Below are 57,671 nucleotides of genomic sequence, written 5' to 3' on the forward strand. Positions count from 1 at the left end.
CCCCGCCAGCGCCGCGTCGCGGGCCCCCGACCCGGACCCCGACCAGCGCCGCGGTTGCCGCGCCAAGACCCGGGCCGGGACCCCGACCGCGACCCGGGCCCAGCACTGGCCCCGACTGCGGGAAGACCCCGACCGCGGTGGCTGTGCCCCGACTGCGGTGGCAGTACCCCGACCGTCGTGGCTGTACCCTGGCCACCACCACCCCCGACCAACGCCGCCGTCGTCCGTGCCCGGACCCCGACAGGTAGATTGCGGTGGTGAGACAGACCACCGACCGCTTCCTGCCCCCCGACCGCGAGAGCTATCTCGCGTCGAAGCCCGCCACCGGCCGCATCATCGTGATCGCGCCCACGCGCGCGGCATGCGAAACGATCGAGCTGGCCGTGGGATTGCACCTCGACACGTTCCTGGAGCGCACCCGCGGCGACGATCTCCGGCGGCTCGCCGCAAGCGGCCAGGGGTTCGGCATCGTCGCCGGTACCGGCACCGGCAAGACCCTCGCCATCCGCCCCATCGCCGAAACCATCCTCGGCACCACCGACCTCCGGGTCGGCGTGGTGAACCGCGAGCGCGAAGCCACCCCGGAAACCCCCACGTGGAACGTGGTGGTGGTGACCACTGGCATCGCGCGGCGCTGGTTTCAGGACGGCGACATTCTGCCCACCGACACCCTGGTCGTGGACGAAATCCACCAGACCAGTGCCGAGCTCGAGCTTTGTCTCGCCCTCGGCAAGCGCGTGGGGTGCCGCTACATCTGGCTCTCCGCCACCGTCGATCCCACCTTCTACGCGCGCTATCTCGACAGCGCCGACGTGCTCAAGGTATCCGCCTTCGACGCGACCAAGGCGGCCAAGGTGGACGTGGAGCGCAAGCAACCGCTCGCCTTTCTCGATGATCGCTTCCTGCAGAAACTCGCCCGCAGCGAGCGCGGTGTGGCGATCTTCCTTCCCACGCGGGCCGGTGTGGAAGAAGCGGCCGAGTGGGTGCGGCATCGATTCCCGCGCATTACCGCCGCCCACTATCACGGTGGCGAACCCATTCGCGTCATCCGCCCGTTTCTCGAGGGCGTGGTACCCAAGCCCTTCTTCCTGGCCATGACGGCGGCGGGGCAGAGCGCGCTCAATGTGCCGGGGCTCGACACCGTCATCATCGATGACACGCGCTTCACCAACCTCATCGATCGCGGACGCAACGTGCTCACGCGCGTGCACCTCGGCGCCAACGAGATCCTGCAGATGGCGGGGCGCGTGCACGGCCGCGTGGAAGGCGGACGCGTGTACATCCTGAGCGATCGGGACATTCGCTTCGAGGCGTTGCGCCCGACCGAGCCCGAATTCCAGCTGGCGGGTGACAGCGAGCGGGTCGCGCTCACCTGCGCCGACCTCGGTGTGCGGGCCGATGCGCTCGACCTGCCCGTGCCCCTCGATCGCGCCGCCTACCGGAAGGCGGTGGCGCTGCTGGAGGCCCGTGGGCTCATCGAGAACGGTCGCCTTACCGCGTATGGCCGCGCGGTGGAGAAGCTGCCCGTGGAGCGCGCGTGGGGGGAGCTCATTGTCAATGGCGACGACGAGCTGCTGCCTGCGTTGGCGGTGATGAGCGGCGTGGAAAGCCTTCATCGCATGACCCGCGAGGGGCGCGATCTCGAGGGGCTGGTGGTCCGGGGCAGCGATCATCTCACCGCGTACAACCTGTATGCGGAAGCATTTCGCGTGGCCGGCTACATCGGCGACGTGTACGGGCTGCCCCGTCATCTCTTCGAGGCGGAGCGCATTGCCCATTGGGCCGAGCAGCGCGGGGTGCTGGTGAAGGCGCTCGAGGACGCGGCACTGGCCATGGCCAGCGTGTATCGCAGCGTGGGAATGCCGTTGCCGCAAACCCTGCCCATTGCCGGCGCCGCGATGCATCGCCGTTTCGCCGATCTGCTGGCCCGCTTCATGCCCTTCGATCTCGTCATCGAGGAGGAAACGGTGGATGGGCACGAGGCGCGTGTCTCCAAGACGAGCGTGTGCGGATCGTGGGGTGCGGTGGCCGGGTCGCTGCGCTACTTCGCCGACCGCCATGGCATCCCGCGCGCCGCCATTGAAGGGACACAGCTGTCGATGGACCTCGTGCGTCAGTATGCGCAGCGGCACGAGCCCGAGCTGGCGCTCGACCTCGAGCGCAAGCACAGTCCGGTGCTGCTGCGGCGGCGTGTGACCTACTTCGGTTTCGAACTCTCGCGCGACAGCGAACCGTTGCCGGTGTTCCCCGACGAGTTGGCGGCCGCCGCGCGCCATCTGTTGGCGGAGGCTGCCGCGCGCGGCGAGCTCCGCCACCCTGGCGTACGCCGCAACCAGCCCATTGTGGAGGAGATTCGCGAAGTCTGGCGGCGCCTTGGTGGCATCACCCCGCGACTGGGGCAAGCCGAGCTCACGTCGTGGTATGCCCAGCGCATGGGTGATGCGCGCAGTTGGGAAGACATACGGGCCATGCCGCTGCTGCTCGACCGGCGGGACTTCCTGAATGAGGCGCAGCTCGCCGCGGCACGCGCGCTGCCTGGTGCGGTGGAGATTCGCGACCGTACGGTGGGCATCGACTACGATGTGGAGGAGCTCGACGGCGGGCGCATGCCGGTGGCGCGGCTGCGACTGCCGGAGAAGCTGGCGCGCACGCTGGTGCCGGAGGAACTGCCGGTCCTCGACCGTGCCCTGCGTTTCGTGGTGCCGCGCGGGCAGCGCGGCGCGGTGCGTGCGAACGATCTGCACGAGTTGCAGGACAGGCTGGACCTCCCCTTCACCGACGAGGAGCGGGCGGCCCATGACGCGCGGGGGCGTGGCGGTGCGGAGCGAGGGGGGCGCGGGGAGAGCCGTGGCGCCTCGAGCCGCGGCGGAAAGCCGGGCGGGGGACCGCGCGGTGGCGGGCGCCCCGGCAAGGGCGGACGGCACCCGGGGCGGCGGCGGCGATAGCAGGGGCGGTGGCCCACGTCGCGACGGAACGGGCGGTCGATCGCGAACGCGTTCAGCCCCCGGAGGGTACGTGGATGGCGAGGCCGGTCCACTCGACGAAGGCGCGGAACGCTGCTTCGCGCTGGTGCAGGGGCTCATCGCGCTGTCGGAGCTCACGCGAGCGATCGGACTGGCGGCCGCGCCGAGTTCGCGCTCCCGGTCGACGTCGTCGAAGCAGGGGGCAGGCGGATTCGAGGACCGGGGGGAGCCCGATTGCGGGCGGGGGCTTCGCCGAAATACCGGCGCCGCTGACGCAGCAGGTACGGACGCACTTACAGCCACGCGCGCCTGGGAACGCAGGGTGGGCTGCGCCCAGGGGGCATGCCACTCGCGCGCCGGCCGGGCGATGGCCGGCGGCGCACACGACCACGGGTGTCGGGCACCCGAGTGAAGGCAGGGTTCGTCTCACCATGCTGCCGCGCGTGGGCCCGGGTGGGACGCCAGATGGACAGCCGGGGGATGTCACGTAGGACCATGCGGTCCGAAAACGTTGCCTTTCCGGCGTCTGCCGCGGGGCTCCCCGTGTCGGGTGTGTGAATGTAACCCGTTGTTTCACAGAGCATTATGTTGCAAGAGGGATCGCTCTTGCGCATTGGACCACTTGGTCCTATCATATCTGCACGATGTCAGACAGACGCACGCAGATCCTCGACGCCGCCGCCACGCTCATCTCTGAGCGGGGATTCACGTCCACGTCGGTAGACGACGTGATCAAGGGGGCGAAGCTGAGTGGCAAGAGCCACTTCTATCACTACTTCAAGTCCAAGGAAGAGTTGGGCTATGAGGTACTGAACCGGCAGTTCGAGCGGTTTGCCGAGCGTGGTCTGGCCATCCTGCGCGAGCCGATGATCGACCCGCTGGAACGGTTGAATCTGTTCATCGATGCGGTCGTGGCGCTCCAGTCGGAGAGCGGCGGCCGGCGGGGGTCGCCGTTCGGGAATCTGGCGGCGGAATTGGCCGATGCGCACGAGGGGTTCCGGGTGCGTATCGAGGCGGTGTTCGAGCGGTGGGCGAGTCAGATCCGCTCGTTGCTCTGGGAAGCCCGGCCACAGTTGCACGACGATGTCGATGCCGTGCGGTTGTCACGGTTCATCATCGCGGCGCTGGAAGGGGCGGTGCTCATGACGCGGGTCAAGCGTGACCTGTCGGTGCTCGAAGGGATCGCGGCGGATCTCAAACGATTCATAGCGATGCATATCCGCGACGGCGCGGTGATGCAGCACAGCCGGAATCTCGAATAGGCCCTCAGCGGCCCACACGAGTACTTGTCGAGAACACGCGCGGGGGCATGTCGGTCCCTTCGGTGGCAGGATGACGCGACGGTCGCCCGAGCGGCCCTTGGAGACGGATCATGGTGAGCATGGACGAGCAGGCGATGGAGCAGGCGGTCGTGACACGCGACGGGCCGGAGGCGGCGAACCGCGGCGACGTGGCGGCCACGGCGGATCGTGCGGCGCGCCGCGCGCAATTCGAGCGCGAGGCGCTTGTGCACCTCGACGCGCTGTATTCCTTCGCGCTCAAACTCGCGCGTTCGCGCGATGACGCCGAGGATCTCGTGTCCGATACGCTCCTGCGGGCGCTTGAGCGCTGGGAACAGTACCATCTCGGCACCAACATCCGGGCGTGGCTCTTCACGATCCTGTACCATGTCTTCGTGAGCCGCAAGCGTCGCATCGACGCGCGCGAGGTCCAGCAGCCCGAGGACACCGAGGGGTGGGCGCTCTTCGAGGCGGTGGGGGAAGCCGACCCGGAGGGCAAGTTCTACGATTCATTCCTCGACGAGGAGATCACGCGGGCCATCCGTTCGCTCCCCGAGGAGTACCGCTCGGCCGTGGTGCTGAGCGACCTGCAGGGGCTGCGCTACGCGGAGATCGCGAACGTGCTGGGCGTTCCCGAAGGCACCGTGAAGTCGCGCCTCTTCCGTGGCCGGCGTCTGCTGCAGCGCAAGCTGGCCAACTACGCCGTCGAAATGGGCTACCTCAAGGAGTCGGTGGTGCGCGCGGTCATGGCCCCGTCGGTCACCACGCTCCTGAGCGCGTAAGCACCGCATCGACCGCCGCACCGCACTGCCTGCCCCGAACTCGCGACCCGGAACCGATCAGTTCCGGAAATCGGGTTCGGGTGGCGCGTGTGCGGGGCGCATGTCGGCAATCTCCGTGGCTTCGGCCGCCAGCGCCTCCAGCGCCCGCTCGACATTGCTGCTCCACTGACTGAGCTGTTCGCGAAGCGTGGCGAGCTGCTGGCGGGCTGCCTGGGACTGGGCGGCCGCGTCATCGTGCATCACGGCAAGCTCCATCACCCGCTCCTGCATGACCTCGAGCTGGGCCACCGCTTCATCGCGTACCCGCTCGGCTCCTTCCAGCAGCTCCTGCACGCCGGCTCGCGTGTGCGTCAGCAGCGTGCACATGGCCCGCCACGCGTCGCGCTCCAGCGTGAGCTGCTGCCGCGTGGCCGTGTCTTCGGCGAGACGCTCCCGCAAGCGATGCAGCCGTTGCACGAGCGAGCCGTTGCCATTCACGCTCGTCCCGGGCCCCAGCAGCGCCAGCGCCGCGTGCAACTCGCGGTCGAGTTCCGCGTTGCGCCGCAGCTGCTCGTCACGCGCAGCGCGTGTTTCATCGAGCGTGGCGAGCGCCTCCTGCAGGGCGCGCAACTCCACGGCAATGCGCCGCACGCCGCGCGCATCGCCTTCAGCCACCAACCAGCGCAGCGAGGCGACGAATCCACGCTCGAGTGACAGATCGGGGGTCGACGATGCCGTCACGGCATCGACCGCGCGGGCGGGGGTGCGCGGTGTCGTCACGATGGACGGGCCACGGTTCGGCTCCCCGTCACTTCGGTTCTCCGTGGCGCGCCCGGTGTCGCGCGGCCTTGGCGCGATTGCCGCAGGTTCCCATGTCACACCAACGGCGGAGGCCGTTCTTGGTGCCATCGAGAAACACCCGGTGGCATCGCGGGTCGGCGCAGCGCCGCACGCGCGGCAACTCGTCGCCGATGAGGGTGTCGGCCGCCGACTCGACGATGGGAATCATGAGACCGGCAAACGCGTCACCCGTGGGCACAAAGCTGCGGGTGTAGCGCCCATCGATCCCCGGGTCGAGGCGACGGGTGCCGGCGCTGCGACCGAGCACCCGGTTGATCTCCACCACGGCGTCCTCGCGGACCTTGTCCTGCGTCTCCCCGCGCTCAGCCAGGGCCCGCAAGGCGGCGCGCACCCGTCGGGCATCCACCAGCGTCGCGGCCGCCGCTGCGGGCTGCAACACGGCACGCCGGCGGATTCCGGCCGCCCGCTCCTCATCCACCGCGGCATGCTCCTGCAGCCACCCAAGCAGCGCCTCGAAATCGCGCAACAAATCGCCCCCGGGCAATTGCGCGGCGGCATCGGTGTTGACGAAATCGAGCCACAGGCGCGTGCGGGGAGGAACCGGCCCCGGCATTCGGTCGCGCGCCGTGGCCCGCTTCGTATCGGTGGCGGGAGCGGGCATATGGTGGAGTCAGTTCGACAGAGGTTACTTGTCCACGTGCCTGCAAGCAAGCGGGTTGCCGGTTACTTCCTCACAATCCTGCTCCCACCGCCATGCCACTGCTGTCGCTGCACGACATACACCGGGTCATCGTCGGGTCTGCCAACCCCGTGAAGATTGCCGCCGTGCGGGCCGTCCTGACGTCGGTGCTCCCGAAGGTCGAGGTACGCGGGGTGGCGGTGCCGAGCGGGGTCCCTGACCAGCCGTTTGGCGACGAGGAGACGCAGCAGGGCGCGCGACAGCGGGCGCAGGCCGCGCTGGTGGCCGCAGCCGACGCGTCGCTTGGGGTGGGGCTGGAGGGGGGAGTCGTGGCGCTTCCCGGCGGGCGACTGCGTACCTGCGCCTGGGCAGTGGTGGTGGACCGAGAGGGGCGCGAAGGGGTGGGCGGCTCGCTCAGCATGCCGTTGCCGGACCAGGTGGCAGCACGCATCCGGCAGGGCGAGGAGCTCGGGCATGCCATGGACGCCGTGGCGCACACCACGGGTACCAAGACGGGGCGAGGGGCCGTGGGCATCCTCACCGCCGGACTCGTGGACCGACAGCGTGCCTACGAGCCCATGGTGGCGTATGCGCTCGCCCCCTGGCTGGCGCCGGAGCTGTTCCTGCCGGCGCCCTAGCCGTGCGGCGACGCCGTGGCCCTACGACGCGTGCGGCGCAGGGCGGTACACGAGCACCGGCTTGTGCGCATGCCGCAGGACCTCGTCGGTGACACTGCCCAGCACCAGCCGCTTGAATCCGCCACGTCCGTGCGTGGCGATCGCGATGGCGCCGCATGCGACCTCCTCGGCCGCCTCGAGGATGCCGCGCGACACACTCATGTCCGTCAGCGCGCGCACCGTGGTCCCCGGCGGACAGCTGGCGGCAATGCGCTGCAGGTACTCCTCGCGCACATGTTCCTCGGCACTCAGCGCGCTGTCATCGGCCAGCAGGGCCTCGGTGCCGAACGGGGCCATGGAGATGGCGTGCGGGACGGTCACCGCCACCAGATGCATGCGCAGGCCGGTGGCCTCGGCAAAGGTGCGCGCGTGCGGCAGGACGGCCTCGGCAAACGCGGAGCCATCGAGGGTGCACAAGAGCGCCCCCGAGGGGAGCGGCTGATCGTCATCCGGGTGCTCGCTGCCCGCGCCGCGCACGAGCAGCACCGGCACGGTGGCGCGCGTCAGGAACGCGGTGGCCACGCTGCCCAGGCGCAACCGCTCGAACCCGCTGCGGCCGTGCGTGGTCATGATGACGAGATCGGTGCCCGCCGCCAGGACATGCTCCTCGAGCGCTTCCACGATGGTGCCATCGAGCAGTACGCCCGTGGCTTTCACGCCCTGGTGGGTCAGGTGCGCCACCGCCATGTCGAGCGCCTGCCGGTCGCGGTCCCGGTGCGCCTGCACGAGCTCCTGATCGTACACGGGGATGGCCACCTCGCCGGGGACGAACGGGATGTACGCACTCGGGTCGTGAACGATGGCCAGCTGCACGCTGGCGCCGGTGCGTGCCGCCAGCGCGGCCGCCACCGGGAGGGCACGGGCGCTGTGCGCCGAGCCGTCATAGGGCACAAGGATGGAGGTATACATGCTTTGAGGGTGCACGCGTGACGCCGTTTCGGCCAGAGGGGAATCCCCGTCGTGATGTCACGGTTTCGGTGCGCCGGTGCGTCACGGCCGGGGCCGGGCCGCCCCTCTCGTCCGTGCCGGGAGCGACTAGATTTCCGGAATGGCCCACAGCACCCATGAGACGGCATCGGCGGCGAGTCCAACCGCCGCGCCCGCCACGACATACGTCCGCAAGGGTTTCGGCCTCAAGGCCGAAGTACAGGACACGCTCGCCGCCGACTATACCGGACACCTGGTGGACCTGCTGCGGGCGCGTGACTACGCGCTGACCGTTGGCGACACCACGATTCGTCTGGCGCGCGAGTTCGGCTTTTGCTACGGCGTGGAGCGCGCGGTCGACTACGCCTACCAGACGCGACTCAAGTTTCCGGACAAGCGCATCTTCCTGGCCGGCGAGATCATCCACAATCCGCATGTCAACGACAAACTGCGGGAGATGGGTGTGGTGTTTCTCTCGGTGAGCGGCAAGGGCTTCGACTACTCACCGGTGGCGGCGCAGGATGTGGTCATCCTGCCGGCTTTCGGCGTCACCATCCAGGACTTTCAAACGCTGCGGGACCTGGGGTGCGTCATCGTGGACACCACCTGCGGGTCCGTGCTGAACGTGTGGAAGCGGGTGGAGGTGTACGCGCGCGACGGCTACACCTCGCTCATTCACGGCAAGTACTACCACGAAGAGACGCGGGCGACGGCCTCGCAGGTGGAGAAGTACGCCAAAGGCCAGTATCTGGTGGTGCGCGACATGGCCGAGGCCGAGCTGGTGATGGACTACATCGAGGCGCGCGCGGGGCGGACGCCGCCTCGGCCCGTGCTGTCGCGGGAGGCCTTCCTCGAGAAGTTCTCGGTGGCGGCGTCCGACGGCTTCGATCCCGATGTGCACCTCGACCGCATTGGCGTGGCCAACCAGACCACGATGCTGGCGCGTGAGTCGCTGGCCATTGGCGCGGCGGTGGGCGAGGCGATGGCCCGGGCGTACGGGGAGTCGCACAAGGCGGAGCATTTCCGCACGTTCGACACCATCTGCAGCGCCACGCAGGACCGCCAGGATGCGGTGCTGGAGCTGCTGCGCGAACCCATCGACCTCATGGTGGTGGTGGGCGGATACAACTCCAGCAATACGATTTCCCTGGCCGCATTGTGTGCGGAGCAGGTGCCCACGTATCACATTGCGGATCCCGATGAGATCGATGTGGCGTTGAACGCCGTGCGCTACCGGCGCATTGCCCGGCACCATGTGGAGGACACGATGCAGCCCTGGCTTGCCACGGCCGGCGCCTTGCGGGTGGGGATCACGGCCGGCGCGAGCACACCCAACAACAAGATCGGCCAGGCGGTGGCCCGGGTCTTCGCCATTCGCGGGATCGATCCGGCCGACGTGACCTGACGGACTGGCAATTGCAGGTCGGGGGGCGGAACTTGGCGGTATCCTCCTCCCGATTCCCTTCATCTGGCCTGCGCCATGTCCGAACTCCGTGGAACGATGATGCAGTTTCCTGTCGCAGGCGCCAACGCGCCCGCGGGCCTCGCTACCGGGTACCTGTCACTCCCGCCATCGGGGAGCGGGCCCGGGCTGATTCTGCTGCAGGAGTGGTGGGGGCTCGTCGACCACATCAAGCAGGTTGCCGATCGGCTGGCGGCCGAGGGGTACGTGGTGCTGGCGCCGGATCTGTACCGCGGCGCATCCACGAGCAGCCCCGATGACGCCCAGCGGCTCATGATGGCGCTCGACCTGCCGTTTGCGGCGCAGGCCATGGGTGGTGCCGCCGACTGGCTGCATGCGCACGAGGCGGTCCACCCCAAGCGCGTGGGGGCGATGGGGTTCTGCATGGGGGGCCAGCTGGCGCTGTACGCGGCCACGGTCCATCCCGAGGCGATCGACGCCGTGGTGGACTTCTACGGCGTGTTCAATCCGCACGTGCCGGTGGATTTGCGCCAGCTGCGGGCGCCGGTGCTGGCCCATTTCGGGGTGCACGACCGATCGATTCCCCGCGAGCAGGCGGAGCGCCTGTTGCGGGACATCACGCATGCCGGCGCCGATTGCGATGGCTACTTCTACGAAGCGGGGCACGCGTTCTTCAACGATTCGCGCCCGGCCGTGTATGACGCGGCGGCGGCGGCGCTGGCGTGGAACCGCACGCTGCCGTTCCTGCACTCCACGCTTGCCACGCACTGATCATGGCCCGTTCAGGAATCGGTCTGCTGCTGTCGCTGCTCTGTGGTGCCTGCCTTCGTGCGCCGGCCGCGCCCACGCCGGCGCTGTCGACCGCGCCCGCCACCGTGCGCATGCTGCTGGTGAACGATGTGTACGTATCCGACACGCTGCGCGACGGCACGGGGGGACTGGCGCGCGTGGCGGCGTTGCGGGATTCCATTGAACGGGCGACGAACGCCAGGGTGCTGTTCATGCTTGCCGGGGATGTGCTCTCCCCGAGCGTGCTGGGGAAGTGGTACGGTGGCGCGCAGATGGTGGACGGCTTCAATGCCGCACGACTGGATCTGGCCACCCTGGGCAATCACGAGTTCGACAACCCGCGCGCCAATCTCGTGGCACGGCTCGGGGAGTCGAGGTTCCAGTGGCTGAGTGGCAACTGCGGCGAGGCGAACGGCGCCCCCTTTCCCGGCGTGAAGGGGTGGGACACGCTGCGTGTGGGCACTGTGAAGGTGGGCATTCTGGGGACCACGGTCGTGCGTGACTATGCCCCTTGGGTGCGTTGCCGCAATGCCGACAGCGCCACCACCGCCCTGACAGACACGCTCGTGGCGCAGGGGGCGGAGCTCATCGTGGCACTCACGCACCGCTTCATCTTCGAGGATGCGGTCACGCTCGCCACCGAGCCGCGCATTCAGGCCATTCTGGGCGGGCACGAGCATGATGGCCAGCGCGTGGTGCGCGACGGCCGGCTGCTCGTGAAAGCGGTCTCCAACGCGCGCACGGCGGTGCTGGTCACCTTCACGCGTGAAGGGAGCGGCGCCACCGCGCGCTGGCGCGTCGCCGACCAGCGCTTCGCGCTGACGCGCGGCATGCGCGAGGATCCGGCCACGCTGGCGTCGGTGCAGCGCTGGCGCGATACCCTCACCCGGCGCATCGGCCCCGACCGGGTTCTCGGTATCGCGCCGGAGCCCATCAACGCCATCGACTCCGTCTCCAAGCGGGAGAGTCGTTTCGGCAACATGATCACCGATGGCATGCGTGCCGGCACGGGGGCCGACGTGGCGCTGATCAATTCCGGCGCGTTGCGTTTCGACGACATGATGGCCGCCGGGCCGATCACCCGTCATCTCCTCGAAGCGGTGTTTCTGTTTGCCGACGAAACGCGGGCCGTGACCTTCCCGCTCACCGGGGCGCGCCTGCGCGAACTGCTGGAAACAGGGGTTCGCCAGGGGGCGCTGGGCGGCGGGGCCTATCCGCAGGTGAGCGGCGTGCACTTCCGGATCGACGCCAGACGCCCCAGCGGGAGTCGGGTGGTGGGCGACCTCACCCGCGACGATGGTCGGGTGATAGCACCGGGCGAGACCCTGCGCGTGACGTTCGTGACCTATCCGGCGTGCCGGTCGGGTGATGGGTATCGCATTCCCGAAGCGTCGGCCGCGTGCGAGCAGATCGCGCGGCAGCCGTCATCGGCCCCGCGTACGGTGGATCTCGTCGTGCAGCACCTCGAGCGCATGAACGGGCGCATCGTGGCGCCGCCACTCGGGCGTGTGACGCGTCTCGACCGATAGTGGTCCCGGGTGCACATTCGGGCACTCGCTTTCCCTGGCTCTTCCCACGCCCTCCCCATGAGCTCCCATCACGAAGGACACGAGCCGTTGACGCCGCCTGGCGCCGACGTGTCATCCCGCTTCCGGCTCGACGGCAAGGTGGCCATCGTGACCGGCGGGACACGCGGCATCGGCCTGTCGGTCGCGTGCACCCTGGCGCGCGCGGGCGCGCGCGTGATGCTCTCGAGCCGCAAGGCCGACCATGTGGACAGCGCCGTGCGGGCGCTGCGGGCCGAAGGCCACGAGGTGCAGGGGCTGGTGGCCAACATGGGCAAGCCCCGTGAGGCGCACGAGCTGGCCGCGCGCACGGTCGAGCATTTCGACGGCATCGACATCATCGTGAACAACGCGGCGACCAATCCCATCTTCGGCCCCCTGCAGCAGGCCACGGCGGACGCCTTCGACAAGATCTTCGACGTGAACGTGAAGGGGCCGTTCGAGCTGTGCAAGACGGCGCATGCCGTGATGGTCGAACGCGGCGGTGGGGCCATCGTGAACGTGTCGAGCATTGGCGGGATCACGCCGGAGGCCGGACTGGGGCTCTACAGCATGAGCAAGTCGGCGCTCATTTCGCTGACCAAGGTCATGGCCCAGGAGTGGGGTGCCGACGGCATCCGGGCCAACGCGATCTGCCCCGGGCTCATTCGCACGAGGTTCTCGGCGGCGCTGTGGCAGGATGGCGATATCGCCGAAAAGGTGCTGGGGCATCAGCCGATCCGCCGCATCGGTGTTCCCGACGATGTGGCCGGTCTGGCGCTCTTCCTGGCCTCGGACGCGTCGGCGTACTGCACCGGCGCCGTGTACATGGTGGACGGCGGATACCTGGCATGACCGTACGGTCCTCGGAGTCCGCTCTGACCATCACGCCGTGGACGGCGCTGGAGCCACTGCTCGAAACGGCCCGGCGATTCGTGCGCGAGGAGTTGGTCCCGCTCGAAGGGACCATGCTCACGCAGCCTTGGCACGCCACGGAGGCAACCCTCAACGTCTTGCGCGTGCGGGCGCGCGCCCTGGGATTGTGGGCGCCGTTCCTGCCGGTGGAGTACGGTGGTCTCGACATGCCGCTCGACGCGTTTGCGCAGCTGAGCGAAGTGCTGGGGTGGACGCCGTTCGGACACTACGTGTGCAACTGCCAGGCCCCCGACGTGGGGAACATGGAGCTGCTGCTGGCCTTCGGCACGGAGGCGCAGAAGCGGGAGTATCTGGAGCCGCTCGCGCGCGGCGACATCCGCAGCTGCTTCGCGATGACGGAGCCGGAGCACGCCGGATCGAATCCCGTGGTGCTGTCCACCACGGCCGTGCGCGACGAGACGCACTGGGTCATCAACGGCCACAAATGGTTCACCAGCAGCGCCGACGGCGCGGCGTTCGCGGTGGTCATGGCGGTGACCGACGCCGACGAAACGCGTCGGCACGCTCGTGCCAGCCAGATCCTCGTGCCGCTGCAGAGCCCCGGCGTGCGCCTCGTGCGCAACATCTCGGTCATGGGAGAATCGGGGGGCGGGTGGGGCAGTCATGCCGAGCTGCGCTTCGAGGACGTGCGCGTGCCGGTGGATCAGCTCATCGGTCTGCAGGGGCATGGCTTCGCCCTCGCGCAGGAGCGTCTGGGGCCTGGTCGCATTCACCACTGCATGCGCTGGATCGGCATCTGCGAGCGCGCTTTCGACCTCATGTGCCGTCACGCAACCTCACGCGAGCTGGCTCCCGGCGAGCTGCTGGCCAGCAAGCAGCAGGTGGAGTTCTGGATCGCCGAGTCGCGCATCGAGATTCATGCGTCGCGGCTCATGGTGCTCGACGCCGCGCGCCGCACGGCCGCGCAGGGTCAGGAAGCGGCGCGCGAGGAGATCGGGTACATCAAGGTGTTCGTGGCCAACACGCTGCAGCGGGTGCTCGATCGTGCCATTCAGGTGCACGGGGCGCGGGGAGTCACGGACGACACGCCGCTGGCCTGGTGGTATCGCCATGAGCGCGCGGCGCGCATCTACGACGGCGCCGACGAAGTACACAAGTCGGTCATCGCGCGGCGGGCCCTGCGAGGGTATCTGACGGAGCGCCGGCCGCCGCGCGCGCCGGGCGCACCGCTCTAGCGCGGGCGGCGCGCGTGAGTGACGCGACCATCCCGCCGGGCGACGTCCGCGCGCTGCCGGTGGCGACACTGCACCGGTGGTTGACGGGCGCCCTCCCGTCCCTCGTGTCCGGCGCCAGTACGATCACGGTGGAGCAGTTTCCGGCGGGCTTCTCCAACCTCACGTACCGTGTGGATGTGGACAACGGCGGATGCGCGCATTCGCTCGTCTTGCGGCGACCGCCGCACGGGGTGGCGGGCGGCGTCGCTCACGACATGGTGCGTGAGTACGGCATTCTGGAGGCGCTGCAGGGAACCGGGGTTCCCGTTCCGGCACCCCTGGCCTGCTGTGCCGACCCCGCCGTTGTTGGCGCGCCGTTCTATGTGATGGAACTGGTGGAGGGGCGCATCGTTCGCGGCGCGCCACCGCCGGACTGGGCGCGAGATGAGCAGGGGCTCGCGGCGCGCATGCGGCAGCTGTCGCACGCGTTCGCGACGACGCTGGCGGCGCTGCATGCGGTCCCCGTACACGGCGCCCTCGCGTCGTTGGGGCGACCGCAGGGCTACGTGGCGCGCCAGGTGGAGGGGTGGACCCGCCGCTGGATCGCCGCGCGTACGCACGACGTGCCTGCCATGGATCGGCTCGCCACCTGGCTGGCCGCACACCAACCCGCCAGTGAGCGCGTCGCCCTGCTGCACAACGACTTCAAGATCGACAACCTCGTGCTCGATGACGATGGCACCACCGTGCGTGCCATTCTCGATTGGGAGATGGCCACCATCGGCGATCCGCTGCTCGACCTGGGCACGAGCCTCGCGTACTGGGTGGAGGCGGGCGATCCGCCCCTCTTCGCGGCCCTCGGGCTCGGCGTCACGGCACTGCCGGGCAGCCTCACTCGCCGCGAGCTCATCGAGGCCTATGGGCAGGCCGTGGGGGAGCCGGTGATGAACGCCCGCTTCGCGCTCTGTTTCGGCCGATTCAAGGTGGCCGTGATTGCCCAGCAGATCTTCGCGCGCTACCGCCAGGGGCACACCACCGACCGGCGGTTCGCGATACTGGGTGACGTCGTGCCGGCCCTCGCCACGCTGGCAGCGCAGGAGCTGGAGGGGACCGGACGGGGCCGGTGATTGCGGCGGAAGGCGAAGGAAGGCAGAATCGTGCGTTCCCCTCCTTCCCTTCCGTCGACTCCCATGCCTCGTTCCCCCCTGTTCGCCGCCCTGACCGCGCCGCTGTGCACGTGGTCGTTGAGCACGTTGTCGTTGTGCGCCACGCTCGGGGCGCAGTCCGCACGTCAGGCGGCGCCCGCCCCGCGCGGAGTGCCCGACTCCACCTTTTTCGGGCTGTCGTATCGCAACATCGGTCCCGCCAACATGAGCGGCCGCATCGCGACCGTCGTCGGCGTACCGGGCGACCCGTCGCTCATCTATGTGGGCAGTGCCTCGGGTGGTGTGTGGAAGTCCACCAATGCGGGCACCACGTGGACCCCCATCTTCGACCGGCAGCCGGTGCAGACGATCGGGGACATCGTGCTCGAGCCGGGAAATCCGGACGTCGTGTACGTGGGGTCGGGTGAGGGCAATCCGCGCAACTCGGTGTCGTTCGGCAACGGGATCTACCGGAGCCGCGACGGCGGCAAGTCGTGGACGTGGCTTGGCCTCGCCGATTCCCGGCACATCACGCGCATGGCCATCAATCCGCGTGATCCGCGCACGGTGTACGCGGCGGCGCTGGGGTCCGAGTACGGCCCCGGTACCGAGCGGGGGGTGTTCATGTCGGAGGACGGCGGCGAAACGTGGAAGCGCACGCTGTACGTGAGCGATCGCCACGGCGCCTCGGATCTCGATATCGACCCGCAGAACCCGAATGTGCTGTACGCCGGCATGTGGTACTTCGACCGCAAGCAGTGGACGCACACCTCGGGCGACGACAAGGGTGGCCTGTTCAAATCGGTCGATGGGGGCAAGACGTGGACGAAGCTCACCAAGGGGTTGCCGGCGCTCATGGGGCGCATTGGCGTGAAGGTGGCCCCGAGCAATCCGCGCACGGTGTACGCGGTGATGGAAACGAAAGAAGGGTTCGTGTTCCGCTCCGACGACGCCGGGGAGAGCTGGCAGAAGGTGAGCAGCAACGCCAACACGATTGGCCGTGGCTTCTATTATGCCGACCTGCGCGTGGACCCGAAGAACGAGCATCACGTGTACACCCTCGGGATGTCGTTCATGCACAGCATCGATGGCGGGCGCACCTTCACGAACGTGCCGGGCAACTTTCACGGCGATCATCAGGCGCTCTGGATCGATCCGCTCAACCCGAAGCGGTTGCTCATGGGTGACGACGGCGGTCTCGAGGTGAGCTACGACGGCGCCGGTGGCTGGGAGTGGTTCGGCAATCTCCCGCTCGGGCAGTTCTACCAGCTGTCGTACGATATGCGCGAGCCCTTCTACCATGTGGCCGGCGGACTGCAGGACAACGGCGTGTGGACCGGCCCGACCCGCACGCGGAAGAGCGCCATCTTCCTCTGGGACTGGCGCTTCATCCAGTACGGTGACGGGTACTATGCCATCTCGCATCCCGATGATCCCGACTGGTTCCTGAGCGACTATCAGGCCGGTGGCATTCAGGCCACGCATCTGGGGCGCTACGAGGTGCGCGAAGCGTCGCCGCAGCCCAAGCGCATGGATGGCTATTCCGCCGACTCCAATGCGGTGCGCTTCAACTGGAACGCGCCCATCGTGCCGTCTCCGCACGATCCGCGCGTGGTGTACTTCGGTGGCAGCACGCTCTTCCGCAGCACGGACTGGGGGCGCACCTGGACGGCGCTGGGCGGAGACCTGAGCAAGAACGACAAGACGCGGCAGGGGAACGCCGGCGGCCCCATTCTCAAGGAAAACACGGTGGCCGAGTACTACGGCACCATCTATTCGTTCGCCGAAAGCCCGGCCCGGAAAGGCGTGCTGTGGGCGGGCACCGATGACGGCAACCTGCAGGTCTCGCAGGATGATGGAAAGACGTGGACGAACGTCGCGCCCAACGTGCCGGGGATGGGGCCCGACGCGGTGGTCAGCGGTATCGAAGCGTCTCGCACCGCCGCCGGCACGGCGTACGCGACCTTCGAACGGCACATGAGCGACGACTTCAAGCCGTATGTGTTCAAGACCACCGACTTCGGGCGAACGTGGACCAACATCACCGGCAACCTGCCGGCGAACGCCTACGCGCAGGTGATTCGCGAAGATCCCAGAAACCCGAACCTGCTGTACTACGGTTCGGAGTATGGCCTGTTCGCCAGCTGGACCGGCGGAACCCAATGGACGAAGCTGTCGCTCAAGAACCTGCCCAACGTGGCGGTGCACGAAGTGCTGGTGCATCCGCGGGAGAACGACCTCATCGTGGCCACGCACGGCCGGGCCCTCTGGGTGTTCGATGACGCGTCGCCCATTCAGCAGATGTCCGCCGCGATCGCGGCGAAGCCGGTGCACCTCTTCCCCATGCGTGTGGCAACGCGATTCAATCTGGGCGATCAGTCGCTCAACTTCGGCCACAAGCAGTACCGCGGGCAGAATGCGGCGTACGGCGCCCTCATCACCTACTGGCTCGCGCGCAGCGACAGCTCGGTGACGGTGGAGATCCTGAAGGACGGGCAGGTCATTCGGCAGCTGCGCAAGCCACCTGTGGCCGCCGGGTTCAACCGCACCACGTGGGACCTGCGCATGGCCCCGTCGCTGGCGTTGAGCGAAACACCCGCCGACAGCGCCGACGAGGATGGCGCCCGGGGGCGTGTACCGGGAGCGCAGGTGCTGCCGGGGAGCTACACGGTGCGCATCACGGTGGGCGGGCAGAGCCAGGAGCAGCCGCTCACGGTGCGGCTCGATCCGACGGCCACCTTTGCCGATGCCGACGTGAAGCTGCAGTTCGCCCAGGCCACACGGCTTGTCGCGACGGTGAACACCCTCATCGAGACGGAACGCGGGCTGGCCGCCTTTGCGGTGCAGGCGCAGGAGCGGTCGAACACGGCCAACACCCTGCGCGCCGACGCCGCGCGGGAGCTGGTCGCCGCGACGAAGGAGGAACTGCGGAAGCTCGATTCGGTTCGGCTGCAGCTCACGCGTCCCTCCACCGACGTGGCGCCCTACTACTCGGAAGGCCCGCGGCCGCTGCAGCGCGCATCGGCGCTGCTCGCCAACATCGATGCCGGGCTCACGCCCGTCATTCCCGGACAGGTGGAGTACACCGGAGAGGTGCGGCGTGATGCCGACGTGGTGATGACGATGATCGATACGCAGATTCGCGCCACCGCCACCCGACTCAACCCCATGCTGGAGAAGCTCGACCTGCCCAAGCTGGTGGTGCCGGTGAAGAAACCTCTGGCCATGTAAGGCACCCGAGGCACAAAACTCGAAACTCCCCGTGAGCCGCGGGGAGTTTCGAGTTTCGGGGTACGGGGAGACCACGCGAACAACGCCAGCTGCATACCTCAGCCCGCGAACACCTCGAAGATGCCTGCCGCGCCCATGCCACCGCCGATGCACATGGTCACCATGCCATAGCCGCCACCACGCCGACGCAGTTCATGCACCAGCTGCGTGGTGAGTTTGGCGCCGGTGGCACCCAGCGGATGCCCCAGCGCGATCGCACCCCCGTTCACGTTGATGATGTCGGTCGGCAGGTCGAGCTCCTTGATGACGGCGAGTGCCTGAGCGGCAAACGCCTCGTTGAACTCGATGAGATTGAGGTCGGCGAGCGTGAGCCCGGCGCGCGCCAGCGCCTTGGGCACCGCCGCAATGGGACCGACCCCCATGATGTCGGGTGAGACGCCCCCGGTGGCGAAGCTCACGAAGCGGGCGAGCGGCGTGAGCCCCAGCGCCTGCGCCCGGTCGGCGCGCATGAGCAGCACCGCGCCCGCACCGTCCGAATAGGGACTCGCGTTGCCGGCCGTCACGGTCCCGGTGGGAACAAACGCCGGACGCAGCTTGGCGAGGCCGTCCAGCGTCGTCTCCGCACGCGGGGTTTCATCGGTATCGAACAGCACATCGGTGACCGCCTTCTCGGCGCCCTGCCACCGGTACGACTGCGTGCGGATGGGGACGATCTCCTCCCGGAACACGCCGTTCGCAATGGCACGTACGGCGCGCTGCTGGCTGTCGAAGGCGAACTGGTCCTGCTGCTCGCGCGTGATGGACCACTGCTTCGCCACGCGCTCGGCGGTGAATCCCATGCCGATGTAGCTCTCGGTGAGGTCCGGTGAGAGCCGCGTGTTGTAGCCGCTCATGGGGACCTGTGACATCATCTCGATGCCACCCGCCAGGACGGCATCCCCGTGTCCGGCCATGATGGCCTGCGCGGCATACGCCACCGACTGCAGCCCGGAGGCGCAGAAGCGGTTGATGGTGGCGGCGGACGTGGTCACCGGCAGCCCACCCCGCAGCCACGCCAGCCGCGCGTGATTGAGTCCCTGCGACGCCTCGGGCATGGCGCACCCCCATTGCACATCCTCGATGTGCGCCGGGTCCACCCCGGCGCGGTCAATCGCCGCCTTCATGACGGCGGCGGACAGATCCACCGGGTGCACGCCCGCCAACGCCCCATCGCTCTTGCCGCGCGCCACGGCGCTGCGGGCACAACTGACGATCACGACCTCGGTCATCTCCATCTCCTGTCGCGCTCAGTTGCGCAGCGGCTTGCCGGTCTTGAGGGTGTAGGCGATGCGCTCCTGTGTTTCCCTGGTGCCCAGGAGCGACAGGAACTGCTCGCGTTCGAGGTCGAGGATGTCCTGCTCCGTCACGTCACGCGCCGTACCGTCGCCGCCGCAGAGGACGTAGGCCACGGCGCGCCCCACGCGCACGTCGTGGGCACTCGCCTGACCGGCTTCCTTCGCCGCCCAGAGCGCATACTCGAGATTGCCGATGCCTTCACGCCCCAGCGCGCGCACGCGACGCTCGAGGGGTGGCAGGTATCCCGGCGCCAGATCGAGCACTCGCTGCTTCGCGTCGCTGATCTGGTGGTCACGGTTCATGGAGATGCGGTCGCCGTCGCGAAGGAAGCCGAAGGCGCGCGCCTCGAAGGCCGACGTGCTGGTGGTGGCGAAGGCAATGAGCTTGAAGGCGCGCTTGACGGCGGCAAAGAGATCCACCTCCTCGTACTGCTGCAGCTCACCGGTGAAGCGCATGAGCAGCTCCTTGGTCCCGCCGCCGCCGGGAAGCAGCCCCACGCCCACCTCCACCAGCCCCATGTACGTCTCGGCGTGCGCCTGCACCGCAGCGGCGTGCAGCGTGAACTCCGCGCCGCCGCCCAGCGTCATGCCCGCGGGGGCCACGACCACGGGAAACGGGGCGCGCCGAATGGACATGGTGGCGTTCTGGAAGGTGCGGATGGACGCGTCGATATCGTCCCACGCTCCGGCCGAGACGGCGAAGGATACCAGCGAGAGGTCGGCGCCCACACTGAAGGCGCGCGCATCCTCGTTGCCGATGATCATGCCGTTGAAACCAAGCTGTTCGACCTTCCGGAGCGACTGCTCCAGCCCTTCCAGCACACCCTGTCCCAGGCTGTTCATCTTGCTGCGGAACTCGAAGCAGGCCACCCCATCGCCCACATCGAGCAGGCGCGAGAGACCATTGTCCATGAGGACGCGCCCGCTGGCGGCCAGGCCGGCCAGCGCGATACGCCCCGGGATGCCGGGGATCGGTTCGTAGGTACCGTCGAAGGTGAGGTACTCGCCCTGCCGATAGAAGCTGCCCTGCGCAAGATCGAGGAGCGCGGGAATGTCGAGTCCCTCGGCCTTGAACTGTTCGCGCAGCCAGTCGAGGCCGAGCGCGTCCATGACCTGAAACGGACCCGCTTCCCACCCGTAGCCCCACTCCATGGCACGATCGATCGCCACGATGTCATGGGCCAGTTGCGAGGCGAGCGTGAGCGTGTAGTGCGCCGCATCCACGACATGATCGCGGATGAAGGCGCCTAGCGCGCCGGGAATGCTCTTGATGGCGGGGAGTCGCTGTGCCGCTGGAAGGCGAATGGCCGCGCCGATGTCTCCGCCTTCGAGCCGCTGCTGCGGCACATACTCCTTGGTCTTCCAGTCGAAGGTGAGCGTGCCCGCCTTCGTCTTCTGGTAGAAGCCACCGCCGCTCTTGTCGCCCAGCTTGCCCTTGGCCACGAGCTCGTCGTGCACCCATGCCGGGAGTGCGAAGTCCTCGCCAGTGGTGGCGCCAATACCGCGAGTGACGTGGGCCAGCACATCGAGTCCGGAGAGATCGCCGGTGCGGAACGTGGCCGAGCGGGCCCGGCCGATGAGCGACCCCGTGAGTCCGTCCACCTCGTCGATGGTGAGGCCGTGCTGCTCCATGCGCCGCATGGTGGCGACCATGCCGAACACGCCGAGGCGGTTGGCAATGAACCCCGGCACGTCCTTGGCGAGCACGATCCCCTTGCCGAGCGTTCGCTCGGCAAAGCTGCGCATGGCTCCGATGACGGCATGATCGGTCTCGGGGGTGGGGATCACCTCGAGCAGGTGCATGTACCGCGGCGGATTGAAGAAGTGCGTGCCCAGGAAGCGGCGGCGGAATCTTTCGCCGCGCCCCTCGAGCAGGACGGCCATGGGGATGCCCGACGTGTTCGAGGAGACGATCGCCGTGGGCTTCATGAGCGCCTCGATCTTCGCGAACAGCTCCTGCTTGGGCGCGGGCTGCTCGATGATCGCCTCGCAGATCCAGTCGCACTCGGCAAGCCACGACAGATGATCGGCGGTGTTGCCGGTCCGCACGCGGCTGGCCGCTGCCGCTTCCATGAAGCTGGCCGGCTTGCTCTTGATGGCCTTCTGCAAGCCGGTGCGAGCGGGGGCACTGCGATTGGGCGACGCAGGATCCGGGTCACCGGGGATGTCGAGCAGCACGACACGGCACCCGGCTGACGCCGCCAGTGCCGCGATGCCGCTCCCCATGGCGCCGGCGCCTACCACGCCGACGGTCGTCACACGCATTCGGGCTCTCTCCGTAAGGGATGCGTGGAACTTCCGCCCGGGACACGGGGAGCGGAAGGGGGTGGCCGGGAAAAAGACGACGGGGGCGTCATGTTTTGCCGCAGCCGCGCGGCGGCGTTGCCGTGATGGCCGGAAACGGCACGCCCCCCATGCGGCGGGGGGCACCGTGGCGGGGGAGGGCACGCCGCTGTTGCTGTCCGGGTTGTCGCCGGACATCACCACCGGCAAGACTGCCGAACGGGCGCTCCCGGTGGCGAATCGTCGCAAGGATGCGTTGCTGGCCACACTCGCGCACGCGTTGCGCTCTCCGCTCGCGCCCATCCGCCGCGCGGCCGAAGTCTTGCGGATGCTCGCCCACAAGGACCCCACCAGGCAGAACGCGGTGGGTATCATCGACCCTCAGGTGAGCCAAATGGTACGACACGTGGACAACCTGCTCGACGTGCACCGCATCAGCCGCGGCGACATGCTGCTGCGTGCCGAACGCGTGGACGTGGCGAGTGCCGTGCGGGCCGCCGTGGAAACGAGCCGGCCTCTCATCGAGGCCGGCGAGCACCACGTGCTGATGAGCCTGCCGCACGCGCCCATCACCATCACCGGCGATGCGGCACGCCTGGCGCAGGCGCTGTCGAACCTGCTCGACCACGCCGCGCACGACACGCCCACGGGCGGACAGATCGCGTTGACGGTGGTGCGCGACGGAGCTCGGGTGCGCATTGCCGTGACCGGCAATGGCGGCGGCCTCCTCGCCGACCGATGCGACGATGTCTTCGCGTTGTCCAGCCGGGTGCAGCACGATGGGCAGGGCGCGCTCGGCATTGGTCTCGCACTGGTCCGGGGCATCGTGCAGCTGCACGGGGGCGAGGTGCGCGCGCTCGGCGACGGTCAGGGGCAGGGGTGTAGCTTCGAGATGTGGTTGCCTGTGACAGAACCGCTCCCCTCCCCCGACATGGCGCCGTCGGTCACGGCCAATGGGGTGCCGGCAGCAGCGGTGGGCGCCAAAGCGCAGGGGCTGCGCATTCTCATCGTGGACGACAACGTCGATTTCGCCGAGAGCGAAGCGACGATGCTCGAACTCACGCAGCACATCGTGTGTGTGGTGCACGATGCACGCGCCGCCCTCGATGTGGTGCCCGTTTTCGCGCCTGATGTGGCGCTCCTCGACATTGGCCTGCCGGGAATGGACGGGTACGAACTGGCGGCCCGGTTGCGCGCGGATCCGGCCAACGCCGACCTCGTGCTCATTGCACAGACGGGGTGGGGACAGCCGGCCGACCGGGAGCGCGCGTTGGCTCTGGGGTTCCGCGCGCACCTCACCAAGCCGGTGGACTGGGCCACGCTCGAGCGTGTCCTCGTGCGCGCGTGAGCACGCCCGGTCCCGGTGGCTAGATCTGCTGCTGGCGGTCGTACCCGCGTACACCGGCGTACAGCGACCGCACGCGCGCGATCCCCTCGCCGATATCGGCTTCATCGGGGGTGATCGTGGGCCCCAGGCGCACCAGCTTGTGCTCCCAATCGAGCGCCACGAGGCAGATGGGGATGCCGGCACCCTTCGCCACGTGCCAGAATCCGGTGCGCCATTCGGTGACGGCCTTGCGCGTGCCTTCCGGCGCCAGGGCCAGGGCGAACCGTTCACTGCGTTGTGCCAGCTCCACCGTGCGCTGCACGGCGTTGCCCTTGTTGCGACGGTCCACGGGAATGCCACCGTTGGCGCGCATGAACCAGCCAAGCGGGGGGCGGAAGAGCGTGTCCTTGCCCCACCAGTGGGCATCGAAGCCAAGCGCCCACTTGGCCGCGAGCCCCACGGGAAAGTCCCAGTTCGAGGTGTGGGGGGCCACGATGCAGACGAACTTGGGGATGTCCGGCATGGAACCGGCAAAGTCCCAGCCTGCGCGGCGCATGAGGAACCACCCGAGCGCGCGCAGCCAGCGGCGATGAGATTGGGGGGCGTTGGGACCGAGCTGCCAACTGGCGTGGGGTGACGACATGGCGTTCATTTGAACGCATGAGCCATTTCCACCGCAAGGGACGCGGGCGTTCTGGGTCCCGCGTTGCTGCCGCGGTTCGTGTGCTGCCGTTCATCGGGGCCGCCGTTGGGCTGCCGTTCTTCGCGCCCTTCGACCTGCCGGCTCAGGGGACGCGTCCGCAGCCGGCGACACCCCAGTCCACGAGCGACGGCGCACGATTCGAAGGCCCCCTGGTGCTGCGCCTCCCCGCCAGCGCGCGGCTGCTGGGGATGGCCAATGCCGGAGCGGCTGCGGCCGACGGCGACGCGGTGTTCTACAACCCCGGCATGTTGCCCCAGGCGCGGGGGGTTGCCGTTTCCGCGCAGCGGTACGGCGCGCGCGCCACCAGCGGATCCTTCGGGAGCGTGCAGACCTTCGGGGCCTGGTCCATTGGACTCGGGGCGCAGCTGCTGCAGTACCAAGGGGACGCGGCAGACCCGGTGGGTGCCAACGACCGGGGTGGCCCACGGCTTTCCGACGGCGGGACCGTCACGGCGGCGAGCACCGCGTTTGTATTCGGGGTGGCGCGCATCATCAAGGGCGTGCGCGTTGGCGCCAGTGCCAAGTATGCCGAAGAGCGACTCGACGCCATTCATGACGGGGGCGTCGCGCTGGATGTCGGGGTGAGCAAGCCGCTCGGTCCTGCCACGCTGGCCATGGCCGTGCAGAACATTGGCAGCGATCCCGATCTCGACGTCCTGCCGGGGGCGTTGCCGACGCGCTTCACCGTGGGCTATGGCGGCGGCCTCCTTCCGCTGTGGGAGCACTGGGACCTGGGCATGCAGACCCAGGTGAGCGTGGAACGGGATGGGTTCGTACGCCCTGCCGGTGGTGTGGAGCTGGGGTACGTGCCCATCGAGGGGGTCGCGGTCATCGTGCGCAGCGGGCTGCGGCTCCCGCGGGAGCGTGATGAGCCGCTGGCAACGGCAGGGTTCGGTCTCAACGTCGACCGGTTCTCTTTCGATTGGGCCGTGGAACCGATGCGAGGCGGCCGGCCGGTGGTGCATCGCGTGGGTATCCGGCTGCGGTAACGGCAACCCGGTACCCGTTGCTCGACGGCACGACGCACCACCCGAATCGGGGGTCGTGCATGCGAGTGTCGAGTTGGCCGTGCCCGAAGACGAAAACGCCCGGCCATCTGGCCGGGCGTTGTGCATCGGAGGGTGGGATTCGTCAGCCGCAGTTGGGACGGCCGCGCGGCAACGACATGGTGCAGCTCCTGGTGGTGCCATCCTGCGTGATCGTCACCTTGGCCGTGGTCGACCCGTCGTACTCCACTACTTCGCGGCGCTCCTTCACACTGGGCGTGCCGCCGGCCACCGTCGTGGTGACCTTCATGGTGCGCACGACCCTGCCGGCCGTGGGGTGCCGCGGTCCGGTGGTGGACACCGGCACCACGAGATTGACGGTCGTGTCGGCCGAGAGGCGCACGGCGGTGAAGGCCTGACCGTCGCGATTGGTGCCGGTGGTGTTCTCGGTGCCGCGCGAGGTGCCGTTCACCGTGCGCTGCGTGCTGCTGGCGGCGAGCCCCGTCACGGTACGATCACTGGCGTGATTCACGGTGGCCGTCACGTTCGCCCCGTCGCGGCCGCGCGTGCTGGTCCCGGTAACCGTGGTGCGCGTGCGCACCGAATTGGTGGTGATGGTGTCGATGCGCGTTTGCGCGGCGCCGGCCGCGTCGCGAATGGTGTAGATGGTGGTGGCGGTGAGGCCGTTGCCGGTGCGCGCGCAGGTGACGTCACCAGCGCTCACGGTGCAGGTGGAGTCGATGCGTGCCGCGAACGGACCGCGATGGGCCCCGCGCCCGAAGCCGCCGGTGCCGAGGAAGTCGGCACCCATGCCGCCGCCCATGAGTCCCATCATGCCGGGGCCTCCGGGACCACGGCCGCGGCGCGGCCCCCCCCACGCGCCTTCGCTGTCGGGGGAGAAGGAGCTGGCCGCGGCATCGAGTCCGGTCGGGGCGCTGTCGAACGCCGAGTCGAACTGCATGGTGTCGCCGGGACCGCCAAGCGCGTCGAACGTGCAGGCCGTCGCGCCGAGCAGCGTGGTCGCCGTTGCCAATACGCGAAACAGGGTGCGTGCCATGGGAAAATCCTGGGGTGATGCCGAGCCACGCCGGCGACCGTCGTCGGCGTGCACTCGGGCGTTCAGGCAGGGGAACACCGCAGCCGCGGCGAACCCTAGCTGTCTGCCGATCGGTGCAAGAATGGGGCGAGTTTTTCGCGCAGCTGTCGCAAGGCGCGGCTCATGTTGGCCTCCACGGCCTTCACGCTCACGCCAAGCTGCGCCGCGATCTCGCCGTACTTGAGGTTGCGTTCGCGGTTGAGAAGAAACACTTCCCGCGTGCGTGGCGGCAACTCGGTGATGGCCTGCTGCACGGCCCGCTCGAGCTCGTTGGCGTGAGCGTCGGCGTCGGCGTGCTCCGCGGGCTCATGGAGCGCCTCCACGTACAGCTGCGACTTCTTCTGCACCTGCAGGTGGCGGAGATGATTGAGGGCCCGGTTGCGTGCCGCCTGCACCAGATAGCCGGCCACACTGCTGCCGTCGGGCAGCCGATCACGCCGCCGCCACAGCTCGAGAAAGACGTCCTGCGCAATCTCCTCGGCGACGCCCGGTTCATGCAGGATGCGATTGGCCGACCGTACGACCGGCTCGTACCACTGCCGGAAGATGGCGTCGAACGCCGCGTGCTCCCCCTGACGAAGTCGAGTCAGCAGGTCGGCGTCGGTCACGGGGCGGTGGATCGGGGGCGCACAGGCAGCGGAGCGAGCGGTGGACGAACGAGGACAGTCCGTTCAGGTGAATAATGCTAAGTTTCCGATCGCGCCATGCGGTCCGGGTTGCACTGCGGGGCGTGGCCGACCGACGTAGGGTTCCGATCCGCTCCCGTGTTCCCGCTTTCATGTCCGACCGTCCCGACGAACTCCGACCTTCTTCCGGCCTGCCGCCGGACGCCGATTGGGAGGCGATCGCCCGCCATCTGGCGGGCGAGAGCGACCCGAGTGAGGCGTCGTCCGTTCGGAGCTGGCTTGCCACGCATGCGGAAGACGCCAGGCTGGTCGATCTCGTTAAGGGGTATACCGCCAATGCCGAGCAGCGGGCCGACGTGACGGTGGATACCGAGCGCGCCCTGGCCGCCGTGCGCGCGCGCATGGCAACGGAGGCCGCCGCTCCCCGCCTGTCGGTGGAGCGGGGGGGAGCGCCAGGGGCGGCAAACGCGCCGTCGGTGCCGCCGGCGCGGCGCCGGTGGTCGTGGGTGGCCGGTGCGCTGGCCGCCGGGGTGGCCGCGGTGGCGGCCCTCTCGCAGTTCCGCAGTGCTCCCGGGACGAATGCACCGCGTGAGTACCGCACGGCCGTGGGGCAGCGCGACAGCGTGCGGTTGCCCGATGGCAGCATGGTGGTGCTGGCTCCGGGGAGTCGGCTGGTGGTGGCCGCCGCGTACGGCGTTGCCACGCGTGACGTGGAGCTGGACGGTGCGGCGTACTTCGACGTGAAGCACGATGCCGCGCACCCCTTCGCGGTACACACGGCCAGTGCCGACATTCGCGACATTGGGACGGCGTTCGCGGTCAAGACGAGCGAGGGCGGCGAAGTGGCGGTGGATGTGACGCACGGGATCGTCGCGCTGAGTGCGGCACGCTCGACCGTGGCCCCGGTGGAACTGCACGCCGGCGACCGCGGCGTGCTGGTGCGCGAGGGGGTGTCCGTCCGTCGGGGGACGGTGACCGCCGACGATGTGGCATGGACCCGCGGCCTGCTGTCGTACCGGGACGCGTCGCTCACGGAAGTGCGGGCCGACGTGCGGCGGTGGTACGGTATCGACCTTCGCGTTCCCGACAGCGCCCTGGCGGCGCGCACGCTCACGGCCTCCTTCCGCGGGGATTCCGCCACCCAGGTGCTGCGGGTGATCGCGTTGGCCCTGGGGGCGGAGTTGGTGCAACGGGGAGACACGGTGACGCTGCAACCGCAGGGTGTCGATTCCTCGACGCCGCGCTGATGACATGAGGCCGGGCTTGGGAGCGCGCGGTGCGGGGCGAGGGTCCGTCGGCCGTCGTGGCCGCGCCGTACGCGCGGCGGTCGCTCTCCTCGTGGCGTGGGGTGTGCTCCCCCTTCCCGTGCGCGCAGCGCCGACGAGTCCCGGCGTGCGCGTGCGCGCCGGGCACGCAGACCCGTCGTGCACCGTTCGCGTCGCTGCGGCCGATCGCGCGGCCTTGTGGGCGCCGCCACTCGACCGGCTGGTGTCGCTGCGCGTGAGCGACCTGACGGTTCGTGAGGCCGTGGACCGTCTCGCGGGCGTGGCGCGTCTCGATCTGTCCTACAGTGCCGATCTGTTGCCCCCGGAACGGCGGGTCTGCCTGGCCCTCGAGCGCGTGCCGGTGGGAGCGGTGCTCGATCATCTGCTCGAGGGGTCGGCGCTCAGTCCCATCGTGCTGGGCAGTGCGCAGGTCGTACTGGCCCCATCGCGTGTGTCCACCGGCGTACCGGTTGCCACCGTATCTCGGCGCACCAGCCTGCTCGATCGTGTCGTGGTGACCGGTTCTCCTGATGGGGCCGCGCAACGCGGGTCACCATTCGCGCTCGATGTGGTGGATGGCGCGCAGCTGGCCGAGCATGGCGTGAGTACTCTTGGCGAAGCGCTGGAGCTGTCGGTTCCCGGGGTGTGGAGCTGGACGACGCCCGCCGGTTCGGTGACGGCGCGCTACGGCAGCATTCGCGGGGCCAGTTCGTTCGGCGTGAGCGCTCCCAAGGTCTACCTTGACGGCATCGAGGTGGCGAACCCGCTGCTCGTGACCCAGCTGGATCCGGCGCGCGTGGCGCGGGTGGAAGTGATTCGCGGCCCACAGGGCGCCGCGCTGTACGGCGCGGATGCCATCAGCGGCGTCGTGAACATTCTCACGCGCCACGACGGGACGCCGGATGGGCAGCGCGAAGTACAGGTGCAGGCGGCGGCGGGGGTGACGAGCACCGCATTCGCGGCGCGTGATCCCTTCGTGCAGGAGCACTCCCTGTCGCTGCGGCGCGGGTCGGCGGCACGCAATGTGGGTCTTGGCGTGAACGTGAGCACCGTGGGTGCCTACGTGCCGGGCGCGGCGGAGCGCCGCCTGCTCCTCGACGCCGACGGACGCTTTTCGCGGCAACGCGCCATCTACACGGGGTTCAGCCGCCTCGCCCTGCAGCGTGCCAACGCCGCCTCGTCGATACCGCTCGCGGTGGACAGTGTGGGTGGGCAGGAGATGGCGCAGTACACGGTGGGAGGCAGTATCGCCATGATGCCCTCCATGCAGTGGACGCACACGATTATCGCCGGGGTCGATGGCTATCGTCTGCGCGGACTGTCGCCGTACTCGCTCGTGGGCCCGCAGCAGCTGTCGGCAGCGGCGGCGGTCGGGAGCTCGGAAGGGGCCGCCGACCGGGCATCGGTGCGCGTGCGCACGGTGGGGCGCTTCGACGTGGCACCGGGGGCGCTGCTCACGCTCACATTGGGGGCCGAGCAGGCGTTCACGCACGAGGTGACACGCGGTGCCATGGCGGGGGCCGTCGGTGCTGCCGCGCCACTCCCGGTGCTGGGACCGGGGAGCGGAGGGCCCGGCGGCGCCTCCGCGTTCGCGGGGCTGCGTGCCACCGCCGCCTCGGGGGCGTCGCAGACCACGTACGACAACGCCGGCCTGCTCACGCAGGTGCAGTTCGCGTGGCAGGATCGCTGGTTCGCTTCGGCGGGCGTTCGCGGGGAGCGCATTCAGGGCGCGACCCCCAATGCCCAGCATATGGCGCTGCCCATGCTGGGTGCCGCCTACGTGCGTGACGTCGGGAATACGGTGGTCAAGGTGCGCAGCGCCTTCGGCACCGGCATTCGCCCCGCGCGTACGCTGCTACGCTCATCGTCGTGGATGGGACAGGGGCAGGGCATCCTGCTGTCCGCGCTCGACCCGGAGCAGCAGTCGGGTACGGAGCTGGGCGTGGACCTGATGCTCGGCGGTCGCGTGGCCGTGCACGTGACCCGGTTCGACCAGCGCGCCACCGGTCTCATCCAGCCGGTGTCACGCGTGGTGACCGCCGTGAACAGCGCCGGGCGTCTGGCACGCACCATGGCGTTCACGCTGCAGAACGTGGGCGCCATCAGCAACCGGGGCTGGGAGGTGGAGGCGACGGCGCGGGTGCGGACGCTGTCGCTGGCGGCGACTATGACGCAGGTGGACAGCCGCGTGACGCGACTGGCGTTGGGATATCGGGGTGACCTGCGCACCGGCGACCGTATGCTGGATGTGCCCGCGCACACGGTGAGTGTGTCGGCGGTGTGGACCCACGGGCGCTGGATGCTCACGAGCACGGCGGTGCACGCCGCCGATTGGATAGGCTACGACCGAACGGCCGTGGGGGCGCTGCTGGCAGCCGGTGAGCAATCCCCGCGCGGCCTCGAGGGGAACAACTTGCGCCAGTACTGGATGCGTTATGGCGGCGTGACGCGATGGCGCGCCGGCATGCAGTTCCGGCTGCGCGGTGACCTGGCCTTCACGGCGGCGGGGGAGAATCTGCTCGACGTGCAGACGGGGGCGCCCGACAATGCCACCGTGATCGCGGGGCGCACGCTTACCTTCGGCGTGCGCACCACGTTCTGATGTGCACCGTGCGCTGTCGGCACCCGCACGGGTGCCGACAGCCGGAGGGGGTCAGCGCGACGAGATCCCCACGTCGTCGAGCGTGATGGCGCCGACCTTCTTGCGGTCGAAGACCAGGCGGATGGCACGCAGCGTTGCCGGATCGAAGGCGGTGTTCGCATCGCGGAAGCGGGCGAGCGGCATCGTGTAGGTCTGCATCACCGGTTCGGCGAGCGTGGGGAACTGCGTCTTGTCGCGATTGCGCCGCCGGTAGATGTAGCTCTCGAAGGGCATACGCACGGGGCCGAAGGTGGAGAGGGGCAGGCGCGCGATCTGCCCGCTGCCGTCCTCGAGCTCCACGGTGAGGTCCGGCGCGACCGTATCCTTGGCCGGCTTCTTCGGTCGGCGCGGCGCGGAGGGGCGAGAGCCCGTGCGGGATCCCGCACGGGCGCTGTCGCGCGCCGTGCTGTCGCGGCGCGCGGTGTCCCGCGGCACCTTGCGGGGACCCGGCTTCTGATCGGTGCTGCCAATGGTGAGCAGCAGCGTGCCGGACGACGACACCGACCAGGCGCGGCGCAGGGAATCGGGCACGGTCACGGTCACTCGCGCGGGCCATCGCGTGATCGTGCTGTCCTTTCCGGCGGCCGTATTGTTCCAGCCGAAGGTGGCGTTGTTGCTGCGGAAGGTCGACGCGCGCGAACGCGCCGGGGCGTCGGCTTCCTTCCAGGTGCTCACCGAATCGGCGGCGATGCGGACCCCGGGGGCCGTGCCCGTCGTGACATCGACGTCCTCCTCGAAGGTGGCGAGCCACCGGGTGTTCGCGTCGGCATAGCGGGTGAGGTACATCTCGGGGGGCAGCCAGTCGCCCGCCGTGCGATGGTCGCGGAACAGGGGCCGGTACTCGTCACGTCCATGGAGCGTCGCCTCGAGAAAACCGCCAATCACCACCCGTCCGAATCGCCGCTGCTCCTCCCCGCTCACCAGCGCGTCGAGCTGCAGCGCGCGGACGGAGTAGCTGCCGTTGTCCTTGTTGTTCCACTCGGTATTCCACTGTCCGTGATTGGCGCGGTGCATCCAGATGGCGCTCTTGAATTCGGGCCCCGGCCGCGTGAAGCGAAAGCGGTTGTACTGGGTGAGCCCCATGAAGCTCGACACATCGCCATCGTGCGACCCATGAATGACGAGGTAGTTGTAGTCGCTCACCGGCGTGGGTTGCTCCGCCGGGCGGTACTGCCCATCGACCGGCGCGATCGCCACGAGCGACTTGATGGCGAAGTTGAAGTTGAAGCGGATGGTGGCGTCGTCGGGGTAGTGCGGCAGCCGGTTGAAGGCCCCGGCAATGGCCACGGCTTCCCCGCCACGCGAATGGCCCATGAGCGCGATGCGCGACAGGTCGAGCTTGCCGAAGAGCGGCTTGCCGGCGCTGTCGTTGAGGGCGCGGAACACCTCGAGGTGCTTGAGCAGCATCCAGCCGCGGGCGTCGTTCTCGCCACGCAGGTTGCCGTTGAGGAAGTTCTCGTCAATGGATGCGAGCACGAAGCCGCGTGAGGCGAGCAGCTCGCCCAGCCACTGATAGCCGGGGTCGGAGAACTCGCGCATGTTGTGATTGCCGTGCACCACGAGCACGAGCGGGAAGGGCCCGTTTCCTTCGGGATACCACACCCGCGCATTGAGCGGAAACGCCGTGTTGTCGTACCCCCAGTACGTCTTGCGCGCTTTGGCGTTGGCCGGTTCGGTGCGCGCGAACGGCGACGCGTCCACCGGGGCCGTGCGGTAGGTGATGGAGTCCCGGTACTCGGGGCGCCGGCGATCCTTGCCACTGCCGTAGTACAGGAAGCGCACAGCGTGCGGGCCGGGGTCGCCGGGGTTGGCGGCGGTGATGGAGCGGCGCGCGAGCACGGTGGCCGCATCGCTCGGGGCGATGGTCAGCGGTTGAGCACAGGCCGCCAGGCCGGCCAGCAACGCCGTGGCCAACACGGACCGGCGGGAGAGTCGAAAGCAGCGCATACGGGCACGATACGCCGCGGACGCGTCAGACGCGACCACCGTGCGCGGGCCAGTTGCGCTCAGGGCTCGCGCCGGGACCTGCCTCTGGTGCTCGGCGCTGGCGACCGTGAACGGCACGGGTCGCGGGGGCGGTTGCCGCTGCGCCTCTCGCGGGGCGTCGTTGCGTGCGGCATGTTGTGGTATGGACCGCCGCCTTTTCGTTGCCGCGCTTGCCGGGACCTCCGCCCTCCCGGCGCTCTCCGCACCCCGTTTCGCGCCCGGGGCCATACGCCGTCTGCTCGACGCTGCCGACGTGGCCCGAAGCCGAGGAGGTGCCCTGGTCGATCCGGCCACCGGCGCCTGGCAGGGGAACGCCGAGGAGGCGCAGCGGTTCGCCGCCGACGAAGACTTCTGGGAGCCCGTGCAACGGGCCTTCGACCTCGATCGCACGTGGATCAACCTGAACAACGGCGGCTGCTCGCCCGCTCCCACGCATGTCATGGCGCAGCTCGAACGGGACCTGCGCTACAGCAACGAGCTGCCCGTGATTCATATGTGGCGCGACCTCGAACCGCGCATCGAGGTGGTCCGCCGCGAACTCGCGCGCGAGTTCGGATGCGACACCGAGGAGATGGCCGTGACGCGCAACGCCTCCGAAGCGTTGCTGACGCTCATTCACGGCATCGACCTCAAGCCCGGCGACGAGGTGCTGCTGAGCAACCAGAACTACGGCCGCATGATCAACGGCTGGAAGCAGCGGGCACGTCGGCAGGGCATCGTGGTGAAGGAGATCTCGTTCCCCGTCCCGTGCACCACGCCGCAGCAGATCGTCGATGCCTTTGCCGCCGGCATCACCCCGCGAACCCGGGTCATGGAGATCACGCACATCACCAATCTCACCGGCCAGATCCTGCCGGTGAAGGAACTGGTGGCCATGGCGCGGGCGCGTGGAGTGGAAACATTCGTCGACGGGGCGCACGCGTTCGCGCAGTTTCCGTTCACCCGTGACGAGTTGGGGTGTGATTACTACGGCACGAGCCTGCACAAGTGGCTGCTGGCGCCCATCGGCACGGGGTTCCTGTATGTGCGGCGTGACCGCATCCCGCGAATCTGGCCCCTGTACGCCGAGAACGAGGGGCAGGTTGGCGACATTCGCAAGTACGAGGAGGTGGGCACGCATCCGGCGGCGAATCACAATGCGGTGTCGGTGTCCCTGGCCTTCCACCGGGCGCTGGGCGCCGCGCGCAAGTCGGCGCGTCTGGTGTACCTGCGCGACCGGTGGGCGAAGCGCCTGCTGGCGGAGGGCGCCGGACGGGTGCGCGTACTCACGCCGCTGGATTCCCCGTGGGGCGGCGGGCTCGGCTTCTTCAATGTCGACGGACTCGACCCGGCGAAACTCGGCGACTGGCTGTACAGCAAGCATCGCGTGGTGCAGACGCCCATCGTGCATTCGGAGTTCAAGGGGATCCGCGTGACGCCGAACGTGTACACCTCGCTCGATGAGATCGACCGGTTCGCCGAACTGGTGCTGACCGCCATCCACAAGGGGCTGGCCTGATGTCCTGCCGGGGAATGGTTGCCGGCGTGACGATGGCCGGAGCGCTGCTGGCGGCCCCGCGTCTGCACGCGCAGGCGTTCGAGGGGAGCATCACCATGCGCATGGGGTCGCGTGGCCCGCAGGGGGCGATGAGCCAAGTGGTCGAGTATCTCGTGCGCGGCGGCAAGATGCGCGTGACCATGGGCGGCCCCATGGGCGGCGCGGCGATGATCGTGTCGCCGACGGAAAAGAAGCTCTACATGCTGCTGGCGGCGCAAAACAGCTACATGGAGATGAGCCTTCCCGACAGTGCCGCTGATCGGGCGCGTACCGCGGCCGCCGGGGCGGACAGTGTGACGGTCACGCGCACCGGCCGTCGGGAGCAGGTCGCCGGGTTGACCTGCGAGCATGTGCTCGTGAGCAGCCGCGGCTCGGCCACGGACCTGTGCCTGACCCCGGAGCTCGGACGGTTCGTGAATCCCATGGCAAGCCTGCAGGGCGGGGCGCTGGCGCCGTGGCAACGGCAGCTGGGGGCGGAGTTTCCGCTCAAGGTCACCATGGCCGACGGCTCCGTACCGCTGGAAGTGACCAAGGTGGAGCGCAAGCGCTTGTCCAATGACCTGTTTGCGGTGCCCAACTCCTACACCAAGGTGACCATGCCGCCGCGCCGTTCGCCCGGGTGAAACCTGTGTGGCGCGGCGCCGTTAGGGTGAGCAGCCCCGCGCGCTCGGCCTGAACCGACATCTCACGGCCCCCCGCGCCCACGTTGCCACTCCGGAGGATCCATGAACTCCCTGTTCGTTTCGATTGCCATTGCCAGCGTGCTGTTCGTCGTGCTGCACGGATCCACCCGCCGGTTCGTACGCACCCGTCTGCGGTATGTGGATGCCGTGCAGAAGTCGCTGGCCCCGTGGGTGGCCGGTGGCGCCGTGTTCCTGGTGGGGAGCGCCGCCGCCGGTTTGCTCCCTCTGGTCGGCGTGGGGACGGCGCTCTCGGCGGCGTTCGCCGTGGGAGCAGGCGTTGCTGCCGGTGCACGTGACATCCGGCAGGGCACGGCGCCCATCGTGTACGGCCCGTAATCCGGCGCCCGGGCCATGGGCCTCGCGTCTCACGTGACGTCGGGCGATTCGCATGTAATTTGAGGCATGGCCGTCACCGACCTGCCCACTGCCTCCGCGGCGCCTCCCTCGGCACTCCCGTGGGTGGCGCCGTTTGCCGCTTTTCTGCTGTGGTTGCTGGTGTGGCCGTACGTGCCGCTCGACGAGCTGCGCGTCGAGCTGCTGCGGCTCGGGCTGCTGGCCATGGTGCTGCTGACCGTGTCACGCGGCATCGTGGCGTCGTTGCGCGTGACGCGCTGGCTGTCCAGCCTCACGGTGGGCCTGCTGGTGGCCGGGCTCTGGCTGCTGCCAGGGCTGCTGTGGCCGGGATACCGCGAGCAGCGCCTGTTTCAGAACGGCATCACGGGCGACACCGTGAGTGCGCTGCCCGACAGCTGGCTGGCCAGTCCGCTGCTCCTGTCGCTGCGCATTGCGCGCGCGACGCTGCTCGTGCCCTTGGTGGAGGAGATCTTCTGGCGCGGTTTCCTCCCCCGCTGGGTCCTGCGGAACAACTGGGACGCCGTTCCCATGGGCAGCTACAACCTCCTCGCATTCGCGGCCACGGCCGTGCTGTTTGCCGCCCAGCACGGCCCCTACTGGGATGTGGCGCTCATGTGCGGGCTCATCTTCAACTGGTACATGTGGACCACACGCTCGCTGGGAGACCTGGTGCTTGCGCATGTGGCCACCAACGCCGCCTTGGCGGCCTACGCGGTCGCGACGAAGCAGTACGTCTTCTGGTTGTGAGTGCCTTCACGCACCGGTCGTCACGACGCCGCGGTACCGGCGCCGCGCACCTCACGCACCAGCAGCGCCCGCGGACCGCCAAAGTCGAAGAGCAGGCTGTCACCTTCCCCGTGACTCAGCCGTACGGACATGGCATGCGGCGCCGCCGGATTCTCGGTGTGCAGCACCTCGCCCTCCACGCGATAGAGCAGGTCGATGGTCTGATCGACGCCGCCCACGTCCACGTGATAGCGCAATACGCCACCGGGAAGAAATTCCATGCGCACACCGGGCGCGAAGTCCAGCGGTTCGTCGGCGCGCACGAGGCGCCAGGTGCCCATCAGCCAATCCGTCGACATGGGTGAAGCATAATGCCCGACACAACGCGCATCCGGCGCGTGAGCCCGATCCTGCTCGCCCTGGCGGCCATGGTCGTGCTGTGCCCGCCGCTCCGTGCGCAGGCCGCGCTGCACGAGCCCTTCGACCGCCTGCTGCGCGCGCACGTGCGTGATGGTCTGGTGGACTACGACGCCTTCGCGAAAGCGCCCGAGTTTGCCCGATACCTCGCGTCGCTCGATACGGTGCGTCCGGCGACCCTGAGTGAGGACGATCGGCTGGCCTACTGGATCAACGTGTACAACGCGTACACCATTCAGCTCATCATCTCGCACGGCGAACGGACGTCGATCCGCCACATCAACCGCACGCTGGGCTTCCTGCAGCTCAAGGGGCCGTGGAACGAGCGACTCGTGCGCGCCGGTGGGCAGATCTACAGCCTCGACCAGCTGCTGCACCGCGTCCTGCGCAAGGAGTTCCGCGAGCCGCGAGTGCATTTCGCGCTGGTACCGGCAGCCAAGGGTGCGCCGCCGCTGCGCAGCGAAGCCTACACCGGTGCTCGCCTGGTCGAGCAGCTGGAGGACCAGGCGCGTCGCCTGCTCTCCGACACGACGAGGACGTGGTACCGCAATGGGGTACTGGGGGTCAATCCGCTGCTCATCGCCTACGAGCGGGATTTCGGATCGACGCGGCGGGAATGGGTGCAGTACGTGGCACCGTACATCACACTGCGCCCCACGGAGCCGCAGAAGCAGCGCCTGCTGGACGGAAAGGCCATCGTGCGGCCACGCACGTACGACTGGTCGCTCAACATCCAGAAGCGGCACGGTGTGTCGTGAGTCGGAGATGCGGGGTCATCCCCACGCCTTGCTCACGATGCCGTTGCCATCTTTGACATACGGCACCCACAACAGGGCGCACAGCTGCACGTGCACGTCGGCAGCCTTGGCCTTCACCACGACCTCCTCCAGCGCCTCCTGCTGCGCGTCGTAGGCCGCACCAAGCGCGTCCACGTCGGCCTGCAGTCTGGCTTCGAGGTCGGCGTACTGCTGCCGAACCGCCTCGACCGATTCCTGTGCGCGGGTCACGTCACCCGCTTGCTGTGCGGCGCGACCGGCACCGCGCGTGGCGGTGGCCACTTTGTCCAGCGTGCCCACGCCCACCTTGCCGCGCCCGAAGATGGCGCCAAGGATGGCGCCGCCCACCGAAATGGCGGTGTCCATCTTCGCTTGCGAGGCCTGCTGCGCTTCGCGCTGCACGGCCTGTTCCGCGCGCCGCAACTTGTCCTGCAGCGCCGACAGCCGCGTGGTGTACTTGCCACGCAGTACCTCGATCTTCGCATCGCGCGTTTCGTGCGCCATGACCTGCAGGCGCACGCGGAACTGCCCTTCGCTCTCGCCTGGCTGTGAGGTGGCCTTGAACGCCGCGCTCTTGAACAGCGTCACGGTTTCGTTGGCCACTACCCACTTCTGCAGCGTCTTGCTCCAGACGGCGTAGTTCCTGGCCTTGGTGGCCACCGGGGGCAAGGCGCCGAACGCCGCGCCGTCGTGTGGTCGCTGCTCGAGGGCCGATGGCTCCAGCTCCACACGCTCGGCGGCATCCCATTCCAGCGCGATCGGTCCGTCGTCCACCGACGACATGAGTATGACGCGGCGCTGTTCGGTGACTCCGAGCTTGGCGTTGGCAAAGCTCACATCGGCGAGCCCCAGGACCACCGGATTGTAGAGCAGGGCGCCGTCCCGGGTCGGTGGCAGGAAGTACTGCGGGACATCAGGGGGCAGCACGGGGGCCACGGCCGCACGCGCATCGAGCGACGCGAACCCGCCACCGGTGGCGGCGGTGCTCAACGCCGGTGCCGACGCCAGCGCTGCCGTGGGCGCCGGCGCCGGGGCCAGCGCCGTCACGCTGCGAATCTGCTCGCGGGTCATGGGGCCGGCGAGATACGACAGCGTCCACCGGGTTTCGAAGGTGATGGGCGCCGGCTCGTGCACGCTGTGCAGCAGGAACACGCGCTTGCCGAGCCCGGCAATGGTCTGCTCCATGGCGCCCTTGTCGAACGGCTGGCCGCCGCTCACGCCTTCGAGTCCTTCCATGACCCGCATCTTGTCGCGCTCGGTCTGCAGACGGCCAATGAACCACGTACCCGTATTGGACAGACCGCGATAGTCGAGATCGACAGGGTTCTGCGTGGCCAGCACCACGCCCAGACCGAAGGCACGCGCCTGCTTGAGCAGCGTGAGCAGCAGCACCTTGCTGGGCGGGTTCGTCACCGGCGGCATGTAGCCGAACAGCTCGTCGATGTAGAGAATGGCGCGCAGCGATCCGGTACCGGGCTGCGTGCGCACCCACGCCAGAATGTCCGACAGCAGCAGCGTCATGAAGAACATGCGCTCGGCGTCGTTCAAATGGGCGATGGAAATGACGCTGCCGCGTGGCTTGCCGTTGGGGTCGTAGAGCAGCGTGGCCGTGTCGAGCGGTTCCCCCTGCATCCACGTCTGGAACCCGGGCGCGGCGAGCAGGTTGTTGAGCTGCATCGCGAGCGTCATGCGGTCCTTGGGCGGGAAGACCGTGTCCAGCGGCATGACGCCCACCGTGGTGAACGGGGGGCTCTGGATGCCGCCAATGAGCCCGGCGAGATCGAGGCTGCGCCCCTCCCGCCACGCGTGGTGCAGCAGGTTGGCCACGAGGATGTGTTCGCGGCTCGAGATGGGATCGGCGTCGATGCCGAGCAGCGCGAGCAGCGAGGTGGTGGTGGCGTTGACGCGCTCCTGCAGCGCCTCGGCATCGTCACGCACCGCCGCGGGTGGGGCATCGAAGGCCTTGAGCAGAGACAGCGGTTGCCCCGCGGTGGACCCGGGCGTGTAGATGGTGATGTCGGCCGCGTCGTGATAGCGCTGAATGCGGGCGCCGTCCTGTCCCCAGCCGGCGAGTCCGTTCTTCCAGAGGTCGGCCTGCTGCGCCGCGAACTGATCCGCCGTCATGCCGGCGTTGGTGGCCTGCTGCGGATCCACCCACGGACGGAAGTCACTCGCGCCGAGGGCGGGGAAGCGCAACGCCAGGTTGCCGAGGTCACCCTTGGGGTCCACGGCGATCACCGGCACCTTGTCGATGAGCGCCTCTTCGAGCAGTCCCACCCCGAGACCGGTCTTGCCGCTGCCGGTCATGCCGATGATCACGGCGTGGGTGGTGAGATCCTTCGCGTCGTACAACACGTAGTCGTCGCGACGGGCGCGCGAGGGCATGTCGTAGCGCTTGCCGAGGTAGAAGGCGCCGAGGGTTTCGAAGTCCGTCATGTGCGGGGAGGGAGGAGCGGCCCTGGGTAGTCTCTCCCCAATTCTACACCGTCCTCAGACCGGCGTCGGTTCCGGCCACCGAGGGCGCAACGCCCGGTTCACTTCCTGCATGGCGTCGACATGGCGCTGCAACTCATGCACGACCTCGAGCTCCTGCGTGAGCTGGCCGGGGAGCGTGCGGTTGGCTTCGAGCCGCAGCAGGTCGAGACGGATGTTCTCGAGAGCGGCAATGGCAGCGCCAAGGCGCGCCTGCACCTCGGCGCGCTCGGCTTCGAGCCGGAGCAGCGCATCCGCCGCCCAGCCAGCCCACCACGCGCCGGGCGAGCGGCTTGCGGACGAATGCGTAGGACAAGGCCCCCATGCTCGACTCGCGCCGCGCACTGGCCAGTGCACGCTGGATGATTACCGGCGGCGTCAGCACGGTTATCACGTTCCCCACGAACTCGAGGGGGCCCGGCAGTCCGAGGAGGTCCACCCGGGCCTGTGCAAGGGCGAGGGCGCTTGCGCCCGCAAGCATCACCGTGGTCTTCAGGGTCCCCACGCGCTCCTGCGAGGCCTCTGGCGGCGGCGCCAGCGCGTCCGCCACATCGTCGGGTGCCACGCCGCGCTGCAGTGCGGTGCGGGCGGCGAGCACCGCTTCGACACCACGCACGGCGGTGGCGATCGCGGCAAAGGTCAGCACCCCCTCGGCCACCCCCCGCATGATCATCCGGCCGAACGACCCCGACTCCTCACCCATGACCATGAAGAACGCCGCGTAGCCGATGGCGAAGGTCCAGTCGGCCAGTGTACCGGCGCCAGTCGCCGCCACGCGGGTTGCGCGCGCCTCGACGGGCAACTCCCCGCCATCGGGGGTGCGCTCGAGTGCCTGAACGAAGCGGGCCACGTCATCGAAGCGTTCACTGGGGCGAATGGCCAGGCACTGATCGATGGCATCTGCCACCGCGGCCGACAGGCGAGGGGCGCGCGTGCGCACCGACGGCGCGGGCTCGGCGCTTTGCTGTGCGACGATCGCCACCAGCGACTGGCCGTCGTACGGATACGTGCCCGTTGCCGCCACGTGGAGCGTGACCCCCAGCGCATACAGATCGGCACGGCCATCCACGGTCTCCCCCAGCGCCTGTTCGGGGGCCATGTAGCGAGCCGTCCCCGCCACCTCTCCACTCTGCGACGGCCCGTGATGGGAGATCGCGATGCCGAAATCGGCGATGAGCGCCCGCCCCGTCCCGCGCTCGATCAGGATGTTCTCCGGCTTCACATCGCGGTGCACCACGCCGCGTTCATGCGCGTAGGCCAGCGCCCAGCCGATCTCGCGGCCAAGGCGGCGCACATCTTCTGCCGGCAACGGGCCCACGCGTCGCAACCGATCGGCCAGCGATTCGCCCGCGACGTACGCCATGACGAACCACGCGAGGTCACCCGCTTCGGCCACTTCATGAATGGGCACGATGTTGGGGTGAAAGCACTGGGCCGCCAGACGCGCTTCCCGCAGGAACCGGCGGCGCATGTCCTCGCGGGCGGCCAGCGCCGGCGCCAGCAGCTTGATGGCCACGGGACGTTCGAGAATGACGTCGCGGGCGAGGTAGACGATACCCATGCCGCCGCGGCCAAGTTCGCTTTCAAGGGAGAAGCGACCGGCGACGGCGGACTGCAGGGCGATGAACGACGGGTCGATGGGGGCGGAGCTCACGCTGTGCCGTACGCGCGACAACCCGGCGCGAGTGTCTTCTGTGTCAGAACTCGCGGCGCTTCATTTCCTTGAAGATTTCCTTGGCTTCCGAGTCGTCGCGCTCCTCGGCGCCACGCGTGGCCGCGAGGGTGGGATCGTAGGCCTGCTTGGTGGGCTTCTTGACCTGCGCGGCCTTGGCCTGGGTCTTCTTGAGCAGCGACTTGAGCTGGTTGTCCTTCATCGCGGGGGCTCCGGGTGGGGGAAAGGCGATGAATGGAGGATGCCGCCCGCAGCGCATCCTGTAAAGCGCGGTCGGGTCAGCGTCCCGGCTTCAGGGGGGCGTCATCCCGAGCAGACGCCGTGTCTGGCGAATGGCCTCGGCGCCCGCCGCGGTACGCGGTGCATTGACTTCGAAGTGTCCGCCCGGCACGGTCACGTTTGCTGGCGGCGCATCGCCTGCCGCCACGGCGGCTCGTGCGTAGGCGGCACGGACGGGCTCGGGGGCGATGCCATCCTGCGCGCCGGCCACGTGCGCTGTGGGCACGCCCAGCGGCAGGCGGCGAATGGGTGAGGCGAGCGCCACACGATCGGGCAGCGAAGCCAGGGGACCGCCCAAGAGCATCGAGGCGCCGCGACCGCATCCGCTTGGCATGCGTCCGACAAACTCCTCGAGATCCGTGACACCGCCCAGCGACACCACGCCGGTCAGGCGGAGCGGCGCCGCGCTGGAGAGTGGCGTACCGGCTGGAAGCGACGGTCTCCCGGCGAGCCACAGCGCGAGATGCCCGCCCGCGGAATGCCCCACGGCTACCACGCGGGCGGTGTCGAGCGGATACTCGCGCGCCAGTACCCGGAGGTGGTCGGCGGCCCGAGCGATATCCGTGAAGGTGCCAGGCCACCCGCCTCCGGGGTGATCGGCACGGCGGTATTCCACATTCCAAGTAGCGACACCGTTGGCTGCCAGGGCGTCGGCCAGTGCCGCGGTATTCCGGAGCGTCGCAAACGAGGAGATCCAGCACCCACCATGGATCACCACCGCCACCGGGGCGCGCGCGCCACTCCGGAGCCCCGGGGGCAACCGCAGTTCGCCAAAGTGCAGCGAGTCGTCGCCGTAGGCGATGCGGCGACCGGCATCGCGCAGGGAGAGGGTGTCGAGGTCACTCGCCCGCAGCAACCGCGACGCCCCGGCAGGCTGTGCGTGGGCGGGGCGGACCGGGACCGCGAGCGGGAGCACGAGGAGCGCCATGGCGAGCAGCCGATACGCGGATGCAGGCAAGCGATGGGGGGGCAGGAGACAGGGCATGGCGGGGAACGTGGAGCCGTGGGTCGTTGGCGTCCAGCGACTCCGGCGGAGGGTGTGGCCGGAGCGTGACCAGCGGGCCGGAATTTCAGTATTGACGCGTTGTTCCGGCCGCGCTAACGTCTTGCAGCACTCAGATCATGATGGGCGCGCCACGGCGCGGGAAACGCAGAAGCAGGCGACTTCGGGGACCTGCCTCAAGGCGGGTCCCTCGTTTGTACACGCGCATTGCGATGTGAATGCTTGGTCGCCGTTGCACGACGACGACTAACCCGCGCGGGGGAACGGTCCGCGAATCAACACGAGTGCTCGGTGCGTACGGCAGGGCCGGACTCCGAACACCCAGTAACACACAGGAGCAGTGCCATGCGTACGACCGGCAAGGTGAAGTGGTTCAACGACGCCAAGGGCTTTGGCTTCATCACGCCCGATGACGGCTCGAAGGATTGCTTCGTCCACCACTCGGCCATTCAGGGCGGCGGCTTCCGCACCCTGGCCGAGGGCGAGCGTGTCGAATTCGACATCGTGCAGGGCCAGAAGGGCCCCGCGGCCGAGCAGGTCGTGAAGCTCCGCGGCTAATCGCCGCGTCTTCAGCGAACTGACCACGGGCCATCAGTCATGCGACTGGTGGCCCGTTGGCATTCGTGGCGTTGGTGGTGCTCATTGCCTGTATGACCGACCCTTCGGCCCCCGACGCGCCCACGGGCATGCGCAGCGCACGCCGCCAGCTGGCCGTGCTGTACGACGACGTGCGCCGGCGCCGCGACGAGGCGCTGGTCGCGGTGGGCACGCCGCACGAAGCCGGCTGGCTGGTGGCGCTCGTACCAGTTCACCGCGCCGTGCTGCAGCCCACGGCGGCTGAACGGCACGCCGCCTTCGCGCACCGCCTGCGCGAGCTTGTGGCGTTCGTGCGTGCGCACGGCCCCGACGAGGATCCGCGCACGCTGGCCGAGCCGCCGGCCATGCGCGACCTCGCCGCCCGACTCGTGAGCGCCACCTGCAGCGCCTGTGGTGGCGCCTGTTGCGGCAACGGCGGCGATCACGCGTTCCTGCGCAGCGGCACCGTGCGCGCCTTCATGACGCGCCACCCCCACCTGGATGACGATGGCGTCGTGGCGGCCTACCTGGCCTTCCTGCCACGCGAGGCCATGCACCCGGGGTGTGTGTATCAGGGTGTCGCCGGATGTACGCTGCCACGCGACATGCGCAGCACGATCTGCAATGCGTACCTGTGCGGCGGGTTGCAGCATGCGCTGCACGCGCTGCAGGCGCTGGCGCCGGGCGAGACCCGTGGTGTCTATGTGGCGCAGCGCGACGGCCGCGCGGTCACGGGCGGCGTGCTGCAGCGCGTGGCAGCCCCGTCGGCAACTTCGTAGCACATCCGACTGACACCGTCGCACGACGAGGCAAACATGGGCGTGTTCGACGGCGCCCTGGAGGACATGAGGTAGTACGCGGGGTCGCTGGTGCGCGAAGGCTGCCGCTGCAGCCCCGCGCGCTGGGCGGCGACGGCCTCGTCCCACACGTCGCCACTGGTGGTGAAGCCGGAAATGAGGACAAGGGGCGCGCCCGTGCCGACAACGCGCACGGAACTGGGGGCGTGGCGCCGGTGTTCGGCATTGATTGCGCCGCAGCGCGGGCGATGCCCACCGATTGCAGCACCGCCGAGACGGGGGCATACCGGTGCCTCGGAATGCCCAGGGACATGACTCCTGCCCAGGGGTCCATCGAGGATGACACGGATCTCGATGGACCCATCGCCGGGCGGCAGCGCCGGCTTCGCTGCGTCGCCGCCCGGTCTGGCGGATGTTTTCCAGCCGCGCTGACCGTGACGATACGGCCGTCGGTCAGAAGCTCGTGTTCACCGAGAGGAAGAGCTGACGCGGAGCGCCGGTGAGGAAGGTCGGCAGATCGCCGCGGGCCACGAAACCGCCGCTCCCCATGGTCGCGATGTAGCGCTCGTCGAGGACGTTGTTGGCGTTGAGCTGCAGCTCGATCGACTTGAGGGCGCCGATCGACCCCACGCGGTAGCGCGCCGAGATGTCGGAGACGAAGTAGCCCGGCACCTTGCCCGCGCCGTCACCAACCGTGGCCAGATCGTTCGTGTAGGTGAAGAACCGTTCGCCCACGTAGCGGCCGCCGAGCGACAGATTGAGCCTGCGACGCGTGTAGGACAGCGACCCGTTGAGCATCTGCTGCGGGGCATCCTGCACGAACTTGTCCCTGGTGTTCACCAGCGAGTTGGGATCGCTCGGGTTGGTGCGATAATCCTCGCCGAACCGCGAGCGGTTGAAGGTGGCCGAGCCGAAGAGACGCAGGCCGCGCCCGAGGTCGGCGTTGAGCACGCCTTCGAGCCCCATCGTGTTCACGGAGCCGACGTTGCCGAAGCCCGAGGCGCAGGTGACGGTCTGCGGGCAGAGCGCCACGCCCAGCAGGCGATTGCGGTAATCGATCGTGTACGCGGTGAGCCCTGCCTCGATGGCGCCGCGCCGGGTGCGTGCACCCACCTCGAGCGTCGTGGCCCGCTCCGGCTTCGCGGTGGACTTGAAGAACTCGAAGGTGGTGACCGCCGTGTTGTACACGCCACCGGCGGGGTTGAGCGGAAACTGATTGACGTTCTCCGACCAGTTGGCGAAGAGCTCGTTGCGCTCATTGACCTTGAACACGGCACCAACCTGCGGCAGCAGCCCGCCATCCATCTCGATGTTGAGCGACGGACGACCCTGATCGGCGAAGATGGGGGCCGTGCGGCCGTTCACCGGCGTGTTGCCATTGTTGCGGAAGTCGGCGTTGACCAGCAGATACTTGGCACCGTACGTGAGCGTGAGGCGGTCCTGCAGCAACCGGCTGGTGTTCTGCGCGTACAGGAGGTTGGTGGTCACGTCGGCCGTGCGATCGTAGTCCAGGCGGAGCACATTGGTGAAGTCCACCTCGGGTCCCTGCTGATAGTTGACGAGGCGCCACCGCGGGCGACGATTGTTCGACTCGTTCATCTCGTACCAGCCGCCCACCTCGAACTGGTTGGCCACCGACCCCATGGTGAAGGTGCCGCTGCCCTTGGCCATCACGCCCATGCGATTGGCGTTGTACTGGGTCTGACGGAACATGATGGGGTCGGGGCTGTACGCCGCCCCGTAGCTGGGGGCGTGCCAGTCACCGCCACCACGATTGATATGCAGGTACGGCTGCACCTCGAGGCGCGTGGTCGCGGTGGGCTTGAACTCGCCCTTGAGATAGGCCAGGTGGTCCATGCGCGCACCCTGCGCGGAGTTGTAGTAGGCCGCATCGGTCAGGGGCGTGTATCGGGGAATGCTCGCTTCGGCGAACTGCCTGGCGGTGCTCCAGTTGGTGAAGTAGTCGAACATGGGCCCGAAGCCGAACTGCGAGGATCCCTGCTCGGTGCCGTTGAACACACCGAGCGACAGGTCCATGAAGTCGCTCTCCTTGCGATTGGCGTAATTGTAGAACGCCGTGATCTTGCTCGAACCCAGGAACAGATTGGTCTTGAGGTTCACCTGTTCGTGCCACGTTTCGCCGGCGCCGCCCAGGAAGCCACTCTGTCCGAAGAGCAGATTCTGCTCGCCGGGGAAGTTCGACAGACGTCGGCCAGCCCCTTTCCACTTGTCGGTGTCGAAGCGCGAGACGGACACGAACGCCGATACGCCGTTGCTGCCGCCGCCGAAGGTGCGGAGCCCCAGATCGTAGCGCAGCATGCTGCGCCGCGCGGCGTACTGGCCGCCCATCTGTTGCAGCATGAACTGCTGGCGCGCCGCGGGCTCGGCGGTGGCGTACTGCACCACGCCACCCAAGTTGTTGGCCGAGGCGGTGGCAAGCGCGCCCGTGCCCTGCGTGACCGACGCCGACTCCAGATTGGCCGCGTCGACGGCACGCCCGACGCCGAGGCCGTTCCAGTTGCCGTAGGACATGTCGCCCAGCGGGATCCCGTCCATCGTCTGGCCGATCTGCGCGCTCTGGAAGCCGCGCATGGTGATGCGGTTGGACCATTCGTACATACCGAAACCGTCCACCGATTGCATGTTCACGCCGGGAATGCGTTCGATGGCCTTGAGCGCATTCGTGCCGGGGGTGGTCTGCTTGAGCACGGCGGTGTCGACCACCGAGGCGGCCCGCGCACTGCCGCGTCCGGTCACGCCGGTGACGACCACCTTCCCCAGGGACTGTGCGGAGTCGCGGGTGGCGGCTGCCTGGGCGAAGAGGGTGAACGGAGAGATCGTCAGCAGGGACGCTGCCGACAGGAGCGCGAACTGGAGCGCACGCGGGTCGTTTCGCATAGACACGGAGGAGGAGGGGGGCCGCCCGTTGACCACGTCACGGGATGTGGTCCAAGCTCCGTGTCGATCGTGCCGAGGCGATGATGATCGTGTCGCGAAACGGCTACGGCAGGGTCACGAGTGTCAGACCGGTACGGGTGCGCTACCGGTAGTTGTGCCCCTTCACATGCTGTTCGCCGCCGCCGAGTTCGAGGGCGCGGACCTGCTTCGCGCGCACGTTCACTACCTGCTGCTCCACCTGCAGGGTGCCGCGCACGAGCAACAGGGGCGTCGTGGAGATGAGCAGCGCGTGCTGTTCGAAGCGGTCGGGGGTGATGACGATGTTGATCATCCCCGTTTCGTCTTCGAGGGTGAGAAAGACGAACCCCTTGGCGGTGCCGGGGCGCTGGCGGCAGATGACGAGACCGGCCACGGCTACGGGCTGCCCGTCCTTGCCGCTCTCGTGCGCGTCGCGCGCGGTGCGCACGCCGTTGAGGGCCAGATGCGCCCGCACGTGCACCATGGGGTGCCCGGTGAGCGACAGACCGGTCATGCGGAAGTCCGCTTCGGTGAGTTCCACCGGCGTATAGGCGGGCAGCGGCGCCCGCCGGGCAGTGGTGGGCGTGGCGCGTGGCGCGAGTGGCAATTCCGGTCTGCGCGAGACGGCCATGACCTCCCACAACGCGGCTCGGCGGCGGCGTTCGGGCGGTTCGTGCGCGAACAGGGTGTCGAAGGCACCGGCCTCGGCGAGGTGGCGCCATGCGGCCCGGTCGAGGGGCACTCGCTGTACGGCGTCCTCCACGCTGGTGAATGGCCCGTCGCGCAGCGCGGCTTCGAGACTGCGGCGGGCGCGCGCGCCGAGGCCACGCACGAGGCGGAGGCCGAGTCGGACCGCGACATCGCGTGGGGGGGGAGGAGTTTGGAGTTCCGAGTTGCAGTTGTTGGTTGTCAGTGCTCCCCATCTGACGGTACCGTCATGGGCGTACAGGACGCGGCCATCGGACAACTCGAGGCTGTGGTCCCACACACTTTTCGTGAGATCGAGGGGGAGCACCCGCACGCCGTGGCGTCTGGCATCCTCGATGAGCGTGCCGGGAGAGTAGAACCCCATGGGCTGTGCGTTGAGGATGGCGCACAGATACTCGGGCGCGTAGTAGTGCCGCAGCCACGCGGTGGCGTACACGATGAGCGCAAAACTGGCCGCGTGGCTCTCGGGAAAGCCGTAGTCGGCGAAGGCATTGATCTGGTTGTAAATGCGACGTGCAGTCTCCTCGGGAATGCCGTTGCGCTGCATGCCGGCAATGAGCTCTTCGCAAATGGCCGCCATGCGTTCGCGCGAGCGCTTGTGCCCCATGGCACGACGCAGCACATCGGCCTGCCCGGGGGTGAAGCCGGCGGCGGCAATGGCCACCTGCATTCCCTGCTCCTGGAAGAGCGGCACGCCGAGCGTGCGCCGCAACACGTGCTCCACACTGGGATGCGGATACGTGATGGGTTCCAGCCCCGCCCGCCGGCGCAGATACGGGTGCACCATCTCCCCCTGAATGGGGCCCGGCCGAATGAGCGCCACTTCCACCACGAGATCGTAGAAACAGCGCGGCTTGAGACGCGGCAGCGTGTTCATCTGCGCACGGCTTTCGATCTGGAAGAGTCCCACCGTATCGGCGCGGCACATGACGTCGTACACGGCGGCGTCGCTCATGTCGAGCTGCCCCAGATCCACGGTCACCCCGCGCGTGTGGCGGATGTACAGCAGACAGTCCTGCACGACCGTGAGCATGCCGAGCCCCAGCAGGTCGATTTTCACGAGCCCCACGGGATCGAGATCGTCCTTCTCCCATTGAATGACCGTGCGCCCGGGCATGGACGCCGGTTCGAGAGGTACCACGCCGCCGAGCGGCTCCTCGGTGAGGATGAACCCGCCCACGTGGATGGACCGGTGGCGGGGCAGGGCGTGCAGGCCGTGCACCACGTGCGCGAGCTGCCGCACGCGCGGATCGTCGGGATCGAGTCCGGCACGCTGCAGCAGTGCGCGCCCCGACGGGCCCTCACGAGTGGCGGTGGTGCGGTTGCGCCCCTCCACGAACTCGGCGTGGGTCTCACGCTCGGCGCCCTTGGCGAGCGGGCCCAGCTGCGCGTGTTCGTCGCTCGCGAGCTTCTGTTCGGTACGCAAGTCCATGAGCTGCTGCCAGGTGGCGTCGCGCTCGGTGATGCTCTTGGGGGGCGGGGGCTGGGTCGTGGACTGGGTCGGGGAGAAACGCGTGCCCGCAGCGCTCACCGAGGCGGTGGAGGGCACCGAGGACGACGTGCGCGTAGCGGCCACCGTGCGGGCGCGCTCACGGACAACGCGCGCCTTGGTCGTCGCTTCGGTGCCGCGGATCATGTGCTGGCCATGACGTGCAGCGTCACTGCTGTTAGCGTTCCCGGTACCCTCCACCGCCTCGGTGCGCTCTGTGTGATCGCGTTTCCCCCCGACCTCAGCGCCGCCCTCGACCCCAGCCCCGTTACCGACCTCGTCCACGCGCAACGCCTCCGCGGTGCTCCTGGCACTGAAGCGATCACTCAAGGCCGCCAGCATGTCCGCCTGCTCGGTGCTGAACCCCAGGACGCGCGCGGCATCACGCACGGCACTGCGGCCGCGCCACGTGATCTGCTCGCACACCATGGCCGCGTGTTCGCGCCCGTAGCGGTTGTACACGTACTGCAGCACGCGCTCGCGGTCGCGGTGCGCAAAGTCGATGTCGATGTCGGGCGGTTCCTGGCGCTCTTCGCTGAGAAACCGTTCGAAGAGCAGCTCCATGCGAATGGGATCGACCGCCGTGATGCCGAGGCAGAAGCAGACGGCGGAGTTGGCCGCCGAGCCACGCCCCTGACAGAGGATGCCCTCGCGCCTGGCGAAGCGCACGATGTCCCACACGATGAGGAAGAAGCCGGCCAGCTCGAGCTTGCGGATCATGCCCAATTCGTGGGCGAGTTGCCGGTCGTGCGTGGGCGTGCGGTTGTTGCCCCAGCGCTCGTGCGCCCCCTGCTCCACGAGCCGCGCGAGATATTCGTTGGCCGTGACTCCCGGCGGCAGTGGAAAGGCCGGCAAGCTGGGTTTGAGCTGCTCCAGCCGGAACGCGCAGCGCTCGGCGATGTCCACGGTGGCCCGCACCCCCTCTTCGGCCCCACGCCAGCGCCGGTAGATGCGCGCCACGGGCTTGAGCGCCCATTCGGCGTTGGGCTTGAGTCGTGTGCCCATGGTGTCGAGCGTACGCTCGTGTCGCAGGGTGTGCAGCACGTCGTGCACGATGCGCGCCGCAGGGTCGGCGTAATGCACGTTGTTGGTGACTACCCACGGCACGCCAAGTCGTGCGGCGAGCGGGCGCAGCTGCCCGACCAGCGCGCGCTCCTCGGGGAGCCGATGATCCCAGCACTCGATGGCCAGCTGGGTGCCGAAGACATCGCGCAGCTCACAGGCGGCGGTCCAGGCGAGGTCGGCGCGCCCCTCGGCGAGCAGTTGCGGCAGCCAGCCTCGGGGACAGCCGGTGAGTGCGGTGACCCCCTCCACGTGCCGGGTGACAAGTGCCCAGGGGACGCTGGGGCGCCCGCGCTCGCTGTCCATGCGGGCCCGGGTGACGAGCGTGGCAATGTTGTGGTAGCCGGTGTGCGATTCGGCGAGCAGCACCAGATGCGTACGTCGCTCGCCGCCACGTCCGGCGAGCTCAGGCATGCGTACCGTGAGCTCGGCCCCCAGGATGCCCGGGAGCGCCAGAGCCGCGCAGGCGGTGCCGAAGCGCACCACGCCCCCCATCTCGTCGTGATCGGTGAGGGCGAGGGCCCGGTAGCCCAGCGCCGCCGCCCGTTCGGCGAGCGTCTCAGGGAGAGAGGCGCCGTCGAGCAGCGAGAGAGCGGAATGACAGTGGAGTTCGGCGTACGCGGGACTGGCCATCATACCGAATATATGCCGAAGCGCGACGACGCGCGCGAGGGGCGCTGAAGCAGGGCTGAATGCCGGCTGGATCACGGCGGAATCACCGCCTCGCGTTCGCGCGTTATTCTTGGACGTACCTCCCCAGGACTCCCGTACCACCCCGATGCCCAACCGCTACAAGCAGCAGATCGACGAGGTCCTCGAGGCCGCCGATCACATGACCACCGAGGAGCTGGACCGCCTGCCGTACGGCATGATCCAACTCGATGCGAGCGGTCGCATTCTCAACTACAACGCGCTCGAATCTTCCCTGGCGTCGCTCAGCAAGGGAGACGCCATCGGCAAGCAGTTCTTCACCGAGATTGCGCCGTGCACGCGCGTGCAGGAGTTCTACGGGCGCTTCAAGGAAGGGGTGATACGCGAAGCGCTCGACACGAGCTTCCGCTTCCACTTCGCCTTCAAGCAGAACCCGCGTGATGTGACGGTGCGGCTGCTGTACTCCAAGCGCTCGCGCACGGTGTGGGTGCTGATCTCCGATCACGACGGCAAGCCATTGCGCGCGCAGGCCACCGACGAGGAGTAACCGCGGGGCGCGCGGCGGCGATCAGCGGCGCAGGATGGCGAGTGAATCCGGCGAGCCGTCGTTGGGTGCCGGCGTGATCCCCAGCAGGCGGGCCAGCAGCGGGTACACGTGGACGTTGGCTACGGGGCCGATCACGCGCCCCGGCTGAATGTCGGGCCCCGCCGCCACGAACAGCGCGCCCATGCTGGGCAGGAAGTTGTCGTAGCCGTGCGTGCCGCCACGCGGCATACCGAGCCGCTGCAGGCGCTCGGTGCTGCTGATGGTCCAGCCTTCGTCGGCGAGCAGCACGATGGGCGTGATGCGCGGGTGAGCGCGATAGCGATAGCGCGCCGGCACGCTGTCCTTGAGAAACACCTGCGCGTGCGGTACTCGCTGCAAGGCGCGATACACATCGCGCAGCTTCCCCAGTGCCGGCGTGATGGCTGCTACCGGCATCCAGTCCACCACCTCCATGTCGTCGAGCGATACGTACTCGTCGAGGCGAACGACACGCGCGCTGTCGATCTCGGTCATACCATGATCAGAGACGATCACCAGGTTCACCTGCCCGGACAGCCCGCGGGTGGCGAGGCCATCCACGAGCGCCCCCACGAGCGAATCCACGTGGGCGATGGCGCTGTCCACCTGCGGAGCGGACGGCCCATAGCTGTGTCCCACGTCGTCGGTGGTGCTGACGTACATTGCAATGAAGCGCGGCGCCCGTTCCGGCGGCAGTGCGAGCCACTCCAGCACCTGCTGCACCCGCTGCGTGTTGGGAACGCGCCCGTCGTACGGCCGATAGTAGGTGGGAAACCGACCATTGATGGCGTAGTCGCTCCCCGGCCAGAAGAACCCCGCCGTTCGCACGCCCTGTCGCTCGGCGGTGTTCCAGATGGGTTCACCGCCCCACCATCGCGGATCACGCGCCACATTGGTGTCGCCGATGGTGAACGTGGTGCCGATGCGTGCATCCCGCATGGTGTTGGCCACGATGCCGTGATGCTCCGGATGCAGCCCCGTAACCAGCGTGTAGTGATTGGGGAACGTCTTGCTGGGAAACGCCGGCACCAGGCGCTCCGCGCGCACGCCGCGCGCGGCCAGGGCACGCAGGCGCACCGCTCCCGGCCGCGCGAGGTAGTCAGCGCGGAAGCCATCGAGGGACAGTAGCACGGTGGCACGGGCCGCGGGGGCAGCATGGGAGCCATGCGGCGCTCGCTGTGTCGCGCAGCCGCACAGTACAACCGCCCACTGCAAGACGCCACGGGCAAGGACGCGAGCTGACATCATCCGTAATCGTGTCAGGGAAAACCCGGTGTACACACGAGCACGGCGCGTCGTGCGCGCACCGTGACCAACTCGTGACGAAGTCCGACGGGCGCTTCGCCACTCGCATCGTAACGTCAGGGGATGCACCACTGGAAGCGGGATGGGCGCCGGCGCGGAACCCGATGGCGAGGATACGGCGTGCTGTTGCTGGTCGTACTCACCGGGGCAGCCGCCTGTGCGCGCGGCGACGGCGCCGATGTGGGTGCCGCCCCGGTGGTGCTGGCGGGTTCCACCTCGGTCCTTCCGTTCGCCGAGCGCTGGGCCGAGTTGTACGGCGGCGGCAAGGTCACGGTGCAGGCGGGCGGGTCCACGGCGGGCATTCGCGCCGCGCGCGATGGCACGGCCGACATCGGCATGAGTTCGCGTGCGCTGCTGCGGTCGATCAACCGCATGAACGATCTCGTACCGGGCGTGCGGGTGTCCGGGCAGATCACGGTGAAGGGGGTGGAAGCGTACGGTGCCGGCATGTCCACCGATGTGCTGCGGCGCCACGTGGGCATGGTGCTTCAGCGCCCCAACCCGTTTCCGCTGTCGGTACTCGATAACCTCGCGTACGGGCCGCGGCTCGACGGCCGACTGTCCGGTGGCAAGGCGCGTGAACTGGCCGAGTCGCTGCTCACCGAGGTCGGGCTGTGGGACGCGTTGCGCGACGGGCTCGACCGGTCGGCGCTGCGGCTGTCGCCGGAGCAGCAGCAACGCCTGTGCATTGCGCGGGCGCTGGCGACCCGGCCGGCGGTGCTGCTCATGGACGAACCATGCTCCGCGCTCGATCCCGAAGCCACGGCGCGCGTGGAGGCGCTCATGGTGCGCCTGGCGACGCAGCATGCGGTGGTGGTGGTGACGCACAACATGCAGCAGGCGCAGCGGGTGGCGTCGCACTGCGGGTTCATGCTGATGGGCGAGCTGGTGGAGTTCGGCGCCACCCTGCAGCTGTTTGCCGCCGCGCGGGACGGTCGTACCGCCGATTACGTGGCGGGTCGCTTCGGGTGACGCCACGCGGTCAGGTGGGCGTTACGGAGCGCCAGTAGGCCAGCGCGATTCCCGCCACATAGCCCACCACCAGCAGGATGCTGCCCGGCTCGCGCGCCGCCGCCCGACGGGAGCGCAGCACCAGCGTGCCGAGGGCGATCGTCATGAGCACCACCGCCGCCAGTGCGGTGAGGATGTGATCGGCCGATGCGACGGCGAACATGGGCTGGGGGTGGAACGGGTCGAGGATGGCGAAGATCGTCATGTTGATGGCGTTGCTGCCGAACAGATTGCCCACCGCCAGATCGTAGGCGCGCAGGCGCACGGCCGCCATGGAGGTCACGAGCTCCGGCAACGACGTGGACAGCCCCACGAGCCAGGTGCCCATGAAGGTGTGTCCCAGGCCGCTGACCACCGCGAGCCCCTCCGCCGCCGTGGCGAACTGCGGCGCCACAACGACGATCACCTGCGCGGCGCCAAGAAACGACCAGATCGCGCGACGCAACGACATGGGGTGCGCATGGCTGGAAGGTGCTCCCTCGGCGCGACCCTCGTGGCTGCCGGTCGACTCGGCGCCGCTCATCTCGGTCACCTCACCGGCGGTCTGCGTGACCTGACTCACGCGAAACGCCAGGCTGGAGGTGACGGCATAGGTGGCAACAAGCAGCAACGACCAGGTGCCAATTCCGGCCACGCTGGAGCCCACGCGCGTCACGAGTCCCATGGCCGCGAGAATCGTCATGATGATGGCGAGGCAGGCGTACAGCGCATGATCGAAGGCGGCGCGGCGGAACATGTCCACCCCGGCCGGCGCGAGACTGATGATGGCCAGGATGAGCATGTTGGCCATGCTGCTGCCCATGAGGTCCCCAACGGCGAGATCGATGGCGCCCAGCCGCACGGCCGCAATATCGGTGACGATTTCGGGGAGAGAGGTGGCCAGCGCGAGAAACACCGACCCCACCCAGGCGCCACCCAGCCGGGTGCGCGCCGCCACGACGTCGCCGGCGCGCGCCAGCACCGTGCCGGCGGCGATGACGATGACGGCGGCCACCAGGAAGCGTACAAGCAGTGCGCCGAGCGTCACGCCCCGCCCGCCGCGGTTGCGGGCATGCGATGCAGCAGTACCGGGTGACTGGTGGTGCGCAGCACCTTGTCGGCAACGCTCCCCAGCAGAAGGCGCCCCACGGGGCCGCGCCCGCGCGTGGCGAGCGCGATGAGGTCCACGTCGAGCGAGTCAGCGCAATCCCCGATGGCCCGCTGGGGATCGAACTCCTCGGGCGCGCAGTGCGTCGCCGCAACCCCCTCGCGTTGCAGCGCGCCTTCGACGCCGGTGAGGTATCTCGTCACGAGCGTACGCTGTTCGGCCAGATCACGCTCGTACTCGGCGCCGGTGGCCACGGCGCGCAGCATCGGGTGCAGTGGCGAGACCGCGCGCATGAGCACGCACTCGACGCTGTCCGCCAGGAGCGGCTTGAGTGGCGTGAGAACACTCTCGCTGTCCGGCGAGCCATCGAGGGGCACCAGGACCCGGCGCAACTGCCACTCGGGCAGTGTCTGCGGCGGCGGGGCGTCGGCCGGGCGGACCGCCACAACGGGTACCGGCGAGAGGCGAATGAGCGCGTCGGCGACCGATCCCAGCCAGGCCCGCGACGGGCCGCCACGCCCGTGAGTAGTCACGACGAGCATGGCGGCGTTGACGGCGGTGGCACAGCCGACGAGTGCGTCGGCGATGGGGCCGGTGAGGATGCGGGTGTGCACGACCGGCGCGTTGGTGAGCATGGCAATGCGTGCGGCGGCGCCATCGAGGTAGCGCTGGACCGCCGTGCGCCACTCCGCCGCGTGCTCGTCCTCGAGACGGGAATCGGCAAATGGGGCACCGCCGGTGGCGTAGCGCCACGGGTCACTATCGAGGACCGAGACGAGCAGGAGGTCCGCGCGCAATCGCCGAGCCAGCCCCACCGCCACGGGGAGCGAGGCATCGGCAAACGATGAGCCATCAAGAGCGACGAGCAGGGTCGGCATACAATCCTCGGCAACGGACCAGGAACTTCTCGAACTCCACGGCAACGAACACCAGTGATGCCATGACCACGCAGGCGGCCAGCTCTCCGGCCGTGAGCGGGACCGTGTGAAACAGGCGATTCATGGCCGGCACGTAAATGGTGGCGAGTTGGAGCAGCAGGGTGGCGACCACGGCCATCAGCAGGGCGGGGTTGCTCGTCACTCCCAGACGAAAGAGCGACTGGCGCTCCGACCGGATGGCCATGATATGCGTGAGTTGGGAAAGCGTGAGCACCGTGAAGGTCATGGTCTGCCAGTGCGCGTTGCCTGTGTGCCTGGCCCAGGCGAGGGTGCCGAGCGCCAGCGCCGCCATGAGCAGCCCCACCCACAGGGCATGCTGCCACAGACCATGGGCGAAGATGCCTTCCCGCGGCGGACGCGGCGGGCGCTGCATCACGTCGGGCTCCGCCCGCTCGGCGGCAAGCGCCAGTCCCGGCAATCCGTCGGTGACGAGGTTCATCCACAGGATGTGAATGGGCAGCAACGGGAGTGGCAACCCCACAAAGGGCGCGAGGAAGAGCGTCCAGATCTCGCCCGCGTTGGTGGAGAGCACGAAGCGCACGAAGCGGCGGATGTTGTCGTAGATGCGCCGTCCCTCACGCACCGCCTGCACGATCGTGGCGAAGTTGTCGTCGAGCAGCACCATGTGCGAGGCCTCACGCGCGACATCGGTGCCGCCGCGACCCATGGCAATGCCGATGTCGGCATGGTTGAGCGCCGGTGCGTCGTTCACGCCGTCGCCGGTCATGGCGGCAAACTCGCCGCGTGCCTGCAACGCGCGCACAATGCGCAGCTTGTCTTCCGGCGCGACGCGCGCGTACACGCGCGTGTGCTCGACCTGTTCGCGCAGCGCCTCGTCGGTGAGCTCCCCCAGGGCGCGGCCGGTGAGCACCGGCGCGTCGGCGTCGGTCATGATGCCAAGGCGCAGGGCAATGGCGCGCGCGGTGGCCGGGTGATCGCCGGTAATCATCACCACACGAATCCCTGCCGTATGGCAGGTACGCACGGCAGCGGCGGCCTCCTGGCGTGGCGGGTCGATCAGGCCCACGAGCGCCAGGAGCAGTTGGTGCTCCTCGAGTGCGTCCGGTGGATCGCCCGGTGCCCTATGATCGCTGTTGGTGGCCACGGCCAGCACCCGTAGCCCCGCGGCCGCCATCTGCTCGGCCTGCTGCAGCACGGCCGCGCGATCGATGGGCACGAGCGCGCCGTCGCGCAGCATGCGGTCGCAGTGGGGCACTACCCGCTCGGGGGCACCCTTCGTGCAGGCCAGGCGCTGCGCGTGTCCGGCCGCGGCGTGTACCGTTGTCATGCGCGCGCGCGCGGAGGTGAACGGCACCTCGGCGATACGCGGCCAGCGCTGCTCGAGTGACGGCTTGTGCGCGTCGTGTGCCGTCGCCCAGCGCACGAGCGCGGTTTCCGTGGGATCACCCACCAGTGCATCGTCTCCCGCGCCCTGCACGTCGGTGCACAGGGTGGCAACACCAGCGATGGAGAGCGCTGCGTGCGGGAGCGGGGTACGCACGTGGGATGCATCGAGCGCGGCTCCGCACGGCGCCTGCGCCACATCCACGCGCATGCGGTTTTCGGTGAGCGTGCCGGTCTTGTCCGTGCAGATGTAGGTGACCGACCCCAGCGTTTCCACTGCGGGGAGGCGCCGAATGAGCGCCTGCTGGCGAACCATGCGGCGGGCTCCCAGCGCCAGCGACACGGTAATGACGGCGGGCAGCGCTTCGGGGATGGCCGCCACCGCGAGGCTGAGGGCGGTCATGAACATGAGTCCCAGCGGTTCGCCGCGCAGCAGGCCAGTCACGAAGATGGCGGCGCAGAGGCCAATCACGAGCAGGGCGAGCCGGCGGCCGAAGGCGGCGAGGCGGAGCTGCAGCGGTGAGCGCACCGCGGTGTCGTCCTGCAGCATGGCGGCGATGCGGCCAAGTTCGGTGCGCATGCCGGTGGCCACGACCAGGCCGGTGCCACGGCCCGCCGCGACACTCGTGCCCTTGTAGAGCATGCCGTGGCGGTCGCCGAGCGGGGCGTCGGCAGCGCTGGTGGGGGCTGTGTCCTTTTCCACCGGCACCGACTCGCCGGTGAGGGCCGCTTCCTCCACGCTGAGG

44 protein-coding genes (1 of these 44 running past the window's edge) are annotated in these 57,671 nt (G+C 68.8%); 24 read left to right on the top strand and 20 right to left on the bottom strand.

The genetic code is table 11. The features are described from left to right. The first annotated feature begins 257 nt into the window (after window positions 1-257). From LW840_RS02155 to LW840_RS02165, 3 genes are all read left to right on the top strand, one after another. Window positions 258-2,945: a DEAD/DEAH box helicase gene (locus LW840_RS02155; protein ID WP_291276322.1), complete on the top strand. Its 2,688-nt coding sequence runs from the start codon at window positions 258-260 to the stop codon at window positions 2,943-2,945. Window positions 2,946-3,607: 662 nt separating this feature from the next. Further along, a complete protein-coding gene (locus LW840_RS02160) occupies window positions 3,608-4,225 on the top strand; it encodes a TetR/AcrR family transcriptional regulator (RefSeq protein WP_291262413.1) in 618 nt (205 codons plus the stop codon). A gap of 119 nt (window positions 4,226-4,344) precedes the next feature. Then, complete coding sequence (locus tag LW840_RS02165; protein ID WP_291276323.1) at window positions 4,345-5,025, top strand: sigma-70 family RNA polymerase sigma factor; 681 nt, start codon at window positions 4,345-4,347, stop codon at window positions 5,023-5,025. A gap of 57 nt (window positions 5,026-5,082) precedes the next feature. Here LW840_RS02165 and LW840_RS02170 read toward each other — a convergent pair whose 3' ends face one another. Both LW840_RS02170 and LW840_RS02175 read right to left on the bottom strand, forming a co-directional pair. Continuing rightward, the gene (locus tag LW840_RS02170; protein WP_291266042.1) at window positions 5,083-5,784 is read right to left on the bottom strand and encodes a hypothetical protein; all 702 of its coding nucleotides are present in this window, start codon (window positions 5,782-5,784) and stop codon (window positions 5,083-5,085) included. A 28-nt stretch (window positions 5,785-5,812) separates the two neighbouring features. Continuing rightward, entirely contained in the window at window positions 5,813-6,466 is a 654-nt protein-coding gene (locus LW840_RS02175; RefSeq protein WP_291266041.1) for a CGNR zinc finger domain-containing protein, read from the bottom strand. Window positions 6,467-6,558: 92 nt separating this feature from the next. On the opposite strand from LW840_RS02175, the gene yjjX reads away from it, so the two are divergent. Continuing rightward, complete coding sequence (yjjX, locus tag LW840_RS02180) at window positions 6,559-7,122, top strand: inosine/xanthosine triphosphatase (protein WP_291266040.1); 564 nt, start codon at window positions 6,559-6,561, stop codon at window positions 7,120-7,122. A gap of 21 nt (window positions 7,123-7,143) precedes the next feature. Here the strand turns inward: yjjX and LW840_RS02185 are convergent, their stop codons facing one another. Continuing rightward, complete coding sequence (locus LW840_RS02185; protein WP_291276324.1) at window positions 7,144-8,070, bottom strand: universal stress protein; 927 nt, start codon at window positions 8,068-8,070, stop codon at window positions 7,144-7,146. 139 nt (window positions 8,071-8,209) lie between these two features. Between LW840_RS02185 and LW840_RS02190 the strand changes: the two genes are divergently transcribed. From LW840_RS02190 to LW840_RS02220, 7 genes are all read left to right on the top strand, one after another. Further along, a complete protein-coding gene (locus LW840_RS02190) occupies window positions 8,210-9,493 on the top strand; it encodes a 4-hydroxy-3-methylbut-2-enyl diphosphate reductase (protein WP_291269219.1) in 1,284 nt (427 codons plus the stop codon). Window positions 9,494-9,568: 75 nt separating this feature from the next. Continuing rightward, window positions 9,569-10,282: a dienelactone hydrolase family protein gene (locus LW840_RS02195; protein WP_291269218.1), complete on the top strand. Its 714-nt coding sequence runs from the start codon at window positions 9,569-9,571 to the stop codon at window positions 10,280-10,282. A gap of 2 nt (window positions 10,283-10,284) precedes the next feature. Beyond that, the gene (locus tag LW840_RS02200) at window positions 10,285-11,829 is read left to right on the top strand and encodes a 5'-nucleotidase C-terminal domain-containing protein (RefSeq protein WP_291262421.1); all 1,545 of its coding nucleotides are present in this window, start codon (window positions 10,285-10,287) and stop codon (window positions 11,827-11,829) included. 57 nt (window positions 11,830-11,886) lie between these two features. After that, entirely contained in the window at window positions 11,887-12,699 is an 813-nt protein-coding gene (locus LW840_RS02205) for an SDR family oxidoreductase (protein WP_291266038.1), read from the top strand. Continuing rightward, window positions 12,696-13,955 (top strand): acyl-CoA dehydrogenase family protein, encoded by a 1,260-nt coding sequence (locus LW840_RS02210; protein ID WP_291276325.1) that lies wholly within the window; start codon window positions 12,696-12,698, stop codon window positions 13,953-13,955. The genes LW840_RS02205 and LW840_RS02210 overlap by 4 nt, the downstream gene beginning before the upstream one ends. A gap of 14 nt (window positions 13,956-13,969) precedes the next feature. Next, window positions 13,970-15,061: a phosphotransferase family protein gene (locus tag LW840_RS02215; RefSeq protein WP_291262424.1), complete on the top strand. Its 1,092-nt coding sequence runs from the start codon at window positions 13,970-13,972 to the stop codon at window positions 15,059-15,061. Window positions 15,062-15,124: 63 nt separating this feature from the next. Beyond that, window positions 15,125-18,310 (top strand): hypothetical protein, encoded by a 3,186-nt coding sequence (locus tag LW840_RS02220; protein WP_291276326.1) that lies wholly within the window; start codon window positions 15,125-15,127, stop codon window positions 18,308-18,310. A 98-nt stretch (window positions 18,311-18,408) separates the two neighbouring features. Here the strand turns inward: LW840_RS02220 and LW840_RS02225 are convergent, their stop codons facing one another. Together LW840_RS02225 and LW840_RS02230 are read right to left on the bottom strand one after the other, a co-directional pair. Further along, the gene (locus LW840_RS02225; protein ID WP_291276327.1) at window positions 18,409-19,578 is read right to left on the bottom strand and encodes a thiolase family protein; all 1,170 of its coding nucleotides are present in this window, start codon (window positions 19,576-19,578) and stop codon (window positions 18,409-18,411) included. A gap of 18 nt (window positions 19,579-19,596) precedes the next feature. Continuing rightward, window positions 19,597-21,909 (bottom strand): 3-hydroxyacyl-CoA dehydrogenase/enoyl-CoA hydratase family protein, encoded by a 2,313-nt coding sequence (locus tag LW840_RS02230; RefSeq protein WP_291276328.1) that lies wholly within the window; start codon window positions 21,907-21,909, stop codon window positions 19,597-19,599. 166 nt (window positions 21,910-22,075) lie between these two features. Between LW840_RS02230 and LW840_RS02235 the strand changes: the two genes are divergently transcribed. Next, window positions 22,076-23,275, top strand: a complete 1,200-nt coding sequence (locus tag LW840_RS02235) for a response regulator (protein ID WP_291276329.1) — start codon at window positions 22,076-22,078, stop codon at window positions 23,273-23,275. 19 nt (window positions 23,276-23,294) lie between these two features. On the opposite strand, the gene LW840_RS02240 is transcribed toward LW840_RS02235, so the two are convergent. Beyond that, window positions 23,295-23,897: a lysophospholipid acyltransferase family protein gene (locus LW840_RS02240; protein WP_291262429.1), complete on the bottom strand. Its 603-nt coding sequence runs from the start codon at window positions 23,895-23,897 to the stop codon at window positions 23,295-23,297. A gap of 17 nt (window positions 23,898-23,914) precedes the next feature. On the opposite strand from LW840_RS02240, the gene LW840_RS02245 reads away from it, so the two are divergent. Then, entirely contained in the window at window positions 23,915-24,946 is a 1,032-nt protein-coding gene (locus LW840_RS02245; RefSeq protein ID WP_291262430.1) for a hypothetical protein, read from the top strand. A 142-nt stretch (window positions 24,947-25,088) separates the two neighbouring features. Here the strand turns inward: LW840_RS02245 and LW840_RS02250 are convergent, their stop codons facing one another. Together LW840_RS02250 and LW840_RS02255 are read right to left on the bottom strand one after the other, a co-directional pair. Continuing rightward, window positions 25,089-26,000, bottom strand: coding sequence for a hypothetical protein (locus tag LW840_RS02250; RefSeq protein ID WP_291262431.1), 912 nt, complete (start codon window positions 25,998-26,000; stop codon window positions 25,089-25,091). Window positions 26,001-26,095: 95 nt separating this feature from the next. Continuing rightward, entirely contained in the window at window positions 26,096-26,647 is a 552-nt protein-coding gene (locus LW840_RS02255; protein ID WP_291266031.1) for an RNA polymerase sigma-70 factor, read from the bottom strand. A gap of 170 nt (window positions 26,648-26,817) precedes the next feature. On the opposite strand from LW840_RS02255, the gene LW840_RS02260 reads away from it, so the two are divergent. Beyond that, complete coding sequence (locus LW840_RS02260; protein WP_291276330.1) at window positions 26,818-27,912, top strand: FecR domain-containing protein; 1,095 nt, start codon at window positions 26,818-26,820, stop codon at window positions 27,910-27,912. 103 nt (window positions 27,913-28,015) lie between these two features. Next, window positions 28,016-30,532: a TonB-dependent receptor gene (locus tag LW840_RS02265; RefSeq protein WP_291276331.1), complete on the top strand. Its 2,517-nt coding sequence runs from the start codon at window positions 28,016-28,018 to the stop codon at window positions 30,530-30,532. A 51-nt stretch (window positions 30,533-30,583) separates the two neighbouring features. Here LW840_RS02265 and LW840_RS02270 read toward each other — a convergent pair whose 3' ends face one another. Continuing rightward, window positions 30,584-32,518, bottom strand: a complete 1,935-nt coding sequence (locus LW840_RS02270; RefSeq protein ID WP_291266028.1) for a hypothetical protein — start codon at window positions 32,516-32,518, stop codon at window positions 30,584-30,586. A gap of 181 nt (window positions 32,519-32,699) precedes the next feature. Here LW840_RS02270 and LW840_RS02275 point away from each other — a divergent pair, with 181 nt between their 5' ends. The 4 genes from LW840_RS02275 (at window position 32,700) to LW840_RS02290 (ending at window position 35,878) form a co-directional block, all read left to right on the top strand. Beyond that, the gene (locus tag LW840_RS02275) at window positions 32,700-34,055 is read left to right on the top strand and encodes an aminotransferase class V-fold PLP-dependent enzyme (RefSeq protein ID WP_291273205.1); all 1,356 of its coding nucleotides are present in this window, start codon (window positions 32,700-32,702) and stop codon (window positions 34,053-34,055) included. A 32-nt stretch (window positions 34,056-34,087) separates the two neighbouring features. After that, window positions 34,088-34,717 (top strand): DUF4412 domain-containing protein, encoded by a 630-nt coding sequence (locus tag LW840_RS02280; protein ID WP_291276370.1) that lies wholly within the window; start codon window positions 34,088-34,090, stop codon window positions 34,715-34,717. A 102-nt stretch (window positions 34,718-34,819) separates the two neighbouring features. Beyond that, window positions 34,820-35,113, top strand: coding sequence for a hypothetical protein (locus tag LW840_RS02285; RefSeq protein WP_291276332.1), 294 nt, complete (start codon window positions 34,820-34,822; stop codon window positions 35,111-35,113). Between the two features lie 66 nt (window positions 35,114-35,179). Further along, window positions 35,180-35,878 carry a CAAX prenyl protease-related protein gene (locus LW840_RS02290; protein ID WP_291266026.1) on the top strand — a complete coding sequence of 233 codons (699 nt, stop codon included), beginning with the start codon at window positions 35,180-35,182 and terminating at the stop codon, window positions 35,876-35,878. A 20-nt stretch (window positions 35,879-35,898) separates the two neighbouring features. On the opposite strand, the gene LW840_RS02295 is transcribed toward LW840_RS02290, so the two are convergent. Next, window positions 35,899-36,216 (bottom strand): hypothetical protein, encoded by a 318-nt coding sequence (locus LW840_RS02295; RefSeq protein WP_291262439.1) that lies wholly within the window; start codon window positions 36,214-36,216, stop codon window positions 35,899-35,901. 12 nt (window positions 36,217-36,228) lie between these two features. Between LW840_RS02295 and LW840_RS02300 the strand changes: the two genes are divergently transcribed. Beyond that, complete coding sequence (locus tag LW840_RS02300; RefSeq protein WP_291266025.1) at window positions 36,229-37,032, top strand: DUF547 domain-containing protein; 804 nt, start codon at window positions 36,229-36,231, stop codon at window positions 37,030-37,032. A 15-nt stretch (window positions 37,033-37,047) separates the two neighbouring features. Here the strand turns inward: LW840_RS02300 and LW840_RS02305 are convergent, their stop codons facing one another. The 4 genes from LW840_RS02305 to LW840_RS02320 form a co-directional block, all read right to left on the bottom strand. Further along, window positions 37,048-39,486, bottom strand: coding sequence for a DUF87 domain-containing protein (locus LW840_RS02305; RefSeq protein WP_291276333.1), 2,439 nt, complete (start codon window positions 39,484-39,486; stop codon window positions 37,048-37,050). A gap of 133 nt (window positions 39,487-39,619) precedes the next feature. Further along, on the bottom strand, window positions 39,620-41,176 hold the full coding sequence (locus LW840_RS02310) for a serine/threonine-protein kinase (RefSeq protein WP_291276334.1): 1,557 nt from the start codon (window positions 41,174-41,176) through the stop codon (window positions 39,620-39,622). 43 nt (window positions 41,177-41,219) lie between these two features. Further along, window positions 41,220-41,396 (bottom strand): hypothetical protein, encoded by a 177-nt coding sequence (locus LW840_RS02315; RefSeq protein ID WP_291262443.1) that lies wholly within the window; start codon window positions 41,394-41,396, stop codon window positions 41,220-41,222. 90 nt (window positions 41,397-41,486) lie between these two features. Next, window positions 41,487-42,431 carry an alpha/beta hydrolase gene (locus LW840_RS02320; protein WP_291276335.1) on the bottom strand — a complete coding sequence of 315 codons (945 nt, stop codon included), beginning with the start codon at window positions 42,429-42,431 and terminating at the stop codon, window positions 41,487-41,489. Window positions 42,432-42,821: 390 nt separating this feature from the next. Between LW840_RS02320 and LW840_RS02325 the strand changes: the two genes are divergently transcribed. Together LW840_RS02325 and LW840_RS02330 are read left to right on the top strand one after the other, a co-directional pair. Beyond that, the gene (locus LW840_RS02325; protein ID WP_291160622.1) at window positions 42,822-43,034 is read left to right on the top strand and encodes a cold-shock protein; all 213 of its coding nucleotides are present in this window, start codon (window positions 42,822-42,824) and stop codon (window positions 43,032-43,034) included. A gap of 92 nt (window positions 43,035-43,126) precedes the next feature. Beyond that, complete coding sequence (locus LW840_RS02330; protein ID WP_291276336.1) at window positions 43,127-43,831, top strand: hypothetical protein; 705 nt, start codon at window positions 43,127-43,129, stop codon at window positions 43,829-43,831. Window positions 43,832-44,302: 471 nt separating this feature from the next. Here LW840_RS02330 and LW840_RS02335 read toward each other — a convergent pair whose 3' ends face one another. Both LW840_RS02335 and LW840_RS02340 read right to left on the bottom strand, forming a co-directional pair. Continuing rightward, the gene (locus LW840_RS02335) at window positions 44,303-46,747 is read right to left on the bottom strand and encodes a TonB-dependent receptor (protein WP_291268435.1); all 2,445 of its coding nucleotides are present in this window, start codon (window positions 46,745-46,747) and stop codon (window positions 44,303-44,305) included. A gap of 142 nt (window positions 46,748-46,889) precedes the next feature. Then, a complete protein-coding gene (locus LW840_RS02340; protein ID WP_291276337.1) occupies window positions 46,890-50,660 on the bottom strand; it encodes a PHP domain-containing protein in 3,771 nt (1,256 codons plus the stop codon). Between the two features lie 142 nt (window positions 50,661-50,802). Here LW840_RS02340 and LW840_RS02345 point away from each other — a divergent pair, with 142 nt between their 5' ends. Then, a complete protein-coding gene (locus LW840_RS02345; protein WP_291263326.1) occupies window positions 50,803-51,222 on the top strand; it encodes a PAS domain-containing protein in 420 nt (139 codons plus the stop codon). A 21-nt stretch (window positions 51,223-51,243) separates the two neighbouring features. Here LW840_RS02345 and LW840_RS02350 read toward each other — a convergent pair whose 3' ends face one another. Then, the gene (locus tag LW840_RS02350; protein WP_291268437.1) at window positions 51,244-52,371 is read right to left on the bottom strand and encodes an ectonucleotide pyrophosphatase/phosphodiesterase; all 1,128 of its coding nucleotides are present in this window, start codon (window positions 52,369-52,371) and stop codon (window positions 51,244-51,246) included. Window positions 52,372-52,665: 294 nt separating this feature from the next. Between LW840_RS02350 and LW840_RS02355 the strand changes: the two genes are divergently transcribed. Continuing rightward, window positions 52,666-53,517 (top strand): ATP-binding cassette domain-containing protein, encoded by an 852-nt coding sequence (locus tag LW840_RS02355; protein WP_291273759.1) that lies wholly within the window; start codon window positions 52,666-52,668, stop codon window positions 53,515-53,517. A gap of 10 nt (window positions 53,518-53,527) precedes the next feature. Here LW840_RS02355 and LW840_RS02360 read toward each other — a convergent pair whose 3' ends face one another. The 3 genes in view from LW840_RS02360 to LW840_RS02370 are tightly spaced (each overlapping or abutting the next) and all read right to left on the bottom strand, a layout consistent with a single transcriptional unit that may run on beyond the window. Next, window positions 53,528-54,583 carry a hypothetical protein gene (locus tag LW840_RS02360; protein WP_291276338.1) on the bottom strand — a complete coding sequence of 352 codons (1,056 nt, stop codon included), beginning with the start codon at window positions 54,581-54,583 and terminating at the stop codon, window positions 53,528-53,530. Further along, on the bottom strand, window positions 54,580-55,521 hold the full coding sequence (locus LW840_RS02365; protein ID WP_291263322.1) for a universal stress protein: 942 nt from the start codon (window positions 55,519-55,521) through the stop codon (window positions 54,580-54,582). Before LW840_RS02365 ends, LW840_RS02360 begins: the two co-directional genes overlap by 4 nt. Then, window positions 55,496-57,671 carry the 3' portion of a cation-translocating P-type ATPase gene (locus LW840_RS02370; protein ID WP_291269940.1) on the bottom strand. It continues 494 nt past the right edge of the window, so only the last 2,176 of its 2,670 coding nucleotides appear in the window; the start codon falls outside the window, past its right edge; the stop codon is at window positions 55,496-55,498. Before LW840_RS02370 ends, LW840_RS02365 begins: the two co-directional genes overlap by 26 nt.

The sequence above is a fragment of the Gemmatimonas sp. genome, assembly GCF_021298855.1.
In the GTDB taxonomy this organism is placed as follows: Bacteria; Gemmatimonadota; Gemmatimonadetes; order Gemmatimonadales; family Gemmatimonadaceae; genus Gemmatimonas.

Excerpts from the sequence above, each read along its gene's own strand:
- LW840_RS02160 (WP_291262413.1), top strand. The coding sequence starts at position 3,608 with ATGTCAGACAGACGCACGCAGATCCTCGACGCCGCCGCCACGCTCATC.
- LW840_RS02165 (WP_291276323.1), top strand. The coding sequence starts at position 4,345 with ATGGACGAGCAGGCGATGGAGCAGGCGGTCGTGACACGCGACGGGCCG.
- LW840_RS02175 (WP_291266041.1), bottom strand. The coding sequence starts at position 6,466 with ATGCCCGCTCCCGCCACCGATACGAAGCGGGCCACGGCGCGCGACCGA.
- yjjX (WP_291266040.1), top strand. The coding sequence starts at position 6,559 with ATGCCACTGCTGTCGCTGCACGACATACACCGGGTCATCGTCGGGTCT.
- LW840_RS02185 (WP_291276324.1), bottom strand. The coding sequence starts at position 8,070 with ATGTATACCTCCATCCTTGTGCCCTATGACGGCTCGGCGCACAGCGCC.
- LW840_RS02190 (WP_291269219.1), top strand. The coding sequence starts at position 8,210 with ATGGCCCACAGCACCCATGAGACGGCATCGGCGGCGAGTCCAACCGCC.
- LW840_RS02195 (WP_291269218.1), top strand. The coding sequence starts at position 9,569 with ATGTCCGAACTCCGTGGAACGATGATGCAGTTTCCTGTCGCAGGCGCC.
- LW840_RS02200 (WP_291262421.1), top strand. The coding sequence starts at position 10,285 with ATGGCCCGTTCAGGAATCGGTCTGCTGCTGTCGCTGCTCTGTGGTGCC.
- LW840_RS02205 (WP_291266038.1), top strand. The coding sequence starts at position 11,887 with ATGAGCTCCCATCACGAAGGACACGAGCCGTTGACGCCGCCTGGCGCC.
- LW840_RS02210 (WP_291276325.1), top strand. The coding sequence starts at position 12,696 with ATGACCGTACGGTCCTCGGAGTCCGCTCTGACCATCACGCCGTGGACG.
- LW840_RS02220 (WP_291276326.1), top strand. The coding sequence starts at position 15,125 with ATGCCTCGTTCCCCCCTGTTCGCCGCCCTGACCGCGCCGCTGTGCACG.
- LW840_RS02225 (WP_291276327.1), bottom strand. The coding sequence starts at position 19,578 with ATGACCGAGGTCGTGATCGTCAGTTGTGCCCGCAGCGCCGTGGCGCGC.
- LW840_RS02230 (WP_291276328.1), bottom strand. The coding sequence starts at position 21,909 with ATGCGTGTGACGACCGTCGGCGTGGTAGGCGCCGGCGCCATGGGGAGC.
- LW840_RS02240 (WP_291262429.1), bottom strand. The coding sequence starts at position 23,897 with ATGTCGTCACCCCACGCCAGTTGGCAGCTCGGTCCCAACGCCCCCCAA.
- LW840_RS02245 (WP_291262430.1), top strand. The coding sequence starts at position 23,915 with ATGAGCCATTTCCACCGCAAGGGACGCGGGCGTTCTGGGTCCCGCGTT.
- LW840_RS02250 (WP_291262431.1), bottom strand. The coding sequence starts at position 26,000 with ATGGCACGCACCCTGTTTCGCGTATTGGCAACGGCGACCACGCTGCTC.
- LW840_RS02260 (WP_291276330.1), top strand. The coding sequence starts at position 26,818 with ATGTCCGACCGTCCCGACGAACTCCGACCTTCTTCCGGCCTGCCGCCG.
- LW840_RS02270 (WP_291266028.1), bottom strand. The coding sequence starts at position 32,518 with ATGCGCTGCTTTCGACTCTCCCGCCGGTCCGTGTTGGCCACGGCGTTG.
- LW840_RS02275 (WP_291273205.1), top strand. The coding sequence starts at position 32,700 with ATGGACCGCCGCCTTTTCGTTGCCGCGCTTGCCGGGACCTCCGCCCTC.
- LW840_RS02280 (WP_291276370.1), top strand. The coding sequence starts at position 34,088 with ATGGCCGGAGCGCTGCTGGCGGCCCCGCGTCTGCACGCGCAGGCGTTC.
- LW840_RS02285 (WP_291276332.1), top strand. The coding sequence starts at position 34,820 with ATGAACTCCCTGTTCGTTTCGATTGCCATTGCCAGCGTGCTGTTCGTC.
- LW840_RS02290 (WP_291266026.1), top strand. The coding sequence starts at position 35,180 with ATGGCCGTCACCGACCTGCCCACTGCCTCCGCGGCGCCTCCCTCGGCA.
- LW840_RS02295 (WP_291262439.1), bottom strand. The coding sequence starts at position 36,216 with ATGTCGACGGATTGGCTGATGGGCACCTGGCGCCTCGTGCGCGCCGAC.
- LW840_RS02300 (WP_291266025.1), top strand. The coding sequence starts at position 36,229 with ATGCCCGACACAACGCGCATCCGGCGCGTGAGCCCGATCCTGCTCGCC.
- LW840_RS02305 (WP_291276333.1), bottom strand. The coding sequence starts at position 39,486 with ATGACGGACTTCGAAACCCTCGGCGCCTTCTACCTCGGCAAGCGCTAC.
- LW840_RS02315 (WP_291262443.1), bottom strand. The coding sequence starts at position 41,396 with ATGAAGGACAACCAGCTCAAGTCGCTGCTCAAGAAGACCCAGGCCAAG.
- LW840_RS02325 (WP_291160622.1), top strand. The coding sequence starts at position 42,822 with ATGCGTACGACCGGCAAGGTGAAGTGGTTCAACGACGCCAAGGGCTTT.
- LW840_RS02330 (WP_291276336.1), top strand. The coding sequence starts at position 43,127 with ATGACCGACCCTTCGGCCCCCGACGCGCCCACGGGCATGCGCAGCGCA.
- LW840_RS02335 (WP_291268435.1), bottom strand. The coding sequence starts at position 46,747 with ATGCGAAACGACCCGCGTGCGCTCCAGTTCGCGCTCCTGTCGGCAGCG.
- LW840_RS02340 (WP_291276337.1), bottom strand. The coding sequence starts at position 50,660 with ATGATGGCCAGTCCCGCGTACGCCGAACTCCACTGTCATTCCGCTCTC.
- LW840_RS02345 (WP_291263326.1), top strand. The coding sequence starts at position 50,803 with ATGCCCAACCGCTACAAGCAGCAGATCGACGAGGTCCTCGAGGCCGCC.
- LW840_RS02365 (WP_291263322.1), bottom strand. The coding sequence starts at position 55,521 with ATGCCGACCCTGCTCGTCGCTCTTGATGGCTCATCGTTTGCCGATGCC.